This window comes from Nocardioides daeguensis (assembly GCF_019192965.1).
GTDB classification, from domain to species: Bacteria; Actinomycetota; Actinomycetes; order Propionibacteriales; family Nocardioidaceae; genus Nocardioides; species Nocardioides daeguensis.
The window spans coordinates 1-57,671 of the sequence record NZ_JAHTKU010000021.1; the positions used below are offsets into that span (position 1 = coordinate 1).

Annotated in this window: 46 protein-coding genes, 1 tRNA gene and 1 pseudogene (1 of these 48 running past the window's edge); 14 read left to right on the forward strand and 34 right to left on the reverse strand. The window is 72.9% G+C overall.

Going from position 1 to position 57,671, the window contains the following annotated elements; translation table 11 throughout:
- Positions 1 to 134 precede the first annotated feature (134 nt).
- From KU893_RS17060 to KU893_RS17095, 8 genes and pseudogenes are all read right to left on the reverse strand, one after another.
- A pseudogene (locus KU893_RS17060) lies at positions 135 to 386 on the reverse strand (adenosine deaminase); the annotation flags it as partial.
- Between the two features lie 647 nt (positions 387 to 1,033).
- Positions 1,034 to 1,106, reverse strand: a tRNA-Thr gene (locus KU893_RS17065).
- Positions 1,107 to 1,176: 70 nt separating this feature from the next.
- The gene (locus KU893_RS17070) at positions 1,177 to 2,724 is read right to left on the reverse strand and encodes an alpha/beta hydrolase (RefSeq protein WP_218235594.1); all 1,548 of its coding nucleotides are present in this window, start codon (positions 2,722 to 2,724) and stop codon (positions 1,177 to 1,179) included.
- 22 nt (positions 2,725 to 2,746) lie between these two features.
- Entirely contained in the window at positions 2,747 to 3,898 is a 1,152-nt protein-coding gene (locus KU893_RS17075; RefSeq protein WP_218235595.1) for a DNA polymerase III subunit delta', read from the reverse strand.
- Positions 3,895 to 4,566 carry a dTMP kinase gene (gene tmk / locus KU893_RS17080; RefSeq protein ID WP_218235596.1) on the reverse strand — a complete coding sequence of 224 codons (672 nt, stop codon included), beginning with the start codon at positions 4,564 to 4,566 and terminating at the stop codon, positions 3,895 to 3,897. Before tmk ends, KU893_RS17075 begins: the two co-directional genes overlap by 4 nt.
- Positions 4,567 to 4,705: 139 nt before the next feature.
- On the reverse strand, positions 4,706 to 7,414 hold the full coding sequence (gene topA, locus KU893_RS17085; protein WP_218235597.1) for a type I DNA topoisomerase: 2,709 nt from the start codon (positions 7,412 to 7,414) through the stop codon (positions 4,706 to 4,708).
- A gap of 439 nt (positions 7,415 to 7,853) precedes the next feature.
- Positions 7,854 to 8,900, reverse strand: a complete 1,047-nt coding sequence (locus KU893_RS17090) for a DUF2510 domain-containing protein (protein WP_218235598.1) — start codon at positions 8,898 to 8,900, stop codon at positions 7,854 to 7,856.
- A 9-nt stretch (positions 8,901 to 8,909) separates the two neighbouring features.
- Positions 8,910 to 10,406 carry a DUF7059 domain-containing protein gene (locus KU893_RS17095; RefSeq protein WP_218235599.1) on the reverse strand — a complete coding sequence of 499 codons (1,497 nt, stop codon included), beginning with the start codon at positions 10,404 to 10,406 and terminating at the stop codon, positions 8,910 to 8,912.
- Between the two features lie 249 nt (positions 10,407 to 10,655).
- Between KU893_RS17095 and KU893_RS17100 the strand changes: the two genes are divergently transcribed.
- Positions 10,656 to 11,021, forward strand: coding sequence for a YciI family protein (locus tag KU893_RS17100; RefSeq protein WP_218235600.1), 366 nt, complete (start codon positions 10,656 to 10,658; stop codon positions 11,019 to 11,021).
- Positions 11,022 to 11,039: 18 nt separating this feature from the next.
- On the opposite strand, the gene KU893_RS23680 is transcribed toward KU893_RS17100, so the two are convergent.
- The 4 genes from KU893_RS23680 to KU893_RS17120 all read right to left on the reverse strand — a co-directional run bounded on the left by KU893_RS23680 (position 11,040) and on the right by KU893_RS17120 (position 16,071).
- Positions 11,040 to 12,404 (reverse strand): Ig-like domain-containing protein, encoded by a 1,365-nt coding sequence (locus tag KU893_RS23680; protein WP_218235601.1) that lies wholly within the window; start codon positions 12,402 to 12,404, stop codon positions 11,040 to 11,042.
- A 70-nt stretch (positions 12,405 to 12,474) separates the two neighbouring features.
- Positions 12,475 to 13,260, reverse strand: a complete 786-nt coding sequence (locus tag KU893_RS17110; protein ID WP_218235602.1) for a M14 family zinc carboxypeptidase — start codon at positions 13,258 to 13,260, stop codon at positions 12,475 to 12,477.
- Positions 13,261 to 13,263: 3 nt separating this feature from the next.
- A complete protein-coding gene (locus KU893_RS17115) occupies positions 13,264 to 15,564 on the reverse strand; it encodes a sodium-translocating pyrophosphatase (RefSeq protein WP_218235603.1) in 2,301 nt (766 codons plus the stop codon).
- Between the two features lie 174 nt (positions 15,565 to 15,738).
- On the reverse strand, positions 15,739 to 16,071 hold the full coding sequence (locus KU893_RS17120) for an STAS domain-containing protein (RefSeq protein WP_141796303.1): 333 nt from the start codon (positions 16,069 to 16,071) through the stop codon (positions 15,739 to 15,741).
- A 160-nt stretch (positions 16,072 to 16,231) separates the two neighbouring features.
- Here KU893_RS17120 and sftH point away from each other — a divergent pair, with 160 nt between their 5' ends.
- Both sftH and KU893_RS17130 read left to right on the forward strand, forming a co-directional pair.
- Positions 16,232 to 18,598, forward strand: a complete 2,367-nt coding sequence (gene sftH, locus KU893_RS17125; protein ID WP_218235604.1) for a DEAD/DEAH box helicase — start codon at positions 16,232 to 16,234, stop codon at positions 18,596 to 18,598.
- A 25-nt stretch (positions 18,599 to 18,623) separates the two neighbouring features.
- The gene (locus tag KU893_RS17130; protein WP_218235605.1) at positions 18,624 to 18,935 is read left to right on the forward strand and encodes a hypothetical protein; all 312 of its coding nucleotides are present in this window, start codon (positions 18,624 to 18,626) and stop codon (positions 18,933 to 18,935) included.
- A gap of 6 nt (positions 18,936 to 18,941) precedes the next feature.
- On the opposite strand, the gene KU893_RS17135 is transcribed toward KU893_RS17130, so the two are convergent.
- The 7 genes from KU893_RS17135 to ssd form a co-directional block, all read right to left on the reverse strand.
- Positions 18,942 to 19,310 carry an Rv3654c family TadE-like protein gene (locus tag KU893_RS17135; protein WP_218235606.1) on the reverse strand — a complete coding sequence of 123 codons (369 nt, stop codon included), beginning with the start codon at positions 19,308 to 19,310 and terminating at the stop codon, positions 18,942 to 18,944.
- Between the two features lie 16 nt (positions 19,311 to 19,326).
- Positions 19,327 to 19,755 carry a TadE family type IV pilus minor pilin gene (locus KU893_RS17140; protein ID WP_218235607.1) on the reverse strand — a complete coding sequence of 143 codons (429 nt, stop codon included), beginning with the start codon at positions 19,753 to 19,755 and terminating at the stop codon, positions 19,327 to 19,329.
- Positions 19,727 to 19,906, reverse strand: coding sequence for a DUF4244 domain-containing protein (locus KU893_RS17145; RefSeq protein ID WP_218235608.1), 180 nt, complete (start codon positions 19,904 to 19,906; stop codon positions 19,727 to 19,729). Before KU893_RS17145 ends, KU893_RS17140 begins: the two co-directional genes overlap by 29 nt.
- Before the next feature lie 169 nt (positions 19,907 to 20,075).
- Entirely contained in the window at positions 20,076 to 20,807 is a 732-nt protein-coding gene (locus KU893_RS17150; protein WP_257441342.1) for a type II secretion system F family protein, read from the reverse strand.
- Positions 20,800 to 21,588, reverse strand: a complete 789-nt coding sequence (locus tag KU893_RS17155) for a type II secretion system F family protein (RefSeq protein WP_218235609.1) — start codon at positions 21,586 to 21,588, stop codon at positions 20,800 to 20,802. The genes KU893_RS17150 and KU893_RS17155 overlap by 8 nt, the downstream gene beginning before the upstream one ends.
- Positions 21,588 to 22,775 (reverse strand): TadA family conjugal transfer-associated ATPase, encoded by a 1,188-nt coding sequence (locus KU893_RS17160; protein ID WP_218235610.1) that lies wholly within the window; start codon positions 22,773 to 22,775, stop codon positions 21,588 to 21,590. The genes KU893_RS17155 and KU893_RS17160 overlap by 1 nt, the downstream gene beginning before the upstream one ends.
- Positions 22,772 to 23,803 (reverse strand): septum site-determining protein Ssd, encoded by a 1,032-nt coding sequence (ssd, locus tag KU893_RS17165; protein ID WP_257441344.1) that lies wholly within the window; start codon positions 23,801 to 23,803, stop codon positions 22,772 to 22,774. Before ssd ends, KU893_RS17160 begins: the two co-directional genes overlap by 4 nt.
- A 202-nt stretch (positions 23,804 to 24,005) precedes the next feature.
- On the opposite strand from ssd, the gene KU893_RS17170 reads away from it, so the two are divergent.
- The gene (locus tag KU893_RS17170; RefSeq protein WP_218235612.1) at positions 24,006 to 24,815 is read left to right on the forward strand and encodes an HAD family hydrolase; all 810 of its coding nucleotides are present in this window, start codon (positions 24,006 to 24,008) and stop codon (positions 24,813 to 24,815) included.
- Positions 24,816 to 25,297: 482 nt separating this feature from the next.
- Here KU893_RS17170 and KU893_RS17175 read toward each other — a convergent pair whose 3' ends face one another.
- Positions 25,298 to 26,026, reverse strand: a complete 729-nt coding sequence (locus KU893_RS17175; RefSeq protein WP_218235613.1) for an oxidoreductase — start codon at positions 26,024 to 26,026, stop codon at positions 25,298 to 25,300.
- A gap of 70 nt (positions 26,027 to 26,096) precedes the next feature.
- Between KU893_RS17175 and KU893_RS17180 the strand changes: the two genes are divergently transcribed.
- From KU893_RS17180 to KU893_RS17200, 5 genes are read left to right on the forward strand one after another with little or no spacing between them, the layout of a single operon-like run.
- Entirely contained in the window at positions 26,097 to 27,023 is a 927-nt protein-coding gene (locus KU893_RS17180; RefSeq protein ID WP_218235614.1) for a class I SAM-dependent methyltransferase, read from the forward strand.
- Between the two features lie 46 nt (positions 27,024 to 27,069).
- On the forward strand, positions 27,070 to 28,191 hold the full coding sequence (locus KU893_RS17185) for a sensor histidine kinase (protein WP_257441346.1): 1,122 nt from the start codon (positions 27,070 to 27,072) through the stop codon (positions 28,189 to 28,191).
- On the forward strand, positions 28,188 to 28,955 hold the full coding sequence (locus tag KU893_RS17190; protein WP_218235615.1) for a LytR/AlgR family response regulator transcription factor: 768 nt from the start codon (positions 28,188 to 28,190) through the stop codon (positions 28,953 to 28,955). The genes KU893_RS17185 and KU893_RS17190 overlap by 4 nt, the downstream gene beginning before the upstream one ends.
- Positions 28,956 to 28,960: 5 nt before the next feature.
- Positions 28,961 to 29,347 carry a hypothetical protein gene (locus tag KU893_RS17195; protein WP_218235616.1) on the forward strand — a complete coding sequence of 129 codons (387 nt, stop codon included), beginning with the start codon at positions 28,961 to 28,963 and terminating at the stop codon, positions 29,345 to 29,347.
- Entirely contained in the window at positions 29,347 to 30,846 is a 1,500-nt protein-coding gene (locus KU893_RS17200; RefSeq protein ID WP_218235617.1) for a sodium/solute symporter, read from the forward strand. Before KU893_RS17195 ends, KU893_RS17200 begins: the two co-directional genes overlap by 1 nt.
- A 113-nt stretch (positions 30,847 to 30,959) precedes the next feature.
- On the opposite strand, the gene KU893_RS17205 is transcribed toward KU893_RS17200, so the two are convergent.
- The 6 genes from KU893_RS17205 to KU893_RS22895 form a co-directional block, all read right to left on the reverse strand.
- The gene (locus tag KU893_RS17205) at positions 30,960 to 32,129 is read right to left on the reverse strand and encodes a calcium-binding protein (protein WP_218235618.1); all 1,170 of its coding nucleotides are present in this window, start codon (positions 32,127 to 32,129) and stop codon (positions 30,960 to 30,962) included.
- Between the two features lie 153 nt (positions 32,130 to 32,282).
- Positions 32,283 to 33,026, reverse strand: a complete 744-nt coding sequence (locus KU893_RS17210) for a sirohydrochlorin chelatase (protein WP_218235619.1) — start codon at positions 33,024 to 33,026, stop codon at positions 32,283 to 32,285.
- A complete protein-coding gene (locus tag KU893_RS17215) occupies positions 33,023 to 34,135 on the reverse strand; it encodes a uroporphyrinogen-III synthase (RefSeq protein ID WP_218235620.1) in 1,113 nt (370 codons plus the stop codon). The genes KU893_RS17210 and KU893_RS17215 overlap by 4 nt, the downstream gene beginning before the upstream one ends.
- On the reverse strand, positions 34,132 to 34,551 hold the full coding sequence (gene nirD / locus KU893_RS17220) for a nitrite reductase small subunit NirD (RefSeq protein WP_218235621.1): 420 nt from the start codon (positions 34,549 to 34,551) through the stop codon (positions 34,132 to 34,134). The genes KU893_RS17215 and nirD overlap by 4 nt, the downstream gene beginning before the upstream one ends.
- On the reverse strand, positions 34,551 to 37,112 hold the full coding sequence (gene nirB, locus KU893_RS22890) for a nitrite reductase large subunit NirB (RefSeq protein WP_246592799.1): 2,562 nt from the start codon (positions 37,110 to 37,112) through the stop codon (positions 34,551 to 34,553). Before nirB ends, nirD begins: the two co-directional genes overlap by 1 nt.
- A 3-nt stretch (positions 37,113 to 37,115) precedes the next feature.
- Positions 37,116 to 38,588 carry an FAD-dependent oxidoreductase gene (locus KU893_RS22895; protein WP_246592800.1) on the reverse strand — a complete coding sequence of 491 codons (1,473 nt, stop codon included), beginning with the start codon at positions 38,586 to 38,588 and terminating at the stop codon, positions 37,116 to 37,118.
- Between the two features lie 135 nt (positions 38,589 to 38,723).
- On the opposite strand from KU893_RS22895, the gene KU893_RS17230 reads away from it, so the two are divergent.
- Positions 38,724 to 40,220: a hypothetical protein gene (locus KU893_RS17230; protein ID WP_246592801.1), complete on the forward strand. Its 1,497-nt coding sequence runs from the start codon at positions 38,724 to 38,726 to the stop codon at positions 40,218 to 40,220.
- Between the two features lie 63 nt (positions 40,221 to 40,283).
- Here the strand turns inward: KU893_RS17230 and KU893_RS17235 are convergent, their stop codons facing one another.
- Entirely contained in the window at positions 40,284 to 42,392 is a 2,109-nt protein-coding gene (locus KU893_RS17235) for a molybdopterin oxidoreductase family protein (RefSeq protein ID WP_218235622.1), read from the reverse strand.
- A gap of 214 nt (positions 42,393 to 42,606) precedes the next feature.
- Here KU893_RS17235 and gdhA point away from each other — a divergent pair, with 214 nt between their 5' ends.
- Positions 42,607 to 43,953 (forward strand): NADP-specific glutamate dehydrogenase, encoded by a 1,347-nt coding sequence (gene gdhA, locus KU893_RS17240; RefSeq protein WP_218235790.1) that lies wholly within the window; start codon positions 42,607 to 42,609, stop codon positions 43,951 to 43,953.
- Positions 43,954 to 44,034: 81 nt separating this feature from the next.
- On the opposite strand, the gene KU893_RS17245 is transcribed toward gdhA, so the two are convergent.
- The 7 genes from KU893_RS17245 to KU893_RS17275 all read right to left on the reverse strand — a co-directional run bounded on the left by KU893_RS17245 (position 44,035) and on the right by KU893_RS17275 (position 54,046).
- Complete coding sequence (locus KU893_RS17245) at positions 44,035 to 44,595, reverse strand: HAD family acid phosphatase (RefSeq protein WP_218235623.1); 561 nt, start codon at positions 44,593 to 44,595, stop codon at positions 44,035 to 44,037.
- A 20-nt stretch (positions 44,596 to 44,615) separates the two neighbouring features.
- Positions 44,616 to 46,196 (reverse strand): MFS transporter, encoded by a 1,581-nt coding sequence (locus tag KU893_RS17250; protein WP_218235624.1) that lies wholly within the window; start codon positions 46,194 to 46,196, stop codon positions 44,616 to 44,618.
- Positions 46,197 to 46,322: 126 nt separating this feature from the next.
- Positions 46,323 to 46,877, reverse strand: a complete 555-nt coding sequence (locus tag KU893_RS17255) for a GNAT family N-acetyltransferase (RefSeq protein WP_218235625.1) — start codon at positions 46,875 to 46,877, stop codon at positions 46,323 to 46,325.
- On the reverse strand, positions 46,874 to 48,856 hold the full coding sequence (locus KU893_RS17260; protein ID WP_218235626.1) for a penicillin acylase family protein: 1,983 nt from the start codon (positions 48,854 to 48,856) through the stop codon (positions 46,874 to 46,876). The genes KU893_RS17255 and KU893_RS17260 overlap by 4 nt, the downstream gene beginning before the upstream one ends.
- Entirely contained in the window at positions 48,853 to 51,234 is a 2,382-nt protein-coding gene (locus KU893_RS17265; RefSeq protein ID WP_218235627.1) for a GNAT family N-acetyltransferase, read from the reverse strand. The genes KU893_RS17260 and KU893_RS17265 overlap by 4 nt, the downstream gene beginning before the upstream one ends.
- Positions 51,234 to 52,601: a lysine N(6)-hydroxylase/L-ornithine N(5)-oxygenase family protein gene (locus KU893_RS17270; RefSeq protein WP_218235628.1), complete on the reverse strand. Its 1,368-nt coding sequence runs from the start codon at positions 52,599 to 52,601 to the stop codon at positions 51,234 to 51,236. The genes KU893_RS17265 and KU893_RS17270 overlap by 1 nt, the downstream gene beginning before the upstream one ends.
- Positions 52,598 to 54,046 (reverse strand): pyridoxal phosphate-dependent decarboxylase family protein, encoded by a 1,449-nt coding sequence (locus KU893_RS17275; RefSeq protein WP_218235629.1) that lies wholly within the window; start codon positions 54,044 to 54,046, stop codon positions 52,598 to 52,600. The genes KU893_RS17270 and KU893_RS17275 overlap by 4 nt, the downstream gene beginning before the upstream one ends.
- 250 nt (positions 54,047 to 54,296) lie before the next feature.
- On the opposite strand from KU893_RS17275, the gene KU893_RS17280 reads away from it, so the two are divergent.
- From KU893_RS17280 to acs, 3 genes are all read left to right on the forward strand, one after another.
- On the forward strand, positions 54,297 to 54,674 hold the full coding sequence (locus KU893_RS17280; protein ID WP_257441347.1) for a DUF485 domain-containing protein: 378 nt from the start codon (positions 54,297 to 54,299) through the stop codon (positions 54,672 to 54,674).
- The gene (locus KU893_RS17285) at positions 54,674 to 56,278 is read left to right on the forward strand and encodes a monocarboxylic acid transporter (protein ID WP_218235630.1); all 1,605 of its coding nucleotides are present in this window, start codon (positions 54,674 to 54,676) and stop codon (positions 56,276 to 56,278) included. Before KU893_RS17280 ends, KU893_RS17285 begins: the two co-directional genes overlap by 1 nt.
- 201 nt (positions 56,279 to 56,479) lie before the next feature.
- On the forward strand, positions 56,480 to 57,671 hold the 5' portion of the coding sequence (acs, locus tag KU893_RS17290) for an acetate--CoA ligase (protein WP_257441348.1). It continues 806 nt past the right edge of the window; 1,192 of the gene's 1,998 nt are visible here — the first part of the coding sequence; the start codon lies at positions 56,480 to 56,482; its stop codon lies off the right edge, out of view.

Below are 57,671 nucleotides of genomic sequence, written 5' to 3' on the forward strand. Positions count from 1 at the left end.
CTGTCCGAAGGATCCATGGCGAAGCTCTACGAGACCAGCGATACTGACCCCGTCGCCGCCATCGAGAGCAGCGACACGTAGGCACCGAGGATCACCTCAAGCCCACCACCCCACGGGGCTCTGTCCGGATGGCCGATCTCCGGGCCTGCCACGTCTAGTCCGACCGCGCTCGGCGAGCGCACCGCCGCCTCGGTGACGGTCCAGGAGACCGCAGGGTCGGAAGGGCGCATACAGCACACGATCAGGGCAGTGCTGGTACCAGTCGCGGCAGAGCCGGACTCAAGTCCTGCAGCGACAGCCGAGATGACCTCGTCCAGGCTCAGGCCGCGGCGGGTGTGCAACTCGGGAGCGAAACGAGCCTCGCCATGAACAACGCCGTCTGCGTACCAATCCTCGACTAGAAACTGCTGGTCGAAACAAGCTCAGACCTTTCGCCCTTCCGCCGCCACACCACTGTCACCCGCCCGCGCTTCCTGATCCAGGACAGCCAAGACGGGGCCGGACACCCGCGGCCTCCTAAAGAGGCCAGCAGCCGAGCGTGTTGCACGAACCTCATCCCGCCAAGAATGTCCACAACATCTGGGCCGTTTGGCTCCGTTTCGGTCTACATGTAGTAGTCGAAACGACGTCGTTCGGGTTCGTGCAACAGGCTCAGCCGACGGTAAATTTACCGCCGGAACGGTCTCTGGCGGTAAAAGGATCCCCTGCTCGCGGAGTCAACTGGTAGTGCAGGGCCGGACTGGGGCGGGGCTGGCCCCGGAGGCCTTTGGCCGACCACGTCACCCGCCCCGGCCTGAGCAGGCGCCACCACACAGCCCACACACACGCCGACCCGCCCGGCACCGATATCTCGCCAGTAGTTCGCCACTGGCATCTCCCATGCCGGAAGCAGAAGTGGGGGGGGGGGGGGGGGGCGGGGGGGGGGGGGCCCCCCGGGGGGGGGCGGGGGGGAGGGGAACCCCCGCCCCCCCCCCCGTCCCGCCGGCGGGGGGGGCCGGGCGCGGCCCCCCCGCCCCCCCCCCCCACTTTTCTGAGCCGCCTGTCGGAATCGAACCGACGACCTAATCATTACGAGTGATTCGCTCTACCGACTGAGCTAAGGCGGCGCCGCCACCTGTCAGGACAGGTGACCGCGGAAGCATACCGAGGTCACCGGCCGAGTGCGGAATCCGGGCCTCAGCAGGAGAGACCGTCCTGGGGGACCGTGCCCTCGAGCAGGTAGGCGTGGACCGCGTCATCGACGCAGGCATTGCCCTTGTTGTACGCCGTGTGGCCGTCGCCGTCGCGGCTGACGAGGACGCCGGACTCGAGCTGCTCGGCCATCGCGACCGCCTCGGCGTACGGCGTCGCCGGGTCGCGCGTCGTGCCGAGGACGACGATCGGCGCGGCGCCGGAGCCGTCGATCTTCAGGTCGGGCTCGTCGGTGGAGGCGAAGGGGATGCCGTTGCAGGCAGTCAGGCCCCAGGCGAACACCTCACCGAAGGTCGGCGAGGCCTTCTCGAACTCGGCGATGTTGGCCGGGACCTGGTCGGCGGTGATCGACCAGGGGTCGTCGAGGCAGTTGATGACCGAGATCGCCTCGAGGCTGTTGTCGGTGTAGGTGCCGTTCTCGCGGGAGCCGTAGAAGTCGGAGAGCTGCAGCAGGGTCGACCCGTCGCCCTTGAGGGCCTCCTGCAGGCCGTCGTCGAGGTAGGGCCAGTTGTCCTCGCTGTAGAGCGGCAGCACGATGCCGTAGAAGGCCAGGCCGATGGTCAGCTGGCGGCGCTCGGGGTCGTTGGTCGACAGCGCCTTGGCGTCGATCGAGGCGAGCAGGTCCTGGATCGTGGTGATGCCGGCCTCGACAGTGGCGCCGAGGAAGCAACCGCCCGCGTCGACGCAGTTCTGCACGTACGAGCGCAGCGCGGTCTCGAAGCCCATGGCCTGGCTCAGCGCGCCCTCGCGCGGAGCCAGGGACGGGTCGACGGCGCCGTCGAGGACCAGCCGGCCGACCTGGTCGGGGAACAGCTCGGCGTACGTCGCGCCGAGGCGGGTGCCGTAGGAGAAGCCGAAGTAGGCCAGCTGGTCCTCGCCGAGCGCCGAGCGCAGCACGTCCATGTCGCGGGCCGCCTCGACGGTGCTCACGTGGGGTCCGACCGCGCCCGAGCGGGCCGCGCAGCCGGTCCAGAACTGCTGGCTGTTCTCCTGGGCCGTCGCGACCTCCTCCGGGGTGTCCGGGTCGGGGTCGGCGGCGACGTAGGCGTCGAGGGCCTCGTCGGTCAGGCAGTCGACGGGCGCGGACTCGCCCGTGCCGCGGGGGTCGAAGCCGACGATGTCGTAGGCCGCCCGCAACTCGTCGGCGAAGTAGAAGTCGACGTTGTCGACCATGGTCGTGCCGGGCGCACCCGGACCGCCCGGGTTGACCACGAGGGAGCCGATCCGCTCGCCCGTCGCGCGGGTGCGCTTGACGGCGAGCTTGATCGCGCCGTCGCCCGGCTGCTGGTAGTCGATCGGGACGTCGAGGGTGCCGCACTCGGCCTGGTCGCACCGCGTCCAGGTGATCTCCTGGTCGTAGAAGTCCTCGAGCGTGCGCCCGTCCGCGGCCGCGGTGGCCGCGGGCTCGTCTCCCGCGTCGGCCGGCTTGTCGGCGTCGTCGTCGCGGAGCAGCACGATGCCGATCCCGACCGCGCCGGCCAGCACCAGCGCCCACACGGTGACGACCGTGACGACCAGGGTCCGCTTGCTCACACTTCGCTCCTCGGAGTGGGGATCACCGCTGGGGTGCCTTCAACGCGACCATCATCGACTCCAGCGCCAAGGCCACGGGCACGTTGAACTCGAGCATCTGCTCGCGGGCCTCGAAGATCCACCCGATCCTGCGCAGGTTGAGCTCGGGCGTGGAGGTCTCGACGATGGCCTCGACCTGGTCGCGGATCTCCTCGTTGACCAGCGCGCCGGGGGCGCCGCTGGCGAGCGCGATCGCGTCGCGGTAGACCGACATCAGGTCGCTCAGGCCGCGGTCGACGACATCGAGGTGGCGCCGCTTGGCGCGGGTGCGCTGCCCCTTCTCGAGGGCGGCCAGCGCGGGGGCGTACTCGCGGGGGCGGCGGCCGCGCTCGACCACGCCGTACGCCGCGTCGAGGTCGGTCTTCTCCCGGGCGTCGAGCTCGGCGGTGATCGCGTCGGCCTCGTCCTTCGCGGTCGAGGCGAGCCGGGTCGCGGCGTCCATGCAGCGCCCGAGCGTGGTCAGCCGCGCCGGCATCGACACCACCTCCTGGCGCCGCGAGCGCACGGCCTCGTCGAACGCGAGGGCGCGGGCCCGGCCGATGTGGCCCTGGCTCGCCCGGGCGGCATACCACGCCAGCGGCTCCGCCACGCCCCGCGCGAGCAGGAAGCCGGCGACCTCCTCGGCCGTGGGGGTCGACAGGGTCACCAGCCGACAGCGGGAGCGGATGGTCGGCAGCACGTCCTCGACGGTCGGCGCGCAGAGCATCCACAGGGTGCGGCCGTTGGGCTCCTCGATCGCCTTCAGCAGGGCGTTGCAGGCCTGGTCGGTGAGCCGGTCGGCGTCCTCGACGATGAGGATCTGCCAGCGGTCGCCCATCGGGCTCAGCGACGCGCGGCGGACCAGGTCGCGGACCTCGTCGACGCCGATCGAGAGCTTCTCGGTGCGCACCACCGACACGTCGGCGTGGGAGCCGGCGAGCACCGTGTGGCAGTCGTGGCACCGGTCCGGACAGTCGGGGCCCAGGCCGCCCTGCCGGCACTGCAGCGCCGCGGCGAACGCGATCGCAGCGTTGGACCGACCCGAGCCGGGTGGCCCCGTGAACAGCCAGGCGTGGGTCATGCCGTGCCCGGCGACGGCCTGCTGCAGCGCCGTGATGACGTGGCGCTGCCCGACCAGGGTGTCCCAGACGGTCACGACGTGCTCCTGGTGGCCCGGGCGAGCAGCGGCTCGACCCGGCCCGCGACCTGCTCGGCGATCTCCTCGATCGGGGCGCGGGCGTCGATGACGGCGTAGTGCTCGGGGTCGCGGCCGGCGAGGTCGAGGAACGAGCGGCGCACCCGCTGGTGGAACTCCAGGCCCTCCCCCTCGATCCGGTCCCGGCCCTCGAACCGGCCCAGGCCGGCCTCCGGCTCCAGGTCGAGCACGACGGTCAGGTGCGGCCGCAGGTCGCCGGTCGCCCAGCGCGAGACGTCCTCGAGCTCGGCCAGGTCGAGCGCGCGGCCAGCGCCCTGGTAGGCGAGGGTCGAGTCGACGTAGCGGTCGGTGATCACGACCTCACCGCGGGCCAGCGCCGGACGCACCAGCGTCTCGACGTGCTCGGCCTTGTCGGCGGCGTAGAGCAGGAACTCGGTCGTGGGGGCCAGCGCGCCCGTCTCCGGCGACAGCACGATCCGGCGCAGGTCCTTGCCGACCGGGGTGTCGCCGGGCTCGTGGGTGAGCCGGACGGCGTACCCCCGCGCCGTCAGTCGGTCGTGGAGCAGCCGTGACTGGGTCGACTTGCCGCCGCCCTCGCCGCCCTCGAAGCAGACGAAGACGCCCGTGTCGGCGTACCGGCCGGGCCAGCGCTGGGGCGAGGTCGTCACGGGACGAAACCTACGAGACCGGTACGACACGTGCGACGGCCGGGTGGCGCGAGCCGACCACCGATCCGTTCGATCGAACGATCTGAGGGGATCTCGGACCGAGAACTCCCCCGAACCGTTCGATCGAACGATCTGGTGGTCAGGACTTCTTCGCCGCCTTCTTCGCAGCCGCCTTCTTGGCGGGAGCCTTCTTGGCGGTGGTCTTCTTGGCCGTCGTCTTCTTCGCGGCGGTCTTCTTCGCGCCCCGCTTCGCGGCCTTCTTGGCCGGGCCCTTCGCCCGGCGCTCGGCGAGCAGCTCGGCGGCCCGCTCGAGGGTGATCGCCTCGACCGAGTCGTCCTTGCGCAGGGTGGCGTTGTACTCGCCGTCAGTGACGTACTCGCCGAACCGGCCGGCCTTCACCACGATCGGCTGGCCCGAGACCGGGTCGTTGCCGAGCTCCTTGAGCGGCGGGGCCGCGGCGGCGCGGCCGCGCTGCTTGGGCTGGCTGTAGATCTTGAGCGCCTCGTCGAGGGTGATCCCGAAGATCTGGTCCTCGCTGGCGAGCGAGCGGGAGTCGGTGCCCTTCTTGAGGTACGGGCCGTAGCGGCCGTTCTGGGCGGTGATCTCCTCGCCGTCCTCACCGGCGCCCACGACCCGCGGCAGGGCCAGCAGCTTCACCGCGTCCTCGAGGGTGACCGTGTCGAGCGACATCGACTTGAACAGCGAGCCCGTCCTGGGCTTCGCCGACTTCGGCGCGTCCTCGGGCAGCACCTCGGTGACGTACGGCCCGAACCGGCCGTTCTTCGCCACGACCTGCAGGCCGGTCTCGGGGTGGACGCCGAGCTCGATCTCCTCGCCCGCCGGGTTGGCGAGCAGCTCCTTGGCCTTCTCGAGGGTCAGCTCGTCGGGCGGCAGGTCGTCGGGCACGTTGGCCCGCTTGCCCGCCGGGGCGCCGTCGTCGCCGGGACCCTCGAGGTACGGGCCGTACTTGCCGACCCGCAGGTCGATGCCGTCCGCCGGGTCCCCGACCGGGAACGTCGCCAGCGCCTTCGCGTCGATGTCGCCGAGGTCGTCGACCAGCCGCTTGAGGCCGGCGCGCTGGTCGGATCCGTAGTAGAACTCGGTCAGCTCCGCGACCCGGCTCTTGTCGCCACGGGCGATGTCGTCGAGGACGTCCTCCATGCCGGCGGTGAACTGGTAGTCGATGAGCCGGGTGAAGTGCTCGGTCAGCAGTCGGACCACGGAGAACGCGATCCAGGCCGGCACCAGCGCGGTGCCCTTCTTGTAGACGTAGCCGCGGTTGAGGATCGTCCCGATGATCGAGGCGTACGTCGAGGGCCGGCCGATCTGCCGGTCCTCGAGCTCCTTGATCAGCGTGGCCTCGGTGTAGCGGGCCGGCGGCTTGGTCTCGTGCCCGTTGGCGGACAGCGACGCGGCGGACACGGCGTCGCCCTCGGCCAGGTTCGGCAGCCGGGTCTCCTGGTCGTCCTTCGCGGCGTTGTCGTCAGTGCCCTCGACGTACGCCTTGAGGAACCCGTGGAAGGTGATCACGCGGCCGGACGCGGAGAAGACGACGTCCTCGCCACTCGAGGCGGCGCCGCCGAGGCGGATCGTCACCGACTGACCGACGGCGTCCTTCATCTGCGAGGCGACGGTGCGCATCCAGATCAGCTCGTAGAGCCGGAACTGGTCGCCGGTCAGGCCGGTCTGCGCGGGGGTGCGGAACGAGTCGCCCGCCGGGCGGATCGCCTCGTGCGCCTCCTGGGCGTTCTTGACCTTGCTCGCATAGGTGCGCGGCGCGTCGGGGAGGTACTCGGCGCCGTACAGCTCCTGCACCTGCGCCCTCGCCGCACCGATCGCGCTGCCCGACAGCGTGGTGCTGTCGGTACGCATGTAGGTGATGAAGCCGTTCTCGTAGAGCCGCTGGGCCACGCTCATCGTGACCGAGGCGCTCATGCCGAGCTTGCGGCTGGCCTCCTGCTGGAGCGTGGTGGTGCGGAACGGCGCGTACGGCGAGCGACGGTACGGCTTGGCCTCGACCGAGCGGACGTCGTACGCCGTGTCGGCGAGCGCCGCGACGAGGGCCTCGGCCCGGCGCTGGTCGAGGTGGACGACGTCGGCCTTGGCCTTGAGCTGACCGTCCTGGCCGAAGTTGGTGCCGGACGCGACCCGGGTGCCGTCGATCGTGTGCAGCTTGGCGGGGAACATCCGCTGGTCGTGCTTGCTGCCGGCGTCGAAGGTGCCCTCGAGGTCCCAGTAGGAAGCGACCTTGAAGGCCATCCGCTCCTTCTCGCGGTCGACCACCAGGCGGGTCGCGACGGACTGCACGCGGCCCGCGGACAGGCCGGACATGACCTTGCGCCACAGCACGGGCGAGACCTCGTAGCCGTAGAGGCGGTCGAGGAGCCGGCGGGTCTCCTGGGCCTCGACGAGGTCCATGTCGAGCTCGCGCGGGTTGGCGGCGGCCTCCTGGATGGCGGCCTTGGTGATCTCGTGGAAGACCATCCGCTTGACGGGGATGTTCTTCGGCTTCAGCTCGTCGAGGAGGTGCCAGGCGATCGCCTCTCCCTCGCGGTCCTCATCGGTGGCGAGGAAGAGCTCGTCGGCGTCCTTGAGCAGGCTCTTGAGCTTGGAGATGTGGCTCTTCTTGTCGCGGGGCACGACGTAGTAGGGCTCGAACCCGTTCTCGACGTCGATCGCGAGCCGCCCCCACGGCTTGTCCTTGATCCTGGCCGGGGTGTCGGCCGCGTTGTTGGGCAGGTCACGGATGTGGCCGATGGAGGACTCGACGACGTAGCCGTCGCCGAGGTAGCCGCCGATGGTGCGGGCCTTCGCCGGCGACTCGACGATCACCAACTTGTGGGACACGGGGACCTTCTCTGCTACTCGTGCGCTGCCTGATTCGGCGGTTCACGGTAGCGCGTGCTGTCGAGCGCCGTCGCGAGCGGCGTCCAGAGTGGTCGTCCGCGACCCCGCTGGTCGAGGTGCGAGGCGCCCCGGCGCCGAGCCTCGAGACCACGCGAACCCGCTCGTCGGCCAGCGGGCGTGACCACGTCCCCGGCACCAGGTCCGGGCGGTTTCGAGGCTCCTCGCTGGCGCTCGTCGCACCTCAACCACCGGAGCAGGCCTCGCCGGTGGTTGAGGTGCGAGCGCCAGCGAGCCACCTGCCGCGCTGCCGGAACCCGCCCGGGCACAGTTCGTGTCTGTGGGCCCGGAGGTTTCGAGGCTCCTCGCTGGCGCTCGTCACACCTCAACCACCGGACCAGGCTCCTCGCTGGCGCTCGTCGCACCTCGACCAGCGGGAGGGTCAGTCGACCTTGATCTGGTCGATGACGGCCTCGTTGGCGCCGATCAGGTCCTGGTGGCCGAGGGCGGCCATGCCGATGTAGACGCCGTACGCCGCGGGGTCGCCGGTGTCGACGACGATCACGTCGGTCAGGTCGCCGTCGACGGTGACCTCGGGGGTGTCGACGTGGACCTCGGCCGTGATCCGGTACGCCGGCTTGCCGTCGACCGTGGTCTCCTCGTTGACCGTGTCGGTGCGGCCGGTGAAGCCGCTGTAGACGTTCTCGCTGCCGGTGAGGCACTGCATGACCACCTCGGCCGCGGTCGCGACGTCGTCGAACCCGTTGGCCTTCGGCAGCGCGCCGACGCCCGTCAGGCTGATCCACTTCTCCTCGACGTTCGTGTATTGCAGCACGAAAGCGTCGGCGAACCCGAAGGACACCTGGTCGCCGGTGGCGAGGTCGTAGGCGGGGGTGCGCGGGATGGAGAGCCCGCCGCCGCTCAGCTGCGTGGCGGCCGGGTCGGGCTCCTGCGCCGGGGCCGGCGAGCCGCCGGTGCACTGGATGCCGGTCGGCTTCACGGTGCTGGACGGCTGGTCGGAGGACGACGCCTCCTGCGAGCTGTCGTCGGCCGCCTTGCGCTCGCCGCTGTCGTCGTCGCCGGTGACGGCGCGGATGCCGAAGAACCCGGCCACACCGAGCAGGACCAGCGCGAGCACCGCGGCGATCACGATGACGACCGTCTTGCTGCTACCCCCGGAGCCGCCGGGCGGCGGGGTGGGGCTCCACGGTTGGGAGGGCTGCTGCGGGAACGGCTGCTGGCCGTACGGCGACGGCGGGCCCGGCGGCACGGGCGGACCCGGCGGCACGGGCGGCACGGGCGGCACGGGCGGCACCGCGCCGTACGCCGTGGGCGCGGCGGGCGGCGGCGTGGGGACCTGGGTCTCTGGCGTCGGCCGCACGCCGCCCGACGGCTGGGTGGTCGTCATCTGGCTCCACGCCTGGCCGTCCCAGTAGCGGAAGGTGTCGGGCGCGCCCGCGGGGTCGGGGTACCAGCCTGCGTTCGTCACGGGGCCACCCTACGAGTCGGCCGGAGCCAGGAAGCCTTCGGCGACCAGCTCGGCCAGCTCCGGCAGGTAGACCTCGCGCAGGCTGGCGGGGTCGCGCTCGAGCAGGTGTCCGACGGCGTCGACGAGCTGCCCGAGCGGCAGGTCGCCGTCGCACGCCCCGGCGACTGCCGCGGTGACCGTGTCGACCTTGCGCGCGCGCCGGAAGCCGCGCTGCTGGCGCAGCACGATGGCGGCCGGGTCCTCGGCGCCGACCGGGCCGCTGGTCTCCTGGACCACGTCCTCGCGGATCACCAACCGGGTGTCGGCGTCGAGCGCCGCCGAGGCCCGCGCGGAGTCGGCCCACGCGGCGATGGCGGGCGCGATGGGCTGTTCGACGTCGTAGGGCCACTCGAGGAGGTCGCGGGCCAGCGTCGCGGCGGCCGCGCCCTCACGGCGGCGCAGGTTGATCCAGCCGAACCCGATCCCGCCGACCCCCTGCTCCTCCAGCCAGGACAGCCAGGTGTCGTAGCGGTGGGCGTAGGACGCCGGGTCGCCGCCCGTGGCCGGGTGGTGGCCGGCGTCCTTGAGCCACAGCTCGACGTACGACGCGGGGTCCAGCACCTCACGCTGGACCACGAGCGCGTCGCACTCGTCGGGCAGCCAGGTCGCGAGCCGCTCGTCCCACGGGCGGTCGCGGTCGATCACCCAGTTGGCGAGGACCTGGCACCAGCCGCCGTCGGTGAGGTGGTCGGGGGCGGTGCGCACGATGTGCTCGACGACCTGGTCGCCGGGCAGCCCGGAGTCGCGGTAGACGAGCCGCTCGCCGGTCGCCGGCGAGATCACGAACGGCGGGTTGGTGGCGATCAGGTCGAAGCGCTCCCCCGCCACCGGCGCGAAGAACGACCCGTCGCGCACGTCGACCTTGTCGTCGACGTCGTTGAGCGCCGCGTTGAACCGGGCGATCGCGAGCGCCCGCTGGTTGACGTCGGTCGCGACGACCCGGTCGCTGTGGGTGGCCAGGTGCAGGGCCTGCACGCCGCAGCCGGTGCCGAGGTCGAGCGCGCTGCCGACGTCGTGGCGCAGGGTCAGCTGCGCCAGGCTGGAGGACGCTGGGCTGATCCCGAGCACGTAGTCGCCGGTCACCTTCGTCGCGCCGCCGTCGAGGCCGGGGGTCAGGTCGCTGACGACCCACAGGTCACCCTCCTCGCTGGCGTACGGGCGCACGTCGAGCCGGGCCGCGACCTCGCCCACGCTCTGCGCCAGCGCGCCCGCGTTGGCGAGCTTGTCGACCAGCCCCGGCAGCGCCCGCTCCGCCTCCTCGACCGTCACCGCGGTCTGCAGCAGGAACAGCCGGACCAGGGTGGCCAGCGGGCTGCCGTCCGTCGTACGGCGGCGGCCCGGCGTCGTCTCGTTGCGGGACAGCGCTTGGTGGGCCTGGGGCCCGAGCAGCTCGCTGACCGCGTCGTAGGTGAAGTCGGCGGCGAGCAGGGCGCCGCGCAGCGGGGCGGCGAGGGAGATCGGCAGCACGGGACCACGCTAGTGGGCCCCGCTACGACGCCCCGGCGACCCCCACGAGCAGGAGCAGGGCGGTGAGGAGACCCGCCACGGCGGCACCGACACGCACCAAGAGCGACGCCCGCGGCCGGCGCTGCCGGACGGGTCCGGACGGAGGATCGCCGGAGATCCGGGGGTGGCGGCTGTCGGATCGGTGTGGTGCCGTTCGTGGTGAGGGCAGGAGGCGGTCATCGGGACCGCCCCGGATCGAGGAGCGACGACATGACGACGTACCTGATGTCCGTGCACGGACCCGCCGAGCAGACCGACGAGTTCTACGGCTACGGCTCGAAGGAGGAGATGGAGCAGTCCTTCGCCGAGACCGGCGCCTTCAACGAGCGACTCAAGACCGAGGGCTACTGGGTCTTCGCCGGCGGCCTCGCCCCCGCCACCACCGCCACCGTGGTCGACGGGCAGGGCGAGGCGCCGGTGATGACCGACGGGCCGTACCTGGAGACCAAGGAGGCGATCGGCGGCTTCTGGGTGATCGAGGTGCCCGACCTCGACGTCGCGCTGCGCCTGGCCGCCGACGCGTCGAAGGCGTGCCGGGGCAAGGTCGAGGTCCGTCCGTTCGACGGGCTCGCCTGACCCTGTCAGGGGCCCGGGCTACCGCACCTTCACCTTCACCTTGCCGGCGGCGGGACCGGCCGCCGCGTCGCCGCCGTAGCTCACGACCAGCTTGTGCTTGCCGGCCTTGAGCTTCTTGAGGCGGACGACGGCCGTCCCGCCGGCGAGCACCCCGGTCCCGACGACCTTGCCCTTCTCGGTCACGGTGACGGTGCCGGTCGCGCCGCGGGCCGAGGTGACGGTGACCTTCAGCTTGCCGCGCCGGCCCGCGCGCAGCGTTCCCTTCGCCTTCGCCTTCACCGTCGCGGCGGCCTTGATCGCGGTGATCGTGCCGCCGAGGGAGGTGCCGCCCGACAAGCCCCCCGGGGCGCCCCCACCCGTGCTGCCCAGTCCGCCGGGCTCGCTGGTCGCACCGCTCCCGGAGGCGCCGACGGTGAACGACTGCCAGGCGCCGTAGACGATCGCGCCGCCGGTGGGCTTGAAGTAGCCGCGCCAGTAGTACGTCGCCCCGGCGGTGAGCGTCGGGAATCCCGCCTCGTCCCAGGTCGTCCACAGGGAGGCGCCCGTGGTGTCGGTGCAGTAGGACCCGCAGGGCAGCTCGAGCTGCCAGCCGGTCGACTGGTTCGGGCTCAGCTGGACCCCGAGGCTTCCACCGACGTGGTTGGTGATCGCGTTGAACGTCGAGTAGAAGCCGTACCGGGTCTGGCTGCCGTCGGGTGCGGTCGCCGCGTTGATCGTCGACGGGGTGTCGTAGAGGACCTGCGGCCCGGACGCCGGCTGGCCGCCGCCGTTGAAGACGTAGATGGACGAGAGCAGGTTGAGCGTCGGGCTGTTGTTCCCGTCCGCGGTCCTGACCGCGATCAGCATGTCGGCGCCCGAGATCGCGTGCGTCGCCTTCACCGGGAACTGGAACTCCCAGTGGTGGCCCTGCGCCACGCCCCACAGCCCGGAGTCCTGGTTGTTGGAGTAGGTCCCGCCCGACATGTGGTCCCAGCCGGGGCAGTTGCCCTGCGGAGCGGCGCCGCCGCTGCCGTCGTACCCGCACCGGATCTGCTGGCTGGTGTCGAAGGTGACGCCGTCCGGCAGGTAGATCGTCGGCGAGAAGTAGGTCCCGCCCGAGCAGGGCATGCCCATGCCGTAGAACGCGTAGTGGATCCAGAACGTCTGCCCTGCCGCCGGGAACCCGCTGTCGGGGTCGGCCCAGTAGCCGGCGTACGCGCCCGCGCCCTTCTCGAGGTAGGGCGTCCCCTGGATGAGCGAGGGGCAGTTCGTGATCGTCGTGTACCGGATGCCGCCGTCGTACCACTTGCCCGGGTCGTCGGCCGAGGCGGGCGCGGGCCGGAGCAGGCCGGTCCCGAGCAGGAGTGCGACGACGACGGCGAGGTAGCGCAGGGTTCTGGTCACCGTGCCATTGCGCCAGTCCCTCCCGTGCGCCGCGTCAGGGTTCGACCCCAATGTTGGGGCGCGGCCTGCGTCACCGGATCCGGGCGGCGCGCAGGATGCCGCGGCCGGCGACCCTGGTCCGGTAGCGGTGACTCGTGCGGGCGCCGTACTCGATGGTGGTGGCGGCGCCGTGCTCGCCGAGGGTGGTGTCGTACCAGGCGGTGAGGGTCGGGGAGTCCGTGCCGGACGGGTTGCCGACGCCGAGGTGGCGGCGCGGCAGGTGCAGGAACCGGGCCAGTCGTCGCTCCCAGCGCCCGTGGCCGCCGCGGCCGATCGCCCGCAGGGGCTGGTGGATCGAGGCGACGAGGTCGGGACGCACCTGCCCGAGGAAGTCGAGCATCGCCTGCGTCTCGGGTTCGCTCGCGGGGCGCGGACCGCCCCAGTACCGGGTGCCGCGACGGGCACCCGACCAGCCGCTCGTCGGCCAGTTGCGGTTGAGGTCGACCCCGCGACCGTTGGTGCGGGTTCCGCGCGCGTTGCCGTCCGGGTTCATCGTCGGCACCACCCAGACGCCGGTGCCGGGCCGCGGGCGGGCGTGGTCACGGATCCAGCGCGCGGTGGCGAGACCGTCCTTCTCGTCGCCGTGCATCTGCCCGAGCACCAGCAGGACGTGCGGGGCGCCCTCGTCGCCGCGGTAGTAGGCACGGATCGGCCGGCCGCGGGTCGAGGTGCCGATGACGACCGACGTCTCGACGTACGAAGCGGCGGCGCCCGTGCGTGCGGGCGTTGACGCCGGCGCGCCCTGGGCCGGGACGCCGACGGCCGCGCCGGCGACGATCGCGAGGGTCGCCGCCAGCGCGGCCAGGAGAGTGCGCACGGTTCAGACGGACTCGGTCGCGGCGGGCTGGGGGGCGTCGTCCCCGATCGTGGAGACCCGCCGCTTGGAGATGTACACCGCCGCGAAGATGCCGGACGCGGCGGCGAGGGCGATCAGGATCCGCACCACGTCGTTCTCGTCCTCGCCGTAGGACAGGCTGACCACCGCCCCGACGATCAGCAGCGACACGAGGTTCATCACCTTGAGCAGCGGGTTGATCGAGGGACCCGCCGTGTCCTTGAACGGGTCACCCACCGTGTCGCCGGTGACCGTGGCCGCATGCGCCTCGGAGCCCTTGCCTCCGTGGTGCCCGTCCTCGACCAGCTTCTTGGCGTTGTCCCAGGCGCCACCGGCGTTGGCGAGGAAGACCGCCATCAGCGTGCCCGTGGCGATCGCTCCCACGAGGAAGCCGGCGAGCGGGCCGACCCCGAGACCGAAGCCGACCGCCACCGGAGCCAGGATCGCCAGGATGCCCGGCGTGGCCAGCTCGCGCAGCGAGTCGCGGGTGACGATGTCGACCACCCGGCCGTACTCGGGGCGGGCAGTGCCCTCCATGATCCCGGGGATGTCGCGGAACTGGCGGCGCACCTCCAGCACGACGGCGCCGGCAGCACGACCGACCGCGTTGATCGCCAGGCCCGAGAAGAGGAACACCGCGCAGGCACCGAGCAGGGCGCCGACGATCAGCTTGGCGTCGTAGACCAGGAAGTCCTGGTCGAGGGCGGCGCCGACCTCGTCGTACGCGCTCTGGGTGTACGACGCGAACAGGGCGCTGGCCGCGAGCACGGCGGTGGCGATGGCGATGCCCTTGGTGATCGCCTTCGTGGTGTTGCCGACCGCGTCCAGCTCGGTGAGGATCTGGGCCCCCTCCTCGCTCACGTCGCCGGACATCTCCGCGATGCCCTGGGCGTTGTCGGAGACGGGGCCGAAGGTGTCCATCGCGACGATCACGCCGACCGTGGTCAGCAGGCCGCAGCCGGCGAGGGCCACCGCGAACAGCGCGAGGCCGGTCGAGCCGCCCGCCAGCAGCGCGGCGCCGAACACGGCGGCGCCGATCACCATCGCGGTGTAGACGGCCGACTCGAAGCCGACCGAGAGCCCGGACAGGATCACGGTCGCGTGGCCCGTCAGCGAGGTCCGGGCGACGTCCTTGACCGGACGGTGCTCGGTGCCGGTGAAGTAGCCGGTGAGCGCGAGGATCGCCGCCGCCAGCACGATGCCGATCGCCACGGCGCCGGCCGCGAACAACGGGGGCGACAGGTCGGCCGTCACGCCGGACCCCAGCTCGTCCCACTCGCCGGGCAGGTAGACGAAGGCGGCGACCGCGCTCGCGACCGCGCCGAACGCGGCCGACATGTAGAACGCCCGGTTGATGGTCTTGAGCCCGCCCTCGCCGGCCCGCGGCTTGGTGAGGTAGACGCCGGCGATGGCCGAGAGCGCGCCGATCGCCGGGACGATGAGCGGGAACACCAGGCCCTTGTCGCCGAACGCCTGCGAGCCGAGGATCAGGGCGGCGACCAGGGTGACGGCGTACGACTCGAACAGGTCGGCCGCCATGCCGGCGCAGTCACCCACGTTGTCGCCCACGTTGTCGGCGATCGTCGCGGCGTTGCGCGGGTCGTCCTCGGGGATGTTCTGCTCGACCTTGCCGACCAGGTCGGCGCCGACGTCGGCGGCCTTGGTGAAGATGCCGCCGCCGACCCGCATGAACATCGCGAGCAGCGCGGCGCCGAAGCCGAAGCCCTCGAGCACGTTCGGCGCCGTCTCCTGGAAGACGATCACCACGACGCTCGCGCCGAGCAGGCCGAGCCCGACGGTGAACATGCCGACGAACGCTCCGGTCCGAAAACCGATGTTCATCGCGGGGTCGCGTCCCTGCTCGTTGGCGGCCGCCGCGACCCGCAGGTTCGCGCGCACCGCCAAGGACATGCCGAGATAGCCGACCGCCCCGGAGAACGCGGCGCCCACCAGGAAGAAGACGGACCGCGAGATCCGCACCGCCCACTCCGACTGGAGCCCCGTCGCGCCGTCGGCCGTGTGGGCCGGCAGCGCGAGGAGGACGACGAACGCGATGGCAGCGAAGATCGTCAGAGTCCGGAACTGGCGGGTGAGGTAGGCGTTGGCCCCCTCCTGGACGGCCTGGGCGATCCGCTGCATGTTCGGGGTGCCCTCCCCGGCGCGGAGGACCTCCGATCTGAACAGCGCGGCCATGCCCAGCGAGCCGAGGGCGATCACGGCCACGATCGCCACCAGGGCGAGGTCGCCCCCGGTGACTTCGACATCTGCGACGAGAGGACGGGGCATACGACTGCCTCCTGCGGGGGGTTCAGGTTCGGCCACGGGGCCAGGTCTGAGATCGTGCCCGGAGTCTACGCAGAGTGTGGCGCAGAACACATGGAAGCTGTGACGCGCGTCACAGATGAAGTCGTGATGGGCCGGACCGTCGTCCGCACACCGAACGCGTGGTCCTGACCGGCGTCAGGCGAGAGCGGCGTCGGCCGAGTCGTGGATGACGAAGACCTTCGCCAGGCCGGTGATCTTGAAGATCTTGAGCAGCCGGTCGGCGTTGCAGACCAGCTCGAGGGAGCCGTCGTGGGCGCGGACCTTCTTCAGGCCGCCGACGAGGACGCCGAGACCGGTGGAGTCGAGGAACTCGACCGCCTGCATGTCGACGACGATGTCGTAGGTGCCGCCGGCGACCAGCTCGGTGATGGTGTCACGCAGCTTGGGCGCGGTGTAGACGTCGATCTCGCCACCCACGGCAACGACGGTGCGCCCACCGACCTCGCGCGTCGACAGTGTCAGATTCACGACCCTCACCCCGGGATAGCTGTTTCTCCGTCTGGTGGCACTTATCAAACCATGCCCGCCGCGCGCGCGTGCAAGGAGCGGACATGCTGCCGGTATGCCTGCCGGTATGCCTGCCGGGATGCCTGCCGGTCGTGTCGGGGGTCCGAGGGAGAATCGGGGCATGACCGCGCAGCCCGATCTCGGCGTCGCCCCGTCCCGGCGACACGACCCGGACGTGCTGCTCGACCGACTGGCGGCGTTGCCCGCCCGCGCCGACCGGCTGACCCACCGCGAGCACGTGGCCTCGCGGCCCGCGGCGACCGCAGCCTGGCCGGCGTGGGCCGACCCGGACGTCGTGGCGGCGTACTCCGCTCGCGGCGTCACGCTCCCCTGGCAGCACCAGGTCGCGGCCGCCGAAGCCGCCCACCGCGGCGAGCACGTCGTCCTCGCGACCGGGACGGCGTCCGGCAAGTCGCTGGCCTACCTCCTGCCCGCGCTCTGCGACATCCGTGCCGCCCGCGGCCCGCGGGGCCAGCGGGGCGCGTCGGTGCTCTACCTCGCTCCCACCAAGGCGCTGGCCCACGACCAGTGGTCGGCGATCCGCGACCTCGGCCTCGACGTCCGGGTCGCCACCCATGATGGCGACAGCACGCCCGAGGAACGGGAGTGGACCCGCGACCACGCGGAGTACGTCCTCTCCAACCCCGACATGCTCCACCGCTCCCTGCTGCCCGGCCACGAGCGCTGGACCTCGTTCTTCCGGTCGCTGCGCTACGTCGTGATCGACGAGTGCCACCACTACCGCGGCGTCTTCGGCGCCCACGTCGCGCAGGTGGTGCGCCGGCTGCGGCGGGTCTGCGCACACCACGGCGCCACGCCGGTGTTCGTGCTGGCATCGGCCACGGTCGCCGATCCCGACGTCACCGCCCGCCGGATGACCGGGCTCGACGTGACCGCGGTGACCGAGGACGGCTCGCCCCGCGGCGCGCTCGCGCTCGGCCTGTGGGAGCCGCCGCTGACGTCGTACCAGGGGGAGAACGGGGCGCCCGTACGACGCCCTGCGACGGCCGAGACCGCCGACCTGCTGGCCGACCTCGTGGTCGAGGACGTCCGCACGTTGGCCTTCGTCCGCTCGCGGCACGGCGTCGAGACGGTGGCCCGGCGGGCGGGCGAGCTGGTCGCGGAGGTCGATGCGTCACTGGCCGGGCGGATCGGCTCGTACCGCGGCGGCTACCTGCCCGAGGAGCGGCGGGCCCTCGAGCAGGACCTGCGTAGCGGGCGGCTGCTCGGCATGGCCGCCACCAACGCGCTCGAGCTCGGCATCGACATCAGTGGCCTCGACGCGGTCGTGGTCACCGGCTATCCCGGCACCCGCGCGGCGTTCTGGCAGCAGGTCGGGCGCGCGGGGCGGGACGGCGGCGGGGCGCTCGGGCTGTTCGTGGCCCGCGACGACCCGCTCGACACCTACCTCGTCCACCACCCGGAGGCGCTGCTCGGCCGGCCGGTCGAGGGCACCGTGTTCGACACCGACAACCCCTACGTCCTGGGGCCGCACCTGTGCGCCGCGGCGCAGGAGCTCCCGGTGACGGTCGCCGACGCCGCGCTGTTCGGACCGCGGATGCGCGAGGTCCTCGGCTCGCTCGTGGAGCGCGGGCTGCTGCGGCGCCGGGCGGCGGGCTGGTACTGGACCGACCGGTCCCGGGCCGCCGACCTGGCCGACATCCGCTCGGCCGGAGGCGCGCAGGTCCAGCTGGTCGAGGCCGGGACCGGCCGTGTCGTCGGCACCGTCGACGGCGGCCGGGCCCACTCCACCGCCCACGAGGGCGCGGTCTACCTCCACCGCGGCGAGACCTGGCTGGTCGAGTCGCTCGACCTCGACGACCACGTCGCCACGCTGCGCCGCGCCGACGTCGACCACACCACCACGGCTCGCGACGTCACCGACATCGAGATCGTCGAGGAACGCGAGCACGTCGACTGGGGACCCTGCCGGGTCTCGTTCGGGACGGTCGAGGTGACCAGCCGGGTCACGTCGTACCTGCGCCGACGGACCCGCACCGGCGAGGTGATCGACGAACGGCCGCTCGACCTCCCGGCCCGCACGCTGTCGACCGCGGCGGTCTGGTGGACGGTCCCGGACGACGTCGTCGGCGAGCTGCTCGCGGACCGTGGCCTGGTCGCCGCCGACCTGCCCGGCGCGGCGCACGCCGCCGAGCACTGCTCGATCGGCCTCCTCCCTCTCTTCGCGACCTGCGACCGCTGGGACATCGGTGGCGTGTCGACCGCCCGGCACCCCGACACCGGCGTCCTCACCGTGTTCGTCCACGACGGCCACCCGGGCGGCGCGGGCTTCGCCGAGCGCGGGTACCGCACCGCGGCGGCCTGGCTGCGCGCCACCCGCGCCACCATCGCGGCCTGCGAGTGCGCCGCCGGCTGCCCGTCGTGCATCCAGTCGCCCAAGTGCGGCAACGGCAACGACCCGCTCGACAAGTCCGGCGCCGTCGCGCTGCTCGACGCGCTGCTCCGCGCCGCCCCTGCCGCCGAGTAGGCGTCCCGGCGAGTAGCCTGCCGCCATGCTGCTGCTCGGACTGGTCGTCCTGGTCGTCGGTGTGATCGGGCTGGTGCTGAGCTTCTTCGGCGCCAGCATCGACTACAAGCACCGCTCCGCCGAGATCATGAACTGGGATGTCTCCCCCGGGACGCTCGTCCTGTGGGGCGCCGCCTCCGCGCTGCTCATCGTGCTCGGCCTGTGGATGATGAAGGCAGGTGCGAAGCAGGGCTGGCGGCGCCGCAAGGAGCAGAAGCGCCTCACCGAGCTCTCCGAGAAGCTGGACCAGGTCGAGCTCGAGCGGCGGCGCAACGAGCTGGCCGACGACGAGGGCTGACCCGCCTCACCTCGCGGCCGAGTCGGGCCCGGCGCGCGCCTGGGCGGCGAGGTCGCGGTCCTGGCCGAGCCACCGCGGTCCACCGACCCGAACCTCGACGAGGACCTCCCGGCCCTCGACCCAGCAGCCGGCCAGCGCCGCGTCGTTGGCCTCGGCCACCTCGGCCGCGGCCGAGCAGGGATCGCGCCCCGGGTGGTCCAGACCGCCGCCCCCGACCAGAGCGGTCGCCGCCGCGAGCGCCGACAGGTCGGCGGCCGCCTGGGCCCGGCGGTGGGCGACGACGATCGCGCCGACCACTCCCGTCGCCGCACCCACCAGCAGCAGCACCCCCGCCATCGCCACGGTCAGCACGGTGGCGGCGCCTCGCTCGCTCATCGCCTCCTCCTTGTCGTCATCCGTCTCCCTCGCTGTCGTCTCCCTCGACGACCGCGACCGCCTCGGAACGCAGGGTCACGCCGGGAAACGCCCCGAACAGCGGGCCCGGACCGCCCATCCGGCCCCGGGCCCGGACCACCACCCGGTCGCCGACCCGGGTGACCGAGAGCCGGACGCCGTCGGGTGCCACCTGCTCGCCCAGCGCCACCGCCTCGCCCGCGTCGTCGCCGCGCGCCACGGCTCGGGCGGTCTCGCGAGCGGCGTCGACGGTCCGGGCCTGCGCGACCGCGACCGCGAGCAGCCAGACCAGCCCGGCGGTCAGCGCGAGCAGGACGGGGAGCGCGAGCGCGAGCTCGGCCGTCACCGCACCCCGGTCGTGCGACCGCCGGGGCCGGGTACGGCGGCCCGCGGCCCGCTCAGCCCAGCCCGAGCAGGTTGAGGACATGGTCGAACAGGGTCTTGATCAGCTTGTCGCCGAAGCCGCCGCTGAGCAGCTTGTAGAGCAGGCCAGCGAAGCCGGCTCCGGCCGCGGTCGCGACGGCGTACTCCGCGGTGGTGACGCCCCGCTGTGAGGGGCGGAAGGTGCGCAGTGCCAAGGGTCTCTCCGTTCGTCAGCAGCCGCCCGGTGCGGCCGTCGGAACGACACTGCGCGCACCGGCCGCCCCCTGGCCCTCGCCGGGACCGGACCTGTGGACAGGACCCGGCCGGCCACCTGCCTGGGGACGGTCGACGGCACCCCGCGGTACGAGTGGGACTGCTGGTCCGTCATCCGACGATGCCGGTCGCGAGCGAGACCGCCAGCGGCACGATGCCCAGCAGCAGGAAGGACGGCAGCAGGCACACCCCCAGCGGTACGGCGGCCCGTACCCCGACGGCCCGCGCCCGGTCCTCCACCTCGGCTCGGGCCCGCGAGCCCAGCTCGTCGGCGAGGGCGTCGACCGCGGCGACCACGGGGGCACCGGTCCGGTGGGCCCGGGCGAGCGCCCGCCCGAGCGGACCGAGGTCCGGGTCGTCGGCCAGACGCCCCCAGACCACGACCGCGTCGCCACCCAGCCTCAGGCGAGCCGCGACGGCCGACAGACGGTCGGCGGCGGCGCCCGGCAGCGCCCGGCAGACCAGCTCGACGGCCTCGGCCGGCGCCTGGCCGGACCGCAGCGCGGCGGCGAGGAGGGTCACGACGTGGGGCAGGTCGCGGCGCACCTCCTCCCGACGCCGGCGGGTCTCCCGCGGCTCGAGCCGTCCCGCGCTCGCCCACACCGCGGTACCGGCCGCGATCCCGGCCGGCAGCGCGAGCGGGCCGCCGAGGAAGGCCGCCGTGCCCGCACCGGCGAGCAGCGCCCACAGGGGTCGTCCGCGGCGCAGCAACCCCTCAGCGCCCGCAACGTTGGCCGCCGGCACGGGCACGGCGGAGCTCGCCGGCCGGGCAGGCCGGTCGCGGCCCGGGCCGATCAGCACGCCCAGCCCGGTGAGCAGACCGACCAGGAGCGTCTCAGCCACGACGTTCCACGTCCCGGGCGAGGGCCTCGATCCAGACCAGTCCGGCGTACCCGGTGGCGAGGCCACCCACCAGGCAGGCCAGTCCCGCGGGGTGGCCGAGCAGGAACCGCAGCGGGTCGGCGCCCGCGCCGGACCCCATGAGCAGGGCCAGCACGGGGAGGGCGGCGAGCAGTCGGGCGGTCGCCCGAGCGGACGCCAGCTCGCCGCCGACGACCCGACGGGTGCGCTCCGCGGCGCGGAGGTCGGCCGCGACCCGGCCGAGGGTGTCGGCCAGGCCGTGACCGGTGCGGTGCGCGACCTGCCAGGCACCCGCGACCACGCGGAGCGCCTCGCCGCCGGGGACGGTCGCGAGCGAGCGCAGGGCCGCCACCACGTCGCCGCCGGTCAGCGCCGCCCGGGCCGCCGGCGCGACGAAGGACCACTCCGTCGCGGCCCGGTCGAGGGCACCGGCAGCGGTCTGACCGGCGGAGAGCTCGGCGCGCAGTCCGTCGCACAGGTCGACGACGCGACGGCGTACCTGTGCCGCGGCCCGGTCCCGTCGCCGCGCGGCGAGGCTGCGGACCACCGCGCTGGCGACGGCGAGGCCGACCAGCGGGAGCACCATGCCCGGCACCGACCCCCGAGCGAGCAGCGCGACCGACGCGGCCGCCGTCGCCGCCAGGACGACCCGCCAGCGACGGCCGCTGCGGGAGACCGGACCAGCATCCCGGAGGCGCGGCTGCGCCGGAACCACGAGCAGCAGGGCCCCGGCGAGGAGGAGCGCGACGAGGAGCAGGTCCATCACGCCCTCCCCTCGTCCCGGTCACGCCCGTCGAGCAGCGCGAGCAGCCGCCGGGAACCGGGCCCGGCACTCGGCGTACCGGCGGGGTCGAAGGCGACCGCGACCTCGGTCCGGGCCAGCCCGTCGGGTCCTCGGGCGACGACGGCGACCTCGCCGAGGCGTCGGCGGCCGGTGCGCCGGTCACGGCGCACGTGCAGGACGGCGTCGAGCCCGGCGACCAGCTGGCTGTGGGCGGCCTCGCGGGCCAGGCCGGCGCTGAGCGCGAGCGCCTCGATCCGGGCGGGGACGTCGGCGGCGGAGTTGGCGTGCAGCGTGCCGCAGCCGCCCTCGTGGCCGGTGTTCATGGCGGCGAGCAGATCCACCACGGCCGCGTCGCGGACCTCGCCGACCACGAGCCGGTCGGGACGCATCCGCAGCGCCTGACGGACCAGGTCGCGCAGCAGCACCGCACCGGCTCCTTCCAGGTTGGCCGGCCGGGCCTCGAGGCCGACCACCTGCGGGTGCTCGGGGCGGAGCTCGGCGGCGTCCTCGACGACCACGATCCGCTCCGCCGGATCGACCGTGGCGAGGAGAGCGGCCAGCAGCGTGGTCTTGCCGCCTCCGGTCCCGCCGGTCACCAGGAACGCCAGCCGGGCGTCGACCAGCCGACGGACCAGCTCGAGGCCGGCGTCGCTCAGCGCACCCGCGGCACGCAGCTCGGCCAGGCTGAACCCGCCGCGGCGCGGCACGCGCAGCGAGATCGCGGTCCCGGGCTGGGCGAGCGGCGCGAGCAGCGCATGGCAACGGGTCCCGTCGGGCAGCCGGACGTCGGCCCACGGCGCGGCGTCGTCGAGCCGGCGCCCGCCGCTGGCCACCAACCGCTGGGCCAGCCGGCGGCACGACTCCTCGCTGGGCAGCACGACGTCGGTCTCCTCCACCCCGTCGCCGCGGTCGATCCGGACCGGGCCCGGACCGTTGACGAGGACGTCGGTAACCCCGGGCAGCGCGAGCAGTGGCTCGAGCGGGCCCGCGCCGATCACGTCGCGCCGCAGTGCCTCGTAGACCGCCAGCACCGTGGCGTCGCCGACCGGGCGCCCGGCAGCGCGCAGCGCCTCGGCCACGCGGTGCGGGCTGAGGTCGCCCGGGGTCCGGGCCAGCCGGGCGCGCACGTCCTCGACCAGCGCCATGACGTCCGCCTCCGGCGTCATGCCGCTGCCTCGGCGACCGGGACGTCGAGCACCCGGGCCGCCGCCCGCGCCAAGGGACCCCGCCGCGAGCGCAACGGCCCGAAGCCGAGGTCGACCGCCTCCGCGAGACCGCGTTGGTCCCGCATCTGGACGCGGACCGGCAGTCCGACGGCACGGGTGACCTCCTCGGCCGTGAACGCCTCGCCGCGCAGCACCACCCCGGGCGCGGCGTGCTCGGCGAAGCGGGCCCGCATCCGGGCGGCGCCGGCGACCCCGACAACGCTGCCGAGGGTCACCACGAGCAGCTCGTCGCAGCGTGCGGCGACCTCGTCGACCAGCGGGTCCGGCGAGCGGGGGAGGTCGACGACGACCACCCGGTGCCCCCGGCGCGCGGCCGACAGCGCCTCCCGGACGGCGAACGCCTGGAGGCTCTGGGTCCGCCCGTCCACGTACCACGACAGCACGCCCAGGCTCCCCCGGCGCGGCAACGCCTCGCGCAGGGAACGCGCCGAGAGCCGGCCGGTGGTCTGGCACAGCGCGTCCCAGCGGAACCCGTCGCAGCGCTCCAGGCCGAGCATCCGGTCCAGGCCCGGACCCTGCGGGTCGCAGTCGATGACGGCGGCGTCGCCGTACCGGGCGGCCCACTGGCCCAGCGCGCAGGCGAAGGTGGTCGCACCGGCGCCGCCGGTGCCGCCGATCACCCCGATCACCCGGGCGCGGTCGGGTTGGTGCTCGGTGAGATCGGCGAGCAGCTCGACCAGCCAGCCGGCGGAGCCCGGCAGCTCGACGACGCTCTCGGCGCCGAGGTCGAGCGTGGTGCGGAACAGCTGGTCGGGCGGGCGCGGTCCGCTGACGACCAGGGTGCGCGCACGGGGCTCGGGAGCGGCCCGCACCATCGCGGCGGCGAGGTCGGCGCCGACGAGGACGAGCGGCGCGCGGCTCCACGTGACCAGGGCGGTCAGCGGGTCGCGCGCGATCGTCGGGGAGACGTCGGCCGCGGCGGCGAGCGGCAGCAGCTCGGCCAGCAGGTCGTCATCGGCGGTCACCACCAGGGGAGGCACGTCCGCGGGACGGGCGTGCGGGACTCGGTCGGGTCGGTTTCGTGTCATGCCGAGGTTGTCGCCGCCCGCCGACACGACCATGCGGGCACCACCGGCGCCTGGGGAAAACCGCTCGGCGACCCCGGGCTGGGGAAGCCGAACGGCGGCGTCTGCAACGGATGGGACGCAAGAGGTCCCTAGGATGACGTCCATGGCCTCCGCGGGCACGCCGCCCACCGCCGCGTTCTTCGACCTCGACAAGACGATCATCGCCAAGTCGAGCGTGCTGGCCTTCAGCAAGCCCTTCCAGGCCGGGGGCCTCATCTCACGGCGCGCGGTGCTGCGCTCGGCGTACGCCCAGTTCGTCTTCATGGTCGGCGGCGCCGACCACGACCAGGTCGAGAAGATGCGGCAGTTCATGTCCCAGCTCACCGCGGGCTGGGACGTCGCCACGGTGCGCGAGATCGTCGCCGACACGCTGCACAACGTCGTCGACCCCCTCGTGTACGACGAAGCGGTCCGCCTCATCGACGAGCACCACGCCGCGGGCCGGGACGTCGTCATCGTCTCCACGTCCGGCAGCGAGGTCGTCGAGCCGATCGGTGCGCTCCTCGGCGCCGACCGGGTCGTGGCGACCCGGCTCAAGGTGGAGGACGGGCGCTACACCGGCGAGATCGAGTACTACGCCTACGCCGAGGAGAAGGCGAACGCGATCCGGGAGCTGGCCGAGAGCGTCGGCTACGACCTGGCGAACAGCTACGGCTACTCCGACTCGGTGACCGACGTCCCCCTGCTCGAGGCGATCGGCCACCCGCACGCCGTCAACCCGGACAAGGAGCTGCGCAAGATCGCGGCCTCCCGCGGCTGGCCGGTCCTGATGTTCACGCGCCCCGTCGCCCTCCAGTCGCGCCTCCACCTGCCCCCGCCGAAGCCGACGCTCGCGGCGCTCGCGGTGGGCGGTGTCGTCGCCGTCGGCGCGGCCGTGTGGATCGGCGCCCGGCGCCGTTCCTTCAGCATCTGACCGCCCGGCCGCCTCCGCGCGGCTCCGGCGGGACTCCTGCCGGCGCGGGCCTGCCCTCCCAACCGGCCAGCGTTCCCCGCCCCCTGGCAAAAGACAAGCCTTGAAGGTGACCCGGCACCGGCGTACAAAGGAGCCAGGAACTCAAGAGAGCAACACGTGATCCCGGTACCCACGCGGCGATCTACCCTTCTGAATTGGGCGCTTGCATCCGGAACACTTCCGGAGCAGTTGTTGATGGTGCACGCCTGGTAACCACGGTTCACGTGTCAGCGGTGGCACCCGAGACATTCGTTGGCTCGGGTGCCACCTGCTTTTGCCGGCCCTCGACGCTGCGAGGAACGAGCGGCGTCGAGGATCAGCCGGGAAGATCGAGTAGTGCCGCGGCTGAGCTTGCGAAGCCGCGACGCACGTATCGAGATCTCGGCGAGCGCGTCTCGATACGCCCTCGCCCAGGGGCTCGGGCTACTCGACGACCTCGAGGGCTACTCCGCGTCGCGCACCAGCGGGCTCGCCTCAGCCGCGGCCGACCACGCCTCGACGGCGTACAGCAACCAGGAGTGCATGCCGGCCTGGGTGCCGGTGGCCCAGCCGCGCAGGTTGGACTCGTACTCGGGGCGCAGCGCCAGGTGCGCCGCCTCGGGGACGACGAGCGACTTCTCGTCGACGCCCCGCGCGGCCGCGACCAGCCGCTCGGTCGCGCGGGCGACGATCCCGTTGTGGGAGCCGAAGGGCGCAGCGGTCATCAGCTCGGCGTGGACGACGGCGGCGACGGCGAGCGCCGGCGCCTCGGTCGGCGCGGTGATCAGCTCGGCGATGCCCCGCAGCCGGGACGCCGACTCGCCGTCGCGGGGCCGGCCGAGCAGCTCATCGGGCAGGCTGCCCCGCGCGGCCACGGTGTGGATCCGGGCCAGCGCCTGGAGCGGCTGGCGGCGCAGTACGGGGACGAGCGAGAGCAGCTCGGTGGCCAGGCGTACGGCGTCCGCGGCGATCTCGTCACCCGCGCCGGCGCGCACCTCGGCCAGCGTCGAGCCCGATCCCTCGAGCACCGCGCTGGCGTGCGCGCCCCGCAGCAGCGACTCCGCGGTGAGCTCGGGGCTGGTGCGGCGCAGGCCTCGGTCACGCAGCACCACGTCGATGCCGTCACGGGCGCCGGCGAAGCCGGACGGGACGCCCTCGAGGGAGATCAGCCAGGCGTGCGGGTCGGAGGTCACCCGGCAACGTTACTGGCGCCCTCGCGTGCCTCCGTGATCCGGAGCCGCTGCCGCCGTACGCTCGGCTGCGATGGCTACCGACTCCACCCCCGACGCACCGGGCCTCTGCTTCGGCAGTGTGGCCGAGGCCTACGACCGCGGCCGCCCCGGCTACCCGCGCGAGGCCGTGGCGTGGCTGACCGGCGACGAGCCGCTGGCCGTGCTGGAGCTCGGGGCCGGCACCGGCAAGCTCACCGAGCACCTCGTCGCCCTCGGCCACGACGTCCACGCCACCGACCCGGACCCGCGGATGCTCGACCGGCTCGGCTCCCGGCTGCCCGAGCTGCGGGTCTCGCAGACCGCGGCCGAGGAGATCCCGGCGGCGGACGCGACCTACGACCTGGTGGTCGCTGCCGACGCCGACGAGTGGTTCGACGCCGACAAGGCGCTGCCCGAGATCGCGCGGGTCCTCAAGCGCGGCGGCACCTTCGCCGTCGTGCGCAACGTCCGCGACGAGCGGATCCCGTGGGTCAGGCGGCTCGGCAACCTGATCGGCCACCACGCGACCGGCCAAGGGGTCGGCGACGCGATCGACTCGTCGCCGTACTTCGGGCCGGCCGAGGAGGCCGCCGTCAAGCACTGGCAGGTCATCGACCGCGCCTCGGTGCAGGACCTCGCCCGCTCGCTGCCCGACGTCGCCGGCCTCGACCGCACCGGGCAGGACTCGAAGGTCCGCGAGGTGCTGGCGTTCTACGACGACTTCGGGCGGGGCATGGACGGCATGCAGCTGCCGTGGGTCGCCGAGTGCTTCCGCGCGGTCGTCGGGATCCAGCCGAAGACGATCCGTCAGGTCCCGGTCCCCGCGCGTACGTCGGCCGCCGGGCCCGCCGAGGGTCCCGCGAGCGCCGGCTCGGACCTCGACCTCCCCGGCGAGGACACCGTTCCCGTCGCGCTGGCCCCGGCCGTCGAGCCGCCGGCCGACGACGACTCGGGCATGCTGCTCATCGACTTCCGCTGACCCCTCGCACGCCCCGACCACGCCGTTCGTGCGGCACCATGAGCACGTGCGCGGCGGACGGTTGTGGCGACGGGACCACCTGGGCAGCGATGCGGACCGGGCGGCGTTCCGGGCGCTGCACCAGGCATCGCTGGCCGCGCCCGCGCTGCGCGAGGGCCTGACGACGGCGAGCGCGGAGCGGGCGATCCGGCACCTGCGGGCGCTGCTGGGGACCCCGGCCCTGGCAATCACCGACACCGAGGCGGTGCTGGCGTGGGACGGGACGGGCGAGCACCACCTCGGCCAGGCAGCGGCGGTGGCGCTGCTGGCGATCGAGAAGGGCGGCACCCGCACCGTCGACCGCGGCCAGCTGGGGTGCTCGGTCGGCGGCTGCCCGGTCCGGACCGGCGTGGTGAGCCCGCTGGTCGTCGAGGGCCGGGTGCTCGGGACGGTGCAGGCGTTCGCGCCGACGCCGACCGCGGGTCTGGTGCGGGCCACCGAGGAGGTCGCGAAGTGGGTGTCGGGGCAGCTGGAGCTGGCCGAGCTCGACGCCCACCGCAACCGGATGATCGAGGCCGAGGTCCGCGCCCTGCGGGCCCAGATCAGCCCACACTTCGTCTACAACTCGCTCAACGCGATCGCGAGCTTCGTGCGCACCGACCCCGACCGGGCGCGCGAGCTGCTGCTGGAGTTCGCCGACTTCACCCGCTACTCCTTCCGCCGGCACGGCGAGTACACGACCCTCGCCGAGGAGCTGCGCTCCATCGAGCGCTATCTCCTCCTCGAGCAGGCGCGCTTCGGCGACCGGCTCCAGGTGACGCTCAACATCGCGCCGGAGGTGCTCCCGGTCGTCGTCCCGTTCCTGTGCATCCAGCCCCTCGTCGAGAACGCCGTGCGCCACGGCCTCGAGAGCGCCGACCAGACCGGGCACCTCCGGATCGTCGCCCACGACCGCGGGCACGAAGCGGTGCTGGAGGTCGAGGACGACGGGGTCGGCGAGGACCCGGAGAAGGTACGACGAGCTCTGGCCGGCGACACCGAGCTCGACTCGGTGGGCCTCGGCAACGTGGACGCGCGGCTGCGCGCGAGCTTCGGCGACGACTACGGTCTGGTCGTGGAGACCGCTCCGGGGGCCGGGACCAAGGTGATCGTGCGGGTGCCGAAGTTCGCGCCGGGGGTGAGCGCATGACGGGTCTCGACAGACTCGACCAGCGCGGGCGGCTGCGTGTCCTCGTCGTCGACGACGAGCGCCCGGCGCTCGACGAGCTGACCTACCTCCTCGGCGCCGACGACCGGGTCGGCGAGGTGATCGCGTGTCAGTCCGCGACCGAGGGGCTGCGGATCCTGCGCGAGCGCGAGGTCGACTGCGTCTTCCTCGACATCCAGATGCCCGGCCTGACCGGGCTGGAGCTGGCCGAGGTGCTCGGCCGGTTCAAGCAGCCGCCGCCCGTGGTCTTCGTGACCGCCCACGAGCAGCACGCCGTCGACGCCTTCGACCTGCACGCGGTCGACTACGTCCTCAAGCCGGTGCGTCCCGAGCGTCTCGCCGAAGCGGTACGACGCGTGCTCGGCGGCACGTCGCCGCAACCGGCCGCCGCGGGCGCCCAGATCGCGGTCGAGCGCGGCGGGGTCACCCGGTTCGTCGACCGCGGCGACATCACCCACGTCGAGGCGCAGGGCGACTATGCGCGCCTGCACACGACGGGCGGCGACAGCTACCTGGTCCGGGTCCCGCTCGCGACGCTCGAGGAGGACTGGGCGGAGGCCGGGTTCCACCGCATCCACCGCTCGCTGCTGGTCGCGCTCGGTCACGTCACCGAGGTCCGCACCGACGCCGGCCGGACGTCGGTCGTCGTCGGCGGAGCGACCGGGGGCACCGAGCTGCCGGTCAGCCGTCGCCACACCCGCGCGCTGCGCGACGTCCTGGTCCGCCGGGCCCGGGCGGGAGGCTGAGCGAGATGACCGAGCGGGTGCGGGTCACCGGGCCGCCGCGGCACACCAGCGCCGGGCGGGCCGCGAGCCGCCTCGGCGACGTCCACGAGCAGACGGCGCTCGGGGACGTCTACCTCCGCTCGTTGCTCCGGGCCCAGCTCGGCCTGGCCGCGCGGCTGCTCGCCCTGCTGGCCGTCACGCTCGGCGTACTGCCCCTCGCCTTCCACCTCGCGCCGTCGCTGATCGACGTCCGGCTGCTCGGCATCCCGTTGCCCTGGTTGCTCCTCGGCGTCCTGGTGCACCCGTTCCTGCTCCTGCTGGCCTGGCGCTACATCCGCAGCGCGGAGCACAACGAGCGGGTCTTCGCCGACCTGGTCGGCGGCCCCGACCCCCAGGACGAGGACGGCGCCTGATGGAGCGCGCCGACGTACCCGGCCTGGTCGCGGTCGTGCTGGTCACCCTCGCGACCCTCGCGATCGGCACCTGGGGGCTGCGGTTCTCGCGGACGACCAGCGACTTCTTCGTCGCCTCCCGCACGGTCCGGCCGGGGTTGAACGCGTCGGCGATCGGCGGCGAGTACCTCTCCGCCGCCTCCTTCCTCGGCATCGCCGGGCTGCTGCTGGTCGGCGGCGCCGATATGCTCTGGTACCCGGTCGGCTGGACCGCGGGCTACCTCGTCCTGCTGGTGCTGGTCGCCGCACCGCTGCGCCGTTCCGGCGCCTACACGCTGCCGGACTTCGCCGAGGCCCGGCTGGGGTCGGGCACGGTGCGGGCCGCGTGCTCCCTGCTCGTCGTCGGCATCGGCTGGCTCTACATGATCCCGCAGTTCGAGGGCGCCGGCATCACGCTGCGCTCGGCGATCGGCGCCCCGGAGTGGGCCGGATCCCTCGTCGTGGCGGGGGTCGTCCTCGCCAACGTGACGTCCGGCGGCATGCGGTCGGTGACCTTCGTCCAGGCCTTCCAGTACTGGCTCAAGCTCACCGCGCTGCTCGTCCCCGCCGCCGTCCTGGTCGCGGTCTGGTGGGGCGACGGCCGGCCCGGCGGCCCGGGGGGCGGCGACGGCTGGTCGAACCCGGTCGCCGGCGACGGCGGGATCGGCCTGTACACGACGTACTCCCTCATCGCCGGCCTGTTCCTCGGCACGATGGGCCTGCCGCACGTGGTCGTGCGGTTCTACACCAACCCCGACGGCCACGCCGCGCGGCGCACGACGTTCGTCGTCCTCGCCCTGCTCGGCCTGTTCTACCTCTGGCCGCCGGTGTACGCCGCGCTCGGCCGCGTGTACGGCGACCGGCTGGTCACCGAGGGCCGCTCGGACGTGCTCGTGCTGGAGCTGCCGCGCGCGATGCTCGACGGCGTCGGCGGCGACGTGCTCACCGGGCTGGTCACCGCGGGCGCGTTCGCGGCCTTCCTGTCGACCTCCTCGGGCCTGGCGATCGCCGTCTCCGGAGTCCTCACCCAGGACGTGACCAGCCGACTGGTCAACGAGCAGCGCGGGGTTCCGGCCTTCCGGCTGGCGGCGATGGTCGCCGTCGTGGTCCCGGTGGTCGCCGCCCTGCTGGTCCGCAACGTCGGGGTGGCGCAGTCGGTCGGCCTGGCGTTCGCAGTGGCGGCCTCGACGTTCTGCCCGCTGCTGGTGCTCGGCATCTGGTGGCGGCGGTTGACCGACGTCGGGGCGCTGGCGGGTCTCGCGGCCGGCGGGATCGGCGCCGGGGGCGCGGCGATCGCGACCCTGGCCGGCTACGCCCCCGGCGGCTGGGCCGGCGCCCTGCTGGCCCAGCCCGCCGCGTGGAGCGTGCCGGTCGCGGTGCTCGTCATGGCCACGGTCTCGCTCGCGACCGCCGACCGGGAGCCGCCGCATGCACGTCGGTTCCTGGTTCGGCTGCACACGCCGGAGTCGCTCGGTCGGTAGGTCCCCCGGATCGTTCGATCGAACGGTCCGGGGGACTTCTCGGCTCCCGATTCCCCCTGACCGTTCGATCGAACGGTTCGGGGGGCGGCAGCCTCGCCCGCCTCCGGCGACCGTCAGTCCAGCGGGGTGATCACCCACTCGGCGTCGACGTCCTCGTAGGACCCGTCCTTGTGCCAGCTGCCGGTGATCTCGCGGCGGGAGCGGTCCCACGGCACCGTCTCCGGTCCGCCCTCCGTGGCGGCCCAGGCCTGGAAACCCTGCTCCTCGGTGTAGCCGCCGCCCCCCGTGCAGCTCTTCGTGTAGGTGCCGACACCGCCCGCGACCACGTCGAGCCAGTAGAGGCTCTGCGCCGGGACCAGGCCGAGGTCGCCGGTGAAGTCGCGGTCCAGCGTGCCCTGGTGCGACCACGTGCAGTTGTCGCTGTGGCCCTGCACCGAGAACGTCCCGGTCACCGACTCCTCCCGCCAGAACGTGCTGGTGGCGGGGTCACCGGCCCGGAGGAGCACCATCTGGAGCGACCAGGTGCGGGTCTCGTCGTCGGTCTTCTCCACCGCGCTGACCTTGGCCAGCCAGCGCTGCGGGAACTCCTCACCCTGGCAGGACTGCTTGACCTCGGAGGTGCAGACGTCCGGGTCGGTCGGGGAGTTCCCCGGGCCGCCGGGGGCGCCGCCGTTGCAGTTGTCGCGGCCCGGACCGCCGTCGCAGGTGTCGACACCGAACCCGCCGTTGAGCTGGACGTCGTCGCCACCTCCTCCGGACAGGTGGTCGTTGCCGTCGCCGCCGTTGAGCTGGTCGGGGTCGGCGCCGCCGTACAGCTGGTCATCGCCGCCCTCGCCGTTGACCAGGGTGACCGGCCACGAGGTCTTGAGCAGGTCGTTGCCCTCGCCTCCGAACAGGGCCTGTCCGGTGGCCCCGGTCGCCATCGTGTCGTCGCCGGCGTCGCCGTACCCGATCCCGCCGTTGCCCGGCCCCAGCGCGATCAGGTCGTTGCCCGCACCGCCGTGCACGTAGTCCTGGCCGGGACCGCCGTCGATGGTGTCCTTGCCTCCGTCACCGCAGATGACGTCGTTGCCGCCGAGGCCCTTGATCTTGTCGTTGCCGCCGCGCGCGACGATCACGTCGCGCTTCTTGGTGCCCTTGATCTTGTCGGCCTTGTTGGTCCCGACGATGGTCGCCTTGGCGCCGTTGCACCGCGGTCCGGCCGCCTCGGCGACGGAGGTGACGCCGATGCTCGCCGGCAGCGCGAGCGCCAGCGCGAGCACGGGGAGAAGTCTGGTTCGCATCCCCCGAGGCTCGGCCATGGCGCTTGCGGCGCGCTTGCGACCGGCCTGGCGCGTCGGACGCCGATCCGGCGGCGTCGTTGCTGGCGACCACGATGCGGCAGCTCAACGGTGAGGAAGTGGCAGGTCAACGGTGAGTAAGCGGCAGGTCAACGACTACGCGACGCCGACGGCGGGAGGAGCCAGGGCGAGGGCCCGCTCGACGACGAGCTGGACGACCCGCGGGTGCGGGCCGATGACGTCCGCGACGACGCTCGCGCCGGCGGCGAGGGCGTCGTGGCGGGCCTTGCGGTGGAAGTGCCCGGTGGCGAGGAGGTACGGCGACACGGCGTCGCCCGGGCGCACGACCTCCGCGAGCCGCGGGCCGCGGCCCGCCAGGGTGGCGAGGCGGACGGGGGCACCCCAGGCGTGGGCCAGCAGGTGGCTGGCGGCGGCGAGGTCCGCGGCGGCGGCCGGGTCGGTGGAGCCGGCGGCGACCATGACGACCGGTTGTCCGGGGGTGGCGCCGGCGGCGCGGAGCCGGTCGACCTGCGCGGCGGCGAGCAGCCGGTCGGGGCCGAGGGCGCGGCCGAGCCGGACGTCGTCGCGGCCGGCAGCGGCCACGGCGGCGGGCAGGTCCTGGCGCAGGTGGTAGCCGGTCGAGAGCAGCAGCGGTACGGCGACCGCGGGCGTCTCGACGGTGCTCACGACGTCGGCGAAGAGCGGCGCGCCCAGCTCGACGTACGACGTGGTCGCCTCCCAGCCGAGCGCACGGGCCGCCGCCGCGGTGAGCTCGCGGGCGACCTCGTTGCCGGCCGCGGCGCGGGTGCCGTGCGCGACCGTCACGAGGTGGGCTGCAGGCGTCTCGATACGCCGCTCGCTGGCGCTCGCGGCTACTCGACGAACTCCGTGGGAGGTCATGGGGCGACCGCCAGGCGGTAGCCGCGTTTGACGACGGTCTGGACGCAGCGCGTGCCGAGGGCGGCGCGCAGCCGGGCGACGGCCATCTCCACGGCGTGCTCGGAGCCGGCGGTGCCGGAGGGCAGCGCGCCGAGCAGGTCGCGGCGCGAGACGACGGTGCCGGGGTTGACGAGCAGGGCCTGCAGGACGGCGTACGGTGCCGGCGAGAGCTTCACCTCGGCCCCGTCGAGCAGCACGGCCTCGCCGTGCAGGAGCAGGGTGTGGCCGGCCACGTCGAGGCTGGTGCCGCCGGCGCGGGAGGGCAGCTCGACCTCGAGCTGCTTGACCATCGCGGCCAGGCGGGAGCGCTCCGGGTAGATGGAGGGCACCCCCCACATCTCGAAGGCGGCGGCGGTGACCGGTCCGACGCAGGCCGCGATCACGTCGGCCTGGAAGGCACTGACCACCTCGTCGCGGTGCCCGGTGGTGCCGGCGGCCTCCATCATCGCGGCGATCGCCGGAGCGGCGGTGAAGGTGACCGCGTCCACCCGGCGCTCGGCGATGTCCTCGATCAGTCCGAACATCGGCTCGGGGTCGGCCGCGCCCTCGACGCGGTAGACGGCGACGGTGGCGACCTCGGCGCCGAGGCGGCGCAGGGCGTGGGCGGCCATGGACAGCGACTGGCCGTGCTCCTGGACGACGATCCGCAGACCGCTCAGGTCACGCCCCCGCAGGTGCGCGAGGACGTCCTCGAACTCCTCCGACTCCGGCGCCCACAGCTCGCGCAGCCCGAACCGGCGCAGCGCACCGACGCTCTTCGGCCCCCGGGCGAGGATCTCCGCCCCGCCCAGGTGGGCGGTGAGGTCGTCGAGCAGGCCCCAGCGCTCGGCCGCGCCGAACCAGGACTTCAGGCCGATGCCGGTGGTGGCGACGAAGATGTCGACCGGCTGGTCGAGCACCTCCTTGGTCGCCGCGAGCAGCGCCGGCTCGTCGATCCGGTTCGGGTCGACCGACAGCGCGGGCGCGTGCACCACGCTCGCCCCGCGCCGCTCCAGCAGCGCGATCTGCTCCTCCGCACGTCGCGCCGCGGTCACACCGATCCGGAAACCCGACAGGGGCTGGTCGCTCACGGCTCGCACGAGGTGATTGTCTCGCGCCGGGCGCCGACGACCACCATGCCGTCGACCACCTGGACGTCCCACGTCGGTACGACGACCGCCGGGTCGTCCAGGCAGGCACCCGTGCGCAGGTCGAAGCGCTGCTTGAGCAGCGGGCTCGCGACGAACGGGATCTCCTCCTCACCGCGGGTGCCGACGATGCCTCGGGAGAGCACGGAGGCACGGCCGAACGGGTCGAAGTTGGAGATCGCGAACACCTGGTCGTCGTAGGTGCGGAAGACGGCGACGGCCTCGCCGTCGACGAGGGCGGCCACGCCGGACTCGCGGGCGATCCGGTCCAGGGGGCAGATCGCGGTGCCTGCGTCTCGATACGCCCCGTCACTCGTTCCTCGCGACGGCGCTACTCGACGAGCTTCGGTCGTGGTCATCACGGCGCTCCTACCGGGATCGAGGCACCGAGCGACACCGGTCCGTCCACGAGGTCGGCGCGGATCTGGCCGCGCTCCTCGGTGAAGGTGATGTGGGGGTCGGGGGTGCCGGGTGCGTTGACGAAGGACACGAAGCGGCTGAGCTTCTCGGGGTCCTCGATGGTGGCCTTCCACTCGTCGAAGTAGGAGTCGACGTGGCGGTCCATGCTCGACTCGAGCTCGCTGCCGAGACCGAGGGAGTCGTCGACGACGACCTCGCGGACCCGCTCCAGGCCGCCGATCTCGTCGAGCCAGGTGGAGGTGCGCTGGAGCCGGTCGGCGGTGCGGATGTAGTACATGAGGAAACGGTCGAGGTAGCAGATCAGCTCCTCGCGGGACAGGTCGCCGGCGAGCAGCTGGGCATGGGCGGGGACGGCGCCGCCGTTGCCGCCGACGTAGAGGTTCCAGCCCTTCTCGGTGGCGATCACGCCGAAGTCCTTGCCGCGCGCCTCCGCGCACTCGCGGGCGCACCCGGACACGCCGCCCTTGAGCTTGTGGGGCGAGCGCAGGCCGCGGTAGCGCAGCTCCAGCTCGATCGCCATGCCGACGGAGTCCTGCACGCCGTAGCGGCACCAGGTCGAGCCGACGCACGACTTCACTGTCCGCAGCGACTTGCCGTAGGCGTGACCGGACTCCATGCCGGCGTCGACCAGCCGCTTCCAGATCGCCGGCAGGTCCTCCATCCGGGCGCCGAACAGGTCGATGCGCTGACCGCCGGTGATCTTCGTGTAGAGGCCGTAGTCGCGGGCCACCTCGCCGATCACGATCAGCTTGTCGGGCGTGATCTCGCCGCCGGGGATGCGCGGGACGACCGAGTAGGTGCCGTTCTTCTGCAGGTTGGCGAGGTAGGCGTCGTTGGTGTCCTGCAGGGTCGCGTTGGCGCCGTCGAGGACGTGGTGGTTGAGCAGGCTGGCGAGGACGGAGGCGACCGCGGGCTTGCAGATGTCGCAGCCGCGCCCTCGGCCGTGGCCCTCGATGATGTCGTCGAACCGGTTGTAGCCGTGGACGGCGACGACCTCGAACAGCTCCTGCCGGGTCATCGCGAAGTGCTCGCACAGCGACCTGTCGACGACCCTGCCGACCGAGGCGAAGTGGTCCTCGACGATCTTCTTCACGACCGTCTTGCAGGAGCCGCAGGTGGAGCCGGCCTTCGTGCAGGCGGTGACGCAGGCCGGGCTGTCACAGCCGCCGCCGTCGGACACCGCGGCGGCGATCTCCGCCTTGGTGACGTTGTTGCACGAGCAGACCTGCGCGTCGTCGGGCAGCATGTCGGTGGTTGAGCCCGTCGAAACCCCGCCGCGGGCAGCCGGGAGGATCAGCCCCTCGGGGTTGTCGGGCAGCTCGATGCCGGAGCCGACCAGCGGCCGCAGCACGCCGTACGACGACGCGTCGCCGACCAGGATGCCGCCCAGCAGCTCGTAGCCGCCGCTGGCGAGCTCCTTGACGACGAGCTTCTTGTACACGCCGGCCACCGCGTCGGCGTACACGACCTCGAGGGCGTCCTCGTCGGTGGCGAACGCGTCGCCGAAGGAGGCGACGTCGACGCCCAGCAGCTTGAGCTTTGTCGACATGTCGGCACCGGTGAACGAGCCGGCCTCGCCGCCGAGCAGCGCGTCCACGACGACCTCGGCCATCGTGTAGCCGGGGGCGACCAGGCCGTACATCCGCCCGCCCGGGGCGGCGCACTCGCCGATCGCCCAGATGTGCTCGTCGCTGGTGCGGCAGTGCTCGTCGACGAGGATCCCGCCCCGCTCGGCGATGTCGAGGTCCGCCGCCCGGGCCAGCGCGTCGCGCGGCCGGATGCCGGCGGAGAAGACGACGAGGTCGACGTCGAGCGGGTTGCGGTCCTTGAGCGCCAGGCCGGTGACCTTGTCCTTGCCGAGCACGGCCTCGGTCATGGCGCCGGTGTGCACCCTCAGGCCGAGGGTCTCGATGTGGCGGTTGAGCGTGGAGCCGGCGGCGTCGTCGATCTGGACGGCCATCAGCCGCGGCGCGAGCTCGACGACGTGGGTCTCCAGGCCCAGCTGGTGCAGTGCGTTGGCCGCCTCCAGGCCGAGCAGGCCACCGCCGATGACCGCGCCGACCTTCGCCTTCCTCGACGCGGCCCGGATCGCCTCGAGGTCCTCGATGGTGCGGTAGACGAAGACGTTCTTGAGGTCCTTGCCCGGCACCGGCGGCACGAACGGGAACGCACCCGTCGCGAGCACCAGCTCGTCGTAGTGCAGGTCCTCGCCGCTGGCGAGCGTGATCACCCGCTGGCGCGGCGAGATCGCCACGACCTCGGCGCCCAGGCGCAGCGCGACCCGCGGGTCGTCGTACGCACCGCCGGGGAGGAAGGACAGCGCCTCCGCGCCCCGCTCGAAGAACGAGGTCAGGGCCACGCGGTCGTACGCCGGGCGCGGCTCCTCGCCGAGGATCGTGATGTCGTGGGTCTCGGTGAGCCCGCGCTCGATCGCCGCCTGCACGAAGCGGTGGCCGACCATGCCGTGGCCGACGACCACCAGTTGCTTGCGCTGGTTCATGGGTCAAGATCCCTTCTGGGCGGTGGCGAGGGCGGGCCGGCTGCTGAGCAGCTGGCGCACGGTGCTGGCGCAGCCACCGCAGCCGGTGGTCGCGCGGGTGGTGTCGCGGACCTGCTCCAGCGAGGAGCAGGCGCGGATCCGGCCGGCGGTGACGCCGGCACAGGCGCACACCTCGGCGTCGTCGGGTAGGCCCCCGACAACACGGGCGCCGTTGCCGCCGTCCCCGGACGGGGCAGGCAGCAGGAGGTCGCCGGGCTCGTGCGGACCGAGGACGGTCTGCCGGTCGAAGTGCTGGGTGATCAGGCCGACCCGGGACAGGTCGCCGACCAGGGTGGCGGCGACGATGCGGCCGTCACGGACGACGAGGCGGCGGTGCGACCCGGAGACCGGGTTCGCGACCTCGACCACCTCCCCGCCGGCGGCCAGCTCGGCCTCGGCGTCCCCGAGCACGGCGACGTCGAGGTCGGTGGCCCGCAGCCGGGCGACGATGCGCGCGCCGTCGTACTTCACGGCCTCGTCGCACAGGATCCCCGCGAGGACGCCCGCCTGCTCCCAGGCGGGCGGCACGAATCCGGTGGTGCGGCCGTCGTGCTCCACGCAGTCGCCGAGGGCGTGGACCGTCGGGTCGGTGACGCTGGCGAGCCGGTCGTCGACCACGATGCCGCGGCGGACCTCGAGGCCGGCGCCGCGGGCCAGCGCCGTCGAGGGGCGACCACCGGCGGTGAGCACGACCAGGTCGGTGTCGAGGGTGAAGCCGTTGTCGAGGCGCAGCGCCGGTCCGGCCGGGCCCTCGACGAGCCGGACGGCGCGGGCGCCGGTGTAGACAGCGACGCCGAGCCTCTTCAGGTCGCGGGCCAGGATCCGGCCCGCGGGGACGCTGATCTGCTGGTGGAGCAGGTGGTCGGCGCCCTCGACGACCTCGGTCTCGATCCCCCGCACACCCAGGGCGCGGGCCACCTGCAGTCCGAGCAGACCGCCGCCGACCACGACCGCGCGCCGGCTGGAGGGCAGCGCAGAGACCAGGCGCCGGCAGTCGGCGAGGGAGCGGAAGGCGTGGACCGCCTCGTGCAGCGAGCCGTCCATCCGGACCAGGCCGCGGATCGGCGGCAGCGACGGGATGCTGCCGGTGGCGAGCACCAGGACGTCGTACTCGACCAGGGTGCCGTCGACCAGCATCACGTCTTTGCGCTCCCGGTCGACGCCGAGGACGCGGGCCCCGAGGCGGAGGTCGACGCCGTTCTCCGCGTACCAGGCAGGGTTGCGCAGGGTGAGTGCCTCGGGGCGGTGCGTGCCCTCGAGGACCGCCGAGAGCAGGATCCGGTTGTACGGCGCGGTGTCCTCGTCGCCGAGGACGGTGATGTCCATCCGCGCGGGCGCGCTGCGGGCGACGAGCTCCTCGACCAGCCGGGTCGCGGCCATGCCGGAACCGACGACGACGAGCCGCGGTCGCGGCGCTCGGGGTCGGCTCTCGGTCATGGCCCTATCGAACGACAGCGACGTTTCGCGGCGGTGCGCCCGTGTTGCACGCAGATGTCAACGACTCCTCACGGCCTCACCGGTCGCACGGACGCACGGCGGCGGCCCCAGGGTGGGGGGCCTACCGTCTGTGCCATGGTGCAGCTTCCCGCGCGGGTGTCGCGGGCGACGTACGTCGCGGCGACGATCACGTTCGTCGCGTGGCTGCCCTTCCTGCGCCGGCCGTTGGAGTCCGACGAGAGCGGGTTCCTGCTGCTGGCGCGCCAGTGGGACCAGGGCAGCTCGCTGTACGGCGACCACTGGGTCGACCGGCCGCCGCTGCTGATCTGGATCTTCCGGCTCGCCGCGCACCTCGGGCCGATCGACCTGACCGCGGCCGGCACGGTGGCGCCGGGAGTGAAGCTGGTCGGCGCGACCGCGAGCGCGGCGGCCGTCGTGCTGGCGGGGGTGCTGGCTGCCCGGCTCGCGCCGGGTACCGGCCGGTGGTCGACCCGGATCGTGCCGTTGCTGGCCGCGGCGCTGCTGGCCAGTCCGTTGCTCGGGATGCCGGCCGCGAACGGCGAGGTCCTGGCGGCGCCGTTCGTGCTGCTCGGGGTGCTGTGCCTGGTCACCGCGATGGCCTCGCCGGCGGGGCGCCGGGGTGTGGTGCTCGCCGCCGGCGCCGGCGCGTCCGGGATGGCCGCCGCGCTGGTGAAGCAGAACATGGTGGACGTCTTCGTCCTCGCCCTGGTCCTGCTGCCGCTCTCGGCGGGACGGGTGCCCCAGCTGGGCCGGCGGGTGCTCGCGTTGGGCGGTGGGGCGGCGGCGGTGCTGGCCGTGGTGCTGGCCTCGGCGGCCCGCCGGGGGACGTCCCCGGCCGCCCTGTGGGACGCCGTGGTGGTGTTCCGGATCCACGCAGCCTCCGTGATCGGGTCGGAGGCGTCGCCGGCCACCGAGCACCGGATGACGCTGGTGGCGCTGGCGTTCGTCGCCAGCGGCGCCGCGATCACCCTCGCCTCGACAGCCTTCCTGGCAGCCCGCCGGGCGATCCGGGAGGGGCCGCGCTCGGCACCCCTGCCGCTCGCCGCCCTGGCGATGTCCGCGTGGGAGGTGCTCGGTGTCGCCGGGGGCGGCAGCTACTGGCTGCACTACCTGACCGGACTCGTCCCGGGGGTGGTGCTGCTCTCCAGCCTGGTCCGGCCCCGGGGACGGCGCCTCGTGCTGGTCGACCTGTGCCTGGCCGTCACCGCGGTCGCCTGCCTCACCGCGTGGGTGCACACGCTGGCCACGCCGATCGACGACGGCCTCGCCCGGGACGCCGAGGTCGCCGACTTCCTGCGCGCCCACGCGGATCCGGGCGACGGGGTCGTGGTGGCCTTCGGCCGGCCCAACATCGTCGCCGCGAGCGGACTGGACAGCCCGTACGCCCATCTGTGGAGCCTGCCGGTGCGGGTCCGGGACCCGCACCTCACCGAGCTGGCCGCCGTCCTCGAGTCCCCGGACGCACCTCGCTGGGTCGTGGTGTCCGGCGGCAGCCTCGCCAGCTGGGGCATCTCCTCCCCGCCGACCCAGGCGTACTTCGTGCGGAACTACCGCGAGCAGGCCCGGTTCGGCGAGCTGCGGGTCTGGGAGCGGGTGTCCGCCGGTGGTTGAGGTGCGAGGCCGCCCGCGGCCGAGCCTCGAAACCACCGGCCCTGCTGCCGGAAGGCTCGCTGATCAGGTACCGGCAGCCGACCCGGTGGTCTCGAGGCTCCTCGCTGGCGCTCGTCGCACCTCGACCACCGAGACGTCCGCCGCGCACACCTTGAACTCCGGCATCCGGCTCGACGGGTCGAGCGCGTCGTTGGTCAGCCGGTTGACGCCAACCCAGTGGAAGGGCACGAAGACGGTGTCCGGGCGGATCGTGGTGACGATCCGGGCCGGCGCCGACATCTCGCCGCGGCGGGTGCGGACCAGGACCGCCCGGCCCTCGACGGCGCCGATCCGGTCGGCGAGCATCGGGTGCAGCTCCACGAACGCGCCCTCGTCGGTCAGGTCGCGGATCCGCCGGGTCTGCGCCCCGGACTGGTACTGCGCGAGCACGCGGCCGGTCGTCAGGTGCAGCGGGTACGACGGGTCGGGCTCCTCCGCGGGCCCGGTGTAGGCCGGGACGAGGAAGCGGGCCCGGCCGTCCGGGGTGGCGAACTCGTCCGCGAACAGCCGCGGCGTGCCGGGGTGCTCGGGCGTGGGACACGGCCAGAACACCCCCTTCTCACGGACGATCCGGTCGTAGGAGATGCCGGCGTAGTCGGCCTTGCCGCCGGCCGACGCGCGGCCGAGCTCCTCGAAGATCTCCTCCGGCTCGGTCGCGAACGCGGCGGGCGAGCCCAGCCGCTCGGCCAGGCCGGCGATCACGTCGAGGTCGCTACGGACTCCCTCGGGCGGGGCGATCGCCTGTTGCCGCAGGATGACCCGGCCCTCCAGGTTGGTCATCGTGCCGGTCTCCTCCGCCCACTGCGTGACCGGGAGGACGACGTCGGCGAGCGCGGCCGTCTCGGACATCACGATGTCGCACACGACCAGCAGGTCGAGCGACTCGAGCCGCTGCGTGACCCGGGTGGCGTTCGGCGCGGAGACCACGATGTTGGAGCCGTGGACGAGCAGCGCCTTCGGCCCGCCGTCCTGGCCGAGGGAGTCGAGCAGCTCGTACGCCGACCGCCCCTTGCCCGGCAGCGAGTCGGGGTCGACTCCCCACACCTGCGCGACGTGGGCGCGGGCGGCGGGGTCGTCGATCATCCGGTAGCCGGGCAGCTGGTCGGCCTTCTGGCCGTGCTCGCGCCCGCCCTGGCCGTTGCCCTGGCCGGTGAGGCAGCCGTAGCCGGCGTACGGCCTGCCGGGCATGCCGAGGGCCAGCGCGACGTCGATCCAGCCCAGCACCGTGGCGGTGCCCTGGGCGTGCTGCTCGGCGCCGCGGGCGGTCAGCACCATCACCCGGTCGGCGCCGGCGAGCAGCGTGACCAGCGACCTCAGCTCGTCGGTCGCGACGCCGGTGGTCCGCTCGACCCGCTCGGGCCACCACGCCGCCGCAGCCCGTCGTACGTCGTCGAAGCCGGTGGTCCGCTCGGCCACGTAGGCCTCGTCGACGGCGCCCTGGGCGTCCAGCAGGTGCAGCACCCCCAGCGCCAGGGCGAGGTCGGTGCCGGGCACGGGCTGGAGGAAGAGGTCGGCGCGCTCGCCGGTCGGGGTGAGGCGCGGGTCGACGACCACGACCTTGCCGCCGCGCTCGCGCAGGCGGTCGAGGTGGCGCGCGGCTGGGGGCATGGTCTCGGCGAGGTTGGAGCCGACCAGCACGACCACGTCGGCCTGCTCGACGTCGACCAGCGGGAAGGGCAGCCCGCGATCGACACCGAAGGCCTGGTTGCCCGCGCTGGCCGCCGAGCTCATGCACCAGCGGCCGTTGTAGTCGATCTGGCTGGTACCCAGCGCCACCCGGGCGAACTTCCCCAGCTGGTAAGCCTTCTCGTTGGTGAGCCCGCCCCCGCCGAACACGGCGACCGCGTCCTTGCCGTGGGCCTCCTGGAGGGCGAGCAGTCGGGACGCGACCAGGTCGAGCGCCTCGTCCCACCCGACGGCGCGCAGCTCGCCGGTCGCGCGGTCGCGCACCAGCGGGAAGGTGAGCCGCTCCCGGCTGCCCCGCAGCCCGCCGGCGGTCCAGCCCTTGCGGCACAGCGCTCCCTCGTTGACCGGGAACTCCTCCCAGGCGCCGATCTCGATGCCGGCCCGGCCCTTGCGGGAGATCTGCATGCCGCACTGCAGGCTGCAGTAGGGGCAGTGGGACTGGGTCATGACGCCCATTCCACGCGACCTGCGTTGCACGTCGGGACCGGGCGGAGCACGCCGGCGTCAACGAGTCCTCACGGCCTCACGAGCGGTCTCACGGACCGGGCCCGGGTCCGGCGTACCCACGACGTGATGAGACCGTGGGAGCTCCTCGGAGAGGTCCCCCTACTCGCGCGGGGCCGCTCCTGACGCGTACGGAGGAGTGACCCCTGTGAAGCACCTGGACCCGACCCTGCAGCCGGTCTTCGAAGAGATCCTGGCCCGGAACCCCGGCGAGGCCGAGTTCCACCAGGCGACGCGCGAGCTGCTGGACAGCCTGGGGCCGGTCGTCGCACGACACCCCGAGTACACCGACGCCGCGATCATCCGCCGCGTGTGCGAGCCCGAGCGGCAGATCATCTTCCGGGTGCCGTGGGTCGACGACGCCGGCCAGGTCCAGCTCAACCGCGGCTTCCGGGTCGAGTTCAACTCCGCGCTCGGGCCGTACAAGGGGGGACTGCGCTTCCACCCGTCGGTCTACCTCGGCATCATCAAGTTCCTCGGCTTCGAGCAGATCTTCAAGAACGCCCTCACCGGCATGCCGATCGGCGGCGGCAAGGGCGGTTCGGACTTCGACCCGAAGGGCCGCAGCGACGCCGAGGTCATGCGGTTCTGCCAGTCCTTCATGACCGAGCTGTACCGCCACATCGGCGAGTACACCGACGTCCCCGCCGGTGACATCGGTGTCGGCGGCCGCGAGATCGGCTACCTGTTCGGGCAGTACAAGCGGATCACCAACCGCTACGAGTCGGGCGTGCTGACCGGCAAGGGCATCGGCTGGGGCGGCTCGCTCGTCCGCACCGAGGCGACCGGCTACGGCACGGTGTTCTTCGCAGGCGAGATCCTCAAGGCCCGGGGCAGCTCGTTCGACGGCAAGACCGTGGTCGTCTCCGGCTCCGGCAACGTCGCGACCTACGCCGCCGAGAAGGCCGCCGCGCTCGGCGCCACCGTGATCGCGTGCTCCGACTCGAGCGGGTACGTCGTCGACGAGAAGGGGCTCGACCTCGACCTGCTCAAGGAGGTCAAGCAGGTACGTCGCGAGCGGCTGTCGTCGTACGCCGAGGCTCGGGAGTCGGCCCGCTTCGTCGCCACCACGACGGGCGGTGCGGTCTGGGACGTGCCCTGCGACATCGCGCTCCCCTGTGCGACCCAGAACGAGCTGGACGGCGACCACGCGCTCGCGCTCGTCCGCAACGGCTGCACCGTCGTCGCCGAGGGCGCCAACATGCCGTGCACACCTGAGGCCGTGAAGGTGTTCGCCGAGGCCGGCGTCGCCTTCGCGCCGGGCAAGGCCGCCAATGCCGGCGGCGTCGCGACCAGCGCGCTGGAGATGCAGCAGAACGCGTCCCGCGACTCCTGGTCCTTCGCACACACCGAGGCCCGCCTGGAGGAGATCATGGTCGGCATCCACGCGCGCTGCCTCGAGACCGCGGACACGTACGGCGCTCCCGGCAACTACGTCGCTGGAGCCAACATCGCGGGGTTCATCCAGGTGGCCGACGCGATGCTGGCTCTCGGCGTCATCTGAGCGGGCGACGGTTCAATTACCGAATTTGTCGCGACCAGGCCGATCTGACGACGAATCCGGTAGTTGAACCGAGCGCAGGGCTCAGCTGAGGGCGCCGCCGTAGCTGGGCAGCTTGAGCCTGCGCTCGTAGTCACCGCCGACGAAGTCGGTGCTGCGGTTGCCGACGTTGAGGACGAAGGTCCAGCCCTGGGCGGCGTACTGGGCGCGGCAGCGCTGCTTGCCGTCCGCGATCGCCTCGCCGTGCCGGCGCCCGCAGATCCCGTCGTGGTGGTAGCCGGCCGCGTCGAGGGCCTGCGTCACGTTGGCGAGGCTGTCCTCGAAGCGGCCGGTGACGAACACGACCGCCATGCCGCGGCTCTGGGCCTTCCGGGTGAGCTTGAGGGTCCGCTTGACCGGCGCAGGCCAGGAGAAGTGGGTGGCCAGCGAGGTGTTGTCGATGTCGAGCACGACCGCCAGCCGCTTCTGGCCGCTGGCTGCACGCTCCGTGAGGTAGGCGCCCGGGCGCTTCTTCGCGTAGACGGCCCGGACGTCGGAGCGCCACTGGGCCGCTGAGGGCAGCGGCCCAGTGGCGCGTTCCGTGCTCGCGGACGCCAGGGACGTCGGGCACAGGACCAGCAGGAGGGCGAGGGCCAGGGTGCGCATCAGCCCATTCCAGCAGAGGGTCAGAGCCCGAGCCCGGCGTACCCCCGCTCGGTGGCCGACGACTTCCGCAGGAAGACCGCCCAGGTGATGACGGCGCAGACCCCGTAGAAGCAGGTGAAGACGATGAACGCGGTCTTCGTGGCCGCGAGCGGGTCGGTGACCCACGGGGAGCCGAAGGTGATCGGGATCAGGAAGCCGCCGATCGCGCCCACCGCCCCGATGATGCCGACGGCGGCGGAGGCGCTCTTGGTGCCGTCGAGCAGGGCGAGCTCGCGCTCGGGGGTGCCGGCCGCGGTGGCCCGCTCGGCGTCGGTGCGGAAGATCGCCGGGATCATCTTGTAGGTCGAGCCGTTGCCGATGCCGGTGCAGGCGAAGACGAACAAGAAGATGCCGAGGAACAGCGGGAACACGTCGGCGTTCGACTCGACCGCGGAGCGGACCGCGGCGGGGAACTGGAAGGCGGCCGGGTCGGCGGCGATCTTCGCCAGCGTCGCCTTGTCGGGTGCCGGCGGCAGCGGCTCGAGCATGCCGAGCGTGACCAGGATGCCGAGCGTGCCGAGCACCATGCCACCGAAGGCGAGCAGCGTGATCCGGCCCCCGCCGAACCGGTCGGCGAGGTAGCCGCCGAGCGGGCGGGCGACGGAGCCGACGAGCGCGCCGAGGAAGGCGTAGAAGGCGAAGTTGATGCCGATGCCGTGCACCGCGGGGACCGGCTGGCGCCAGAAGTTGAGCTTGATGAGCAGCGGCATCGCGGCCGAGTAGCCGATGAACGAGCCGAAGGTGCCGATGTAGAGGAAGGACATCACCCAGGTGTACTTGTGCTTGAGCACGCTCAGCTGCTGCCGGGTGTCCGTCTTGGCGTTGGAGAGGTTGTCCATCCGGAAGCAGGCGGCCAGCACGGCGACGACGGCCAGGGCGGCGTAAACGAACGCGGCCCGCTCGAGGTGGATCCCGCCCTCGCTGGCCTTGACCAGGCCGAAGATGCCGGCGCCACCGACGATCACCGGCAAGAAGAACTGGATGATGGCCACACCCAGGTTGCCGCCCGCTGCGTTGAGCCCGAGCGCGGCGCCCTTGAGGCGGGCGGGGTAGAAGAAGTTGATGTTCGCCATCGAGCTGGCGAAGTTGCCGCCGCCGAAGCCGGCGGTGGCCGCGACCACGCAGAACACCCCGTACGGCGTCCCGGGCTGGGTGACGAAGTAGGCGAAGCCCAGCGTCGGCACCAGCAGCATCGCCGCGCTGACCATCGTCCAGTTCCGGCCGCCGAACCTCCCGACCGCGAGGGTGTAGGGCACCCGGATCAGCGCACCGACCAGGTTCGGGATCGCGACCAGGAAGAACAGCTGCTGCGGCGTGAACGTGAAGCCCTGGGCCAACAGGAAGGCCGAGCTCACGCTCCAGATCAGCCACACCGAGAAGCCGAGGTGCTCGGCGAAGATCGACCAGAGCAGGTTGCGCTTGGCGATCGGCGCCCCGGTCGACTCCCAGAACTCGGGGTCCTCCGGACGCCAGTCGTCGATCCAGCGGCCCCTCCTCCGGCGCAGGGTCGCTTCGGGGGCACGGGCGGCGAGGTCGCCACCGCTGGGACTGGTGAGGGTCATCGCAGGCTCCTGACAGGGTCGGGTCCGGTTGATGACCCTGAGCCTGTGCGGCAGCGGTTTCGGCGTGGTGCGCCCGGAGATTTCGTCTCGTCAACTCCATCTCACGGGCTCACGCCCCTCACGGGTTCACGACGCGCCGCCCGTCCCGAGCGTGCGAGCGACCTGCCGCGCCCGGTCGCGGTCCATGAAGAAGAACTGCGCCGGCTTCTCCGCGATGCTCGTGCGCAGCTCGACGAGCGGCCCCCGGGTGCAGCCGAGCCGCTCGAGCAGACCGACCGAGGCGGCGTTGCGCGCGTCGGGCTCGAACACCAGACGACGGCAGCCCGGCAGGTGGGCGAGGAAGTCCAGCCCCGCGGCCAGGACCTCGGGGGTGCGGCCGGCCCGGCGCGGGTCGTCGGCGAGGAACAGGTGCACGCCCACGTCACCGGATGCGCGGTCGTACCACTCGCCGATCTCGTCGAGCTCCGGGTCGTAGGTATGCAGCAGGCCGAGCGGCTGGTGGTCGACGAGGAGCAGGTACGCCGCGAGGTGGGCCTGGTCCCGGATCCAGCCGTAGACGAGGGCGACCTCCTCGACCGTGTGGTCGCTCATCCCCCAGAACGCGGCCCGCGGCTGCGTCACCCAGGCATGCAGCAGGGCGGCGTCGGCGGTGGGGTCGACGGGACGGACGGTGACGCTCATGGGTGCTCCTGGGGACGCGTGAGCGGGAGGGTGCCGCCGGCGGCCCAGACCGCCTGCTGGTCGTGGTGGTGCGGGTCGGCCGGGTCGCCGGACGCGCCGAGTGGGACGACCCAGCGGCTGTCGCCGGCCAGGTCCCAGACCCAGCGGGCGACCGGGCCGTGCACACAGGCACCGGTGCCGCCTGTCGCACGCGTCGCGAGGACGCAGTCGTCGTCGCCGGAGACAGGAAGGGACGGCGGCGCGGTGCCGTCCGGAGCGGGGAGGCCGAGCTGCTGGTGCGGCGTGAGGGGCACGGCGCGGTGGTCGGTCCCCCAGGACGCGGGCTCCGGCCGGGCTGCGACCTGCTCCAGCGCGGCGGCCACGACCTGCAGCACATCGACGCCGAACGGCTTGTCGGCGGCGAGGATCGCGGGCAGGCACAGGCGGAGCCGGCCGCGCAGGTCGAACCACGGCGCGAACAGCTCTCCGTACGGCGATCCGTCGACGCCGGCGAGTGCCGGGGCGTCGCGCAGGCCCTCGACGACGGCGGCCCGGACCCGCGCGAACAGGGCGGCGTCGACGCTGTCGGCCCTCATCCGCCGGTCCCAGGCGAGCAGCCGCTCACGGAGCGCGGCGGGGGGCCCAGCCAGGTCGACGAGCCCGGCCACGGTGTCCAGGAGCCGCCCACCGGCGGTCTGCAGGTCGTCGGCGAGGACACCGGCGACGGTCTCGGGGGTGAGCGGGTCGTCGGCAGCCAGCTCGTCGAGCAGCTCGCGGATCCGCCGGGCACGGTAGGGCGGAGCGAAGTCGGCGCCGACCCGCGCGAACTCCGCGGTGGCGCGGTCGTTCGCGGTCACGAGCACCGGTCCGGTGCGCCGGGGCAGGTCGCGCACCCAGCCGCCGGTCCAGCGGCGGTCCGGCCCCCGTTCGGGGATCCGGCCGACGACGCGGTGCTCGCTCGCCCCGCGCCGGTCACCGACGACGAGGTTGTCGACCGGCCCGACCCAGCGGGCGAAGGCACCGGCGACGTCGGCAGCGGTGCGGGCCCGCAGCAGCGGCAGCAGGGCGTCGAGGCCCAGGTCCCCGAGGACGTACGACGGCGTGCGGAGGCTGTAGGTCCTCGGCTCGCCCGGCCCGCCGAGCACCACCGGCCCGCGGTCGGTGACGAGCACCTCGACCTCGCGCACGTCGTAGCGGCCCTCCTCGACCAGCACCCGCACCTGCTCGACCCGCCGCGCGACCGGCTCCCACCCGGAGACACCCCGGGCGACGACCACGTCCCCGTGGCGGACCAGCTCCTCGGCGTACACGTCCTCGTCGTCGGCCATCGCGTTGGTGATCCCCCACGCGACCTCGCCGGCGTGGCCGAAGTGCTGCACCCCGGGGACGCCGACGAAGCTGAGCCCGGCGACGTCGAACCGGTCGTCGGGGTCGGTGCAGACCAGGCGGACCTGGGCGTAGCAGCCGGGCGCCTCGATCACGCGGTGCGGGTCGCCGGCCAGGATCGGGAGCCCGCTCGCGGTCAGCGAGCCGTCGACCACCAGGGCGTTGCTGCCGCCGGGCAGGCCCTCCGTGCGGAACAGCGGGAGCCACTCCTCGCCCGCGGTCGCGGCGAGGTGGCGGCGCCAGAGCTGGCTCGGGAAGCCGGAGAAGAGCAGGTGCTGCACCGCGAACACCGCGAGGGGCGTCCACCGGCGCCAGGGGCGGGCGACGACCTCGTTCACCCCGTCCACGTAGGAGTCGACGAAGGCGCGGCTCTCGGTCGAGAGCGCGGCGTACGCACGGCGGGCGAGGTCGACGAGCAGCGCCCGGCGAGCCAGCACGTCCCACGCGAGCGCGGTCTCGCCGAAGACCTCGGCGCAGGTCCCCTCCGCCCGGCGGCGCTCGACCTCGAGCTGCCAGGCCCGGTCCTGCGCGGCGGCGCGGCCCTGCTCACGGGCGACGTCGAGCACGGAACCCCCGAAGACACTGGGGATCCCGCGCTCGTCCCGGACGATCACGGCTGCACCGCGGCCGGGTTGACCAGCGTCCCGGCGAAGATCAGGGACTCCGCCTGGTCGGTCAGGTCGACCATCTGCAGGGTGTTGCGCAGCTGGAGCCGGTTGAGGCAGCTGTGCCGGAACTCCGGCCGCAGCAGGTCGTACGCCGTCGCCGCCGCGGCGAGCTCCGGGTGGTCGGCCGCGTGCTCCTCGATGGTGGCCCGGACGATCGCCCAGAACTCCCCGGCCGGCAGCACCCCGTCCTCGTCGAGGATCGCGGCGACGAAGCGCAGCACCCCGTCGAACACGTCGGTGTGGATCGCCAGTGCCTTGACGTCGTCGGGGAAATCGCCGCGGATCCGCTCGACCTCGGTCGGCAACGGCAGCTCGCCCATCACGGCGACCTCCTCGCCGATGTCCTTCATGAACGCGCCGACCGGGACGTGGTCGCGCAGCCGCAGCAGCAGGTTCTCGCCGTGCGGCATGAAGGCCAGGTCGTAGGCGTGCAGGCAGTGCACGAGCGGGCGCAGGTAGGCGCGCAGGTAGGCCCGCGCCCAGGTCGCCGCATCGACCGGGGACGCCTTGATCCAGGCGGTGAGGAGCGCGTCGCCGTCCGCGTCGCGGTGCAGCAGCGCGGCCATGGTGGTCAGCTGCTCGCCGTCGGGGGTGCGCGGGACCGGGCTCTCGCGCCAGAGCGCCGCGATCATCTTGCGGTACGCCGAGGGGCCGGCCGCGCGGTGGAAGGCGTCGCCGGTGTACCCGATCGCGGCCAGCTCCCGGAGCACCTCGAACCCGCAGTCCTGCAGCTCCCGGTCGGCGCGAACGACGGAGGCGACCCAGTCGTTGATCGCCGGCGTCGCGGCCATGTAGGCGGGCGACAGCCCGCGCACGAAGCCCATGTTCTGGATGGCGAGCGCGGTCTTCACGTAGTGCCGCTCGGGGCGGCTCGCGTTGAAGAAGGTGCGGATCGACTGCTGCGGGCGGTGGTCGTCGTCGCCGGCGCCGAGGTGGACCAGGTCGCGGCGGGCGACGTCCGGGGCGAACGTGATCGCCAGCTTGTGCTGCCACTGCCACGGGTGGACCGGGAGGTAGAGGTAGTCCTGCGCCGCCAGGCCGAGGGCGGCGAGCCTGCTGGCGAAGCGCGCGCGGACGTCGGGCGCCAGCTCGCCGTCGTACAGCTCGGCTTCGGTGGTGTCGGCCGAAAGCGAGAGCCGGGTGAGCGAGCGGCGTGCGGCCAGCCAGTGCAGCCGAACCGGCTGTCCGGTCTCGGGCGCGTAGGCGCGGTAGTCGCCGAGGCTGAACCCGATCCGCCCGTTGTTGGCGACGAACGCGGGATGCCCCTCGGTCATCGCCGACTCGATCTCCTGGTAGCCCGCGTCGACCAGCTCGGCGACCGGGACCCTGCGGTGGTGCAGCTTCCAGGCGCCGGCGGCGAGGGTCGAGGCGAGCTCCTCCAGGTACGTCGGCAGCAGCTGATCGGGGATCCCCAGCGTGGGGGCCAGCTCGGCGACGAGCTCCTGGGCGTCCGGGGCCGCGGGCGCTCCGTCGCGGGTGCGCTCGATCGACGCCGGGTCGACGACCCAGTGCTCGAGCCGGTGGCGCCGCGCCGTGAAGGCGTACGACGACGGCCCGGCCTCGACCCGCCACCGGCCGGCTCCGGTGGCCGGGGTCGGCGTCAGCAGCCGCTCGTGTGCGAGCTCCCCCAGCGCCTTGGCCACCAGGTGCCGCTGGGCGCGGTCCATCAGCTCGGGTGTCAGGTGGTCGGTGGACGAGTGGAGCTCGTCGAGTAGTCCCGTCGCGAGGGACGAGCGACGGGACGTATCGAGACGCGGCAAGGCGTCTCGATACGCCGCTCGCTGGCGCTCGCGGCTACTCGACGACCAATCGGCGCGCGTGCAGACCGAAAGCACCGCGGTCTTGCCGGGCAGCTCGATCTCGCGGAGCTCGACGAAGCCCGCCGCGACGTTCTTGGCGCGGATCCCGTCGTTGCGGATATCCGGTTCGACGACGACCCGCTGGACGGCGGGATCGGCGAAGCAGTGCGCCATCACCGCGTCGAACACCGCAGTGGTGAGGCCACTGACCGGGGGGCCGTCCGGGGGCGCGACGAGGACGTGCATCCCGAGGTCGCCCTCGCCGACCTCGGGGAGGCCGGCCAACGGGGAGTGCGCCGGGTCGTAGGTCTCGGCCAGGAACGCCGGCCGGCCGTCGACCCGGCCCAGCCAGGCGTCGTGGTGCGGGTCGGCGACGATGCCGGCGTACTCCGCCCGGACGTCGTCGCGTCCGGCGCCCTGCATCATCCAGTACGCCGAGCGAGGGTGGGTGACCCAGGCGTGCAGCAGGTCGAGGTCGCGCTCGACGTCGAGCGGCTCGAGGGTGATCCCCGGACTCGTGCGCATCAGATGGCTCGCTTCAGGTGGTCGGGCACGCCGAAGGTCTGCACGGCGATCCGCTTCTCGACCGGGTACACCTCGCGGCCGAGCATGGCGGCCACGATGACCGAGTTGCGGTAGGGGCCCATGCCGAGGTCGGGTGCGAGCAGCGAGTGGGTGTGCTCCTCGGCGTTCTGCACGAAGACCTCGCCGCCGTTGACGTCCACCGAGTAGTCGGCGGCGACGTCGTAGCGGCCGCGGGCGTCGTACCGGATCCGGTCGCGGATGCCCTCGAGGAAGGCAGGCCGAGTGGGCGCGTACCCGGTGGCCAGCACCAGGCCGCCGGTGGTGAGGGAGAACCGCTCGCCGGTCTCGACGTGGAGCAGGTCCAGCTCGCTGCCGTCGTCGACCGGGCGGGCGGCACGGACCTCGGTGTGGGTGAGCAGCGTCGTGTTCGGGCCGACGCCGCTGACCCGCTGCTGGTAGTGCAGGTCGAAGATGGCGTCGACCAGGTCGCCGCTGATCCCCTTGAACAGGTGCCGCTGCTCGCGGGCCAGCCGGTCGCGGGTCTCGATCGGCAGCCTCCGGTGGTACTCGCCGTACTCGGGCGAGGTCATCTCCAGCGTGAGCTTCGTGTACTCCATCGGGAAGAACCGCGGGCTGCGCGTCAGCCACACCAGCTCGTAGCCGTGGTCGGGCGCCTCGGCCAGCAGGTCCTGGTAGACCTCGGCCGCGCTCTGGCCGCTGCCGACGACGGTGATCCGGTCCTGCCGCTGCAGCTCGGCCTTGCGGGCGAGGTAGTCGGCGGAGTGGGTGACGGTGCCGGAGGTCTCGAGGCTCGTCGCTGGCGCTCCTCGCACCTCGACCACCGGACCGCTCGTCGCTGGCGCTCCTCGCACCTCGACCACCGCACGGAGCGCATCGGGGACCCGGGGCGAGGTGCCGATCCCGAGGACGAGGCGGCGCGTGCGGTACGTCTCGCCGGTCGCGGAGGTGACCAGGTACGCCGTCCCGTCGTGCTCGACGCCGGTGACCTGCTGCCCGAACCGCACGGACGGCAGCCGCTCGGCGGCCCAGCGGCAGTAGTCGTCGTACTCCTTGCGCAGCGGGTAGAAGCTCTCGCGGATGTAGAACGGGTAGAGGTGACCGGCCTGCTTGAGGTAGCTGAGGAACGACCAGCGCGAGGTCGGGTCGGCCATCGTGACGAGGTCCGCGAGGAACGGGACCTGCAGGGGCGCGTCGTCCAGCAGCATCCCGGGGTGCCAGGAGAAGCGGTCGCGGGCTTCGAGGAAGACGCCGTCGAGGTCGTCGCTCGACCGGAGCGGGTCGGTGAGGCAGGCCAGTCCGAGGTTGAAGGGACCCAGGCCGATCCCGACGAAGTCGTGCGTGGTCACCGGGCCGCCTCCAGCTGCGCCGGTGCGAGCCGGGCGCCGGTCTCCCGGACGAGGTCGAGGACCGCCGTGATGTCCTCGAGTGTCGCCATCGGGTTGAGCAACGTGAGCTTGAGGTGCTGCACCCCGTCGACCTTCGTGGCCGCCACCATCGCCCGTCCCGACGCGTAGAGCGCCTCGCGGATCGCGTTGTTGAGCGCCGCGCTCTCCTTCTCCGCCAGCGGTGGACCGGGCGGGACATAGCGGAAGACGAGGGTGCTCAGCTCGGGGACGGCGGCGAACTCGAGCTCGCCGTGACCCCGCCGAGCGTGGTGGACCGCGGACGCGAGGTCGATCACCGCGTCGACGTACTGCCCGACCAGGTCGGGCCCCATCGTCCGCAGCGTCAGCCACAGCTTGAGCGCGTCGAAGCGGCGCGTGGTCTGCAGGCTCTTGTCGACCTGGTTGGGGTTCGTGGCCTCGCGCGGGTTGAGGTAGTCGGCGTGCCAGGTCGCCGGGCGCAGCGTCGCGCGGTCGCGGACCACGATCGCGCTCGACGACACCGGCTGGAAGAAGGTCTTGTGGAAGTCGATCGTCACCGAGTCAGCACGCTCGATCCCCTGGAGCCGGTCGCGACGGGTGGGCGAGACCAGCAGGCCGCCGCCGTACGCCGCGTCGACGTGGAGCCACGCGTCGTAGGCCAGGGCGAGGTCGGCGACCTGCTCGAGCGGGTCGATCGCGCCGAAGTCCGTCGTACCGGCGGTGGCGACGATCGCCATCGGCCGCAGCCCGAGGTCGGCGCAGGCGGCGAGCGAGCGCTCCAGCGCGGTCGGGTCCATCCGGTGCCGCTCGTCGGTCGGCACGCTGACGACGGACTCGTCGCCGAGCCCGAGCAGCCGCGCGGACTTCTGCACCGAGAAGTGGCTCTCGGCCGAGGCCAGGATCCGCAGCCGCTCCGCCGGCACCCGCTCGTGGCGGCCACGGGCGAGCAGCAGCCCCTGCAGGTTGGACTGGCTGCCGCCACTGGTGAACACGCCGTCGGCGTCTGCCCCGAACCCGATCCGCTGGGCGGCCCAGTCGATCAGCCGCCGCTCGATGAAGGTCGCGCCGACGCTCTGGTCGAAGGTGTCGAGCGAGCTGTTGACCGACGCGACGAACAGCTCGGCCAGCAGCGCGGGGACGACGACGGGGCAGTTGAGGTGCGCGGCGTACGACGGCTCGTGGAACCAGACCGCGTCGTCGAGCCACAGCCGCGACATCTCCGCGAGCACCTGACCGACGTCGGCGAGCGGCCGGTCGAGGTCGACCTCCGCGACCCGCTGCTCGGCCGCGGCCGGCGTGAGCCCGGTGGCCGGTCCGGCCACACCCTTGAGCTGGCGCAGGAGGTGGTCGAGCCCTCCGCCGAGCGTCGCGGCGTAGTGGTCGGCATGGTCGGGGTGGAACACGTGGTGCAGCGGGAGCTGGGGCATGGCAAGCACTCCTCATCCGAGATCAGGTAAGCCTTACCTAATCAGATCTTCACGTCATCTCCCAGCCCCCACCGAGGTGGCGCGCGTCACGCGAGCGACCGTTCGTCGCGCCGTACCGACCGCTGGTCGACAACCCCGACCCACTCGGCGCGCAGCCGGACCGCACCCCTCCCGGCGTCCGCACCACCGCTCCTAGCGTCGGAGATGTCCGTGACGCCCGTCACATGCATCGACCCCGAGGAGGTTCGTCGTGACATCCGACATCTCGCCGCACGACGCGGCAGCACGCCATGACCCCGTGTACGACGAGCTCCACGCCGCCCCGGAGTTCGCCGAGCTGAAGCGCCGCTACCGCGGCTTCGTGTTCCCGGCGACGGTGGCCTTCCTGGCCTGGTACCTGCTCTACGTGGTGCTCTCCAACTGGGCGGGCGACTTCATGAGCAAGCAGGTCGTCGGCAACATCAACGTGGCCCTGGTCTTCGGCCTGCTGCAGTTCGCCACGACCTTCCTCATCGCCTGGCTCTACTCGCGCTACTCCAGCGCCCGGCTCGACCCGCTCGCCCGCGAGCTCGACGAGCGCTTCATCGCCCTCGAGGGCAAGTCCTCCCGCGGAAGGGGCCACCACTGATGGACCACCAGCTGCTCACCACCCTGCTGTTCCTGTCGGTCGTCGCGGTCACCCTCGGGATCACGATCTGGGCCAGCCGCCAGACCTCCGGGGCGGCCGACTTCTATGCCGGCGGCCGCGGCTTCTCCGGCATCCAGAACGGCTTCGCGATCGGCGGCGACTACATGTCTGCCGCGTCCTTCCTCGGCATCTCCGGCGCGATCGCGCTGTCCGGGTACGACGGCTTCCTCTACTCGATCGGCTTCCTGGTCGCCTGGCTGGTGGCCCTGCTGCTGGTGGCCGAGATGCTGCGCAACTCGGGCCGCTACACGATGGCCGACCAGCTGGCGTACCGGATGAAGCAGCGCCCGGTCCGGATGGCCGCGGCCACCTCGACGGTCGTGGTGTCGATCTTCTACCTGTTGGCCCAGATGGTCGGCGCCGGCGCACTCGTCGCGTTGCTGCTCGGCGCGGACAGCCAGGCACTGAAGAACCTCACCATCATCGGCGTCGGCGCCCTGATGATCTTCTACGTCACCATCGGCGGCATGAAGGGCACCACCTGGGTGCAGATCGTCAAGGCGGTCCTGCTGATGGTGGGCTCGGCGTTGATCGTCGTCCTCGTCCTCGCCCACTTCCACTTCAACCTGTCCGAGCTCCTCGGCACCGCCGCCTCGAACACCGGCAAGGGCCAGGCGTTCCTCGAGCCGGGCCTGAAGTACGGTGTGAGCACCACCAGCAAGATCGACTTCCTCAGCCTCGGCCTGGCGCTGGTGCTCGGTACCGCCGGCCTGCCGCACATCCTGATCCGCTTCTACACCGTGCCGACGGCGCGGGACGCCCGCAAGTCGGTGCTGTGGGCGATCGGCCTGATCGGCGTGTTCTACCTGTTCACGCTGGTTCTCGGCTTCGGTGCGGCCGCGATGCTCAAGGGCGACAAGGCCGCGGACGTGGCCGCCTCGGGCGGCAACCTGGCCTCGCCGCTGCTCGCCGAGGAGGTCGGCGGAGGCGCCGGCTCGACCGGTGGCGCCATCCTGCTCGCCTTCATCGCGGCGGTCGCCTTCGCGACCATCCTCGCCGTGGTCGCGGGCCTGACCCTCACCTCCTCCACCTCGGTGGCCCACGACATCTACAACAGCGTGGTGAAGCGGGGCGAGGCGAGCGAGAAGGACGAGATCAAGGTGACCCGGATCGCCGCGGCGGCGATCGGCGTCATCGCGATCGCACTGGCGATCCCGGCGCAGAAGCTCAACATCGCCTTCCTCGTGGCGCTGGCCTTCGCGGTCGCGGCCTCGGCCAACCTGCCGGCGATCGTCTACAACATGTTCTGGAGGCGCTTCAACACCCGCGGCGCCACCTGGGGCATCTACGGCGGCCTGCTGGCCTCGGTCGGCCTGGTGTTCTTCTCGCCCGTCGTGTCGGGCTCGGAGACCGCCCTGGTGACGGGCGCGGACTGGTCCTGGTTCCCGCTGAGCAACCCCGGGATCATCTCGATCCCGCTCGGCTTCTTCTTCGGCTGGCTCGGCACGGTCACGTCGAGGGAACCGGCCGCCGAGGATCGGTTCACCGAGCTCGAGGTGCGCGCCCTCACCGGCGCGGGCGCCGAGCAGGCCGTCCAGCACTGATCCACCCACGACGGGCGGCCCGCCCTTGTAACTAAGTGTTACAGCTCGAAATCCGGTGCAACAACGCCCGGGTAGTAGCAATAACACGTAGTTACAAGTGGCGGGCCGTCTCACATGGCAACCCCACTGCAACCCCTGGTGACCACACTTCCCGTGGGTCCTAATGTGACCTGTGGCACCCCACTCGATCAGGAGACAACCGTGAGCGACCAGACCGCCCCTTCTTCGACTGACCAGACCCTGGCCAACCTGCTGAAGGAGGACCGGCGCTTCGAGCCGCCGGCCGAGCTGGCCGCCGCCGCGAACGTGACGGCCGACGCGTACGCCGCGGCGAAGACCGACCGCGAGGCCTTCTGGGCCGAGCAGGCCGACCGGCTGTCGTGGGACACGCGGTGGGACCGGGTCCTCGACTGGGACAACCCGCCGTTCGCGAAGTGGTTCGTCGGCGGCAAGCTGAACGCGGCCTACAACTGCGTCGACCGGCACGTCGAGGCCGGCCGGGGCGACAAGGTCGCGATCCACTGGGTCGGCGAGCCCGAGGGCGACACCCGCGACCTGACGTACGCCGACCTGCAGCGTGAGGTCTCCAAGGCCGCCAACGCCCTCACCGCGCTCGGCGTCGGCACCGGCGACCGCGTGGCGATCTACCTGCCGATGATCCCCGAGGCCGTGGTCACGATGCTGGCGTGCGCCCGGATCGGCGCCCCCCACACGGTCGTGTTCGGCGGCTTCTCCGCCGACGCCCTCGCCTCGCGGCTCGACGACTGCCAGGCCAAGGTCGTCGTCACCGCCGACGGCGGCTACCGCCGCGGCGCCGCGTCCGCGCTCAAGCCGGCCGTCGACGAGGCCCGCACCAAGACCGACGTGGTGGAGAAGGTGCTCGTGGTCCGTCGTACCGGCCAGGACCTGGGCGAGAACGGCTGGGACGACGCGGTCGACGTGTGGTGGCACGACGCGGTCGACAACGCCTCGGACCAGCACACCCCCGAGGCCTTCGACGCCGAGCACCCGCTCTACGTCATGTACACCTCCGGCACCACTGGCAAGCCCAAGGGCATCCTGCACACCACGGGCGGCTACCTGACCGGCGCGGCGTACACCCACCACGCGGTGTTCGACCTCAAGCCCGAGACCGACGTGTACTGGTGCACCGCCGACATCGGCTGGGTCACCGGCCACTCCTACATCGTCTACGGCCCGCTCGCCAACGGCGTCACGCAGGTCCTCTACGAGGGCACGCCGGACTCCCCGGAGCCGGGCCGCTGGTGGAAGATCATCCAGGACTACAAGGTCTCGCTCTTCTACACCGCCCCCACGGCGATCCGGTCGTTCATGAAGCAGGGCAGCGAGATCCCCGACCAGTACGACATGTCGTCGCTGCGGATCCTCGGCT

Coding starts and splice junctions, on each gene's coding strand:
- KU893_RS17100 (WP_218235600.1), top strand. CDS start 10,656: ATGACGACGTACCTGATGTCCGTGCACGGACCCGCCGAGCAGACCGAC.
- KU893_RS17115 (WP_218235603.1), bottom strand. CDS start 15,564: ATGCCCCGTCCTCTCGTCGCAGATGTCGAAGTCACCGGGGGCGACCTC.
- sftH (WP_218235604.1), top strand. CDS start 16,232: ATGACCGCGCAGCCCGATCTCGGCGTCGCCCCGTCCCGGCGACACGAC.
- KU893_RS17130 (WP_218235605.1), top strand. CDS start 18,624: ATGCTGCTGCTCGGACTGGTCGTCCTGGTCGTCGGTGTGATCGGGCTG.
- KU893_RS17135 (WP_218235606.1), bottom strand. CDS start 19,310: ATGAGCGAGCGAGGCGCCGCCACCGTGCTGACCGTGGCGATGGCGGGG.
- KU893_RS17140 (WP_218235607.1), bottom strand. CDS start 19,755: ATGTCCTCAACCTGCTCGGGCTGGGCTGAGCGGGCCGCGGGCCGCCGT.
- KU893_RS17155 (WP_218235609.1), bottom strand. CDS start 21,588: ATGGACCTGCTCCTCGTCGCGCTCCTCCTCGCCGGGGCCCTGCTGCTC.
- KU893_RS17160 (WP_218235610.1), bottom strand. CDS start 22,775: ATGACGCCGGAGGCGGACGTCATGGCGCTGGTCGAGGACGTGCGCGCC.
- KU893_RS17170 (WP_218235612.1), top strand. CDS start 24,006: ATGGCCTCCGCGGGCACGCCGCCCACCGCCGCGTTCTTCGACCTCGAC.
- KU893_RS17180 (WP_218235614.1), top strand. CDS start 26,097: ATGGCTACCGACTCCACCCCCGACGCACCGGGCCTCTGCTTCGGCAGT.
- KU893_RS17190 (WP_218235615.1), top strand. CDS start 28,188: ATGACGGGTCTCGACAGACTCGACCAGCGCGGGCGGCTGCGTGTCCTC.
- KU893_RS17195 (WP_218235616.1), top strand. CDS start 28,961: ATGACCGAGCGGGTGCGGGTCACCGGGCCGCCGCGGCACACCAGCGCC.
- KU893_RS17200 (WP_218235617.1), top strand. CDS start 29,347: ATGGAGCGCGCCGACGTACCCGGCCTGGTCGCGGTCGTGCTGGTCACC.
- KU893_RS17205 (WP_218235618.1), bottom strand. CDS start 32,129: ATGCGAACCAGACTTCTCCCCGTGCTCGCGCTGGCGCTCGCGCTGCCG.
- KU893_RS17210 (WP_218235619.1), bottom strand. CDS start 33,026: ATGACCTCCCACGGAGTTCGTCGAGTAGCCGCGAGCGCCAGCGAGCGG.
- nirD (WP_218235621.1), bottom strand. CDS start 34,551: ATGACCACGACCGAAGCTCGTCGAGTAGCGCCGTCGCGAGGAACGAGT.
- nirB (WP_246592799.1), bottom strand. CDS start 37,112: ATGAACCAGCGCAAGCAACTGGTGGTCGTCGGCCACGGCATGGTCGGC.
- KU893_RS22895 (WP_246592800.1), bottom strand. CDS start 38,588: ATGACCGAGAGCCGACCCCGAGCGCCGCGACCGCGGCTCGTCGTCGTC.
- KU893_RS17230 (WP_246592801.1), top strand. CDS start 38,724: ATGGTGCAGCTTCCCGCGCGGGTGTCGCGGGCGACGTACGTCGCGGCG.
- KU893_RS17235 (WP_218235622.1), bottom strand. CDS start 42,392: ATGACCCAGTCCCACTGCCCCTACTGCAGCCTGCAGTGCGGCATGCAG.
- KU893_RS17245 (WP_218235623.1), bottom strand. CDS start 44,595: ATGCGCACCCTGGCCCTCGCCCTCCTGCTGGTCCTGTGCCCGACGTCC.
- KU893_RS17250 (WP_218235624.1), bottom strand. CDS start 46,196: ATGACCCTCACCAGTCCCAGCGGTGGCGACCTCGCCGCCCGTGCCCCC.
- KU893_RS17255 (WP_218235625.1), bottom strand. CDS start 46,877: ATGAGCGTCACCGTCCGTCCCGTCGACCCCACCGCCGACGCCGCCCTG.
- KU893_RS17265 (WP_218235627.1), bottom strand. CDS start 51,234: ATGCGCACGAGTCCGGGGATCACCCTCGAGCCGCTCGACGTCGAGCGC.
- KU893_RS17275 (WP_218235629.1), bottom strand. CDS start 54,046: ATGCCCCAGCTCCCGCTGCACCACGTGTTCCACCCCGACCATGCCGAC.
- KU893_RS17285 (WP_218235630.1), top strand. CDS start 54,674: ATGGACCACCAGCTGCTCACCACCCTGCTGTTCCTGTCGGTCGTCGCG.